The organism is Herbaspirillum rhizosphaerae (assembly GCF_001189965.1).
Lineage (GTDB): Bacteria > Pseudomonadota > Gammaproteobacteria > Burkholderiales > Burkholderiaceae_D > Herbaspirillum > Herbaspirillum rhizosphaerae.
On the sequence record NZ_LFLU01000001.1, the window covers coordinates 345,360 to 401,861 of the forward strand.

Annotated in this window: 52 protein-coding genes and 1 tRNA gene (2 of these 53 running past the window's edge); 16 read left to right on the plus strand and 37 right to left on the minus strand. The window is 61.7% G+C overall.

Annotated elements, in window-relative coordinates; translation table 11 throughout:
• Positions 1–1,253: the 3' portion of a S8 family serine peptidase gene (locus tag AKL25_RS01510; protein ID WP_157050424.1), read on the plus strand. It extends 481 nt beyond the left edge of the window; only the last 1,253 of its 1,734 coding nucleotides appear in the window; its start codon lies off the left edge, out of view; the stop codon is at positions 1,251–1,253.
• A gap of 21 nt (positions 1,254–1,274) precedes the next feature.
• Entirely contained in the window at positions 1,275–1,880 is a 606-nt protein-coding gene (locus AKL25_RS01515) for a hypothetical protein (RefSeq protein WP_050475867.1), read from the plus strand.
• 34 nt (positions 1,881–1,914) lie between these two features.
• Here the strand turns inward: AKL25_RS01515 and AKL25_RS01520 are convergent, their stop codons facing one another.
• The 5 genes from AKL25_RS01520 to AKL25_RS01540 are packed head-to-tail and all read right to left on the minus strand — an operon-like array spanning position 1,915 to position 6,554.
• Positions 1,915–3,090: a thiolase family protein gene (locus AKL25_RS01520; RefSeq protein ID WP_050476109.1), complete on the minus strand. Its 1,176-nt coding sequence runs from the start codon at positions 3,088–3,090 to the stop codon at positions 1,915–1,917.
• Positions 3,091–3,095: 5 nt separating this feature from the next.
• Positions 3,096–4,544, minus strand: a complete 1,449-nt coding sequence (locus tag AKL25_RS01525; RefSeq protein ID WP_240475620.1) for an AMP-binding protein — start codon at positions 4,542–4,544, stop codon at positions 3,096–3,098.
• Positions 4,541–5,131: a biotin transporter BioY gene (locus tag AKL25_RS01530; protein WP_205627194.1), complete on the minus strand. Its 591-nt coding sequence runs from the start codon at positions 5,129–5,131 to the stop codon at positions 4,541–4,543. The genes AKL25_RS01525 and AKL25_RS01530 overlap by 4 nt, the downstream gene beginning before the upstream one ends.
• 45 nt (positions 5,132–5,176) lie before the next feature.
• Entirely contained in the window at positions 5,177–5,770 is a 594-nt protein-coding gene (locus AKL25_RS01535) for an energy-coupling factor transporter transmembrane component T family protein (protein WP_050475870.1), read from the minus strand.
• The gene (locus AKL25_RS01540; protein WP_050476110.1) at positions 5,763–6,554 is read right to left on the minus strand and encodes an energy-coupling factor ABC transporter ATP-binding protein; all 792 of its coding nucleotides are present in this window, start codon (positions 6,552–6,554) and stop codon (positions 5,763–5,765) included. The genes AKL25_RS01535 and AKL25_RS01540 overlap by 8 nt, the downstream gene beginning before the upstream one ends.
• A gap of 485 nt (positions 6,555–7,039) precedes the next feature.
• Between AKL25_RS01540 and AKL25_RS23625 the strand changes: the two genes are divergently transcribed.
• The 3 genes from AKL25_RS23625 (at position 7,040) to AKL25_RS01555 (ending at position 12,604) form a co-directional block, all read left to right on the plus strand.
• Entirely contained in the window at positions 7,040–10,858 is a 3,819-nt protein-coding gene (locus AKL25_RS23625) for a M48 family metallopeptidase (RefSeq protein WP_083444532.1), read from the plus strand.
• Between the two features lie 5 nt (positions 10,859–10,863).
• Complete coding sequence (locus tag AKL25_RS01550) at positions 10,864–12,093, plus strand: FAD-dependent oxidoreductase (protein WP_050475871.1); 1,230 nt, start codon at positions 10,864–10,866, stop codon at positions 12,091–12,093.
• Between the two features lie 79 nt (positions 12,094–12,172).
• On the plus strand, positions 12,173–12,604 hold the full coding sequence (locus AKL25_RS01555; protein ID WP_050475872.1) for a hypothetical protein: 432 nt from the start codon (positions 12,173–12,175) through the stop codon (positions 12,602–12,604).
• Between the two features lie 21 nt (positions 12,605–12,625).
• Here AKL25_RS01555 and AKL25_RS01560 read toward each other — a convergent pair whose 3' ends face one another.
• From AKL25_RS01560 to AKL25_RS01575, 4 genes are all read right to left on the minus strand, one after another.
• Entirely contained in the window at positions 12,626–13,882 is a 1,257-nt protein-coding gene (locus tag AKL25_RS01560) for an MFS transporter (RefSeq protein WP_050475873.1), read from the minus strand.
• Positions 13,883–14,097: 215 nt separating this feature from the next.
• Positions 14,098–14,961, minus strand: coding sequence for an NAD(P)-dependent oxidoreductase (locus AKL25_RS01565; protein WP_050475874.1), 864 nt, complete (start codon positions 14,959–14,961; stop codon positions 14,098–14,100).
• A 267-nt stretch (positions 14,962–15,228) separates the two neighbouring features.
• On the minus strand, positions 15,229–16,095 hold the full coding sequence (locus AKL25_RS01570) for a type 1 glutamine amidotransferase domain-containing protein (protein ID WP_050475875.1): 867 nt from the start codon (positions 16,093–16,095) through the stop codon (positions 15,229–15,231).
• A gap of 29 nt (positions 16,096–16,124) precedes the next feature.
• A complete protein-coding gene (locus AKL25_RS01575; RefSeq protein WP_050475876.1) occupies positions 16,125–16,940 on the minus strand; it encodes an SDR family NAD(P)-dependent oxidoreductase in 816 nt (271 codons plus the stop codon).
• Between the two features lie 269 nt (positions 16,941–17,209).
• Here AKL25_RS01575 and AKL25_RS01580 point away from each other — a divergent pair, with 269 nt between their 5' ends.
• Positions 17,210–18,157, plus strand: coding sequence for a GlxA family transcriptional regulator (locus tag AKL25_RS01580; protein WP_050475877.1), 948 nt, complete (start codon positions 17,210–17,212; stop codon positions 18,155–18,157).
• A 17-nt stretch (positions 18,158–18,174) separates the two neighbouring features.
• Here AKL25_RS01580 and AKL25_RS01585 read toward each other — a convergent pair whose 3' ends face one another.
• The 7 genes from AKL25_RS01585 to AKL25_RS01615 all read right to left on the minus strand — a co-directional run bounded on the left by AKL25_RS01585 (position 18,175) and on the right by AKL25_RS01615 (position 26,030).
• Positions 18,175–18,633 carry a MarR family winged helix-turn-helix transcriptional regulator gene (locus AKL25_RS01585; protein ID WP_050475878.1) on the minus strand — a complete coding sequence of 153 codons (459 nt, stop codon included), beginning with the start codon at positions 18,631–18,633 and terminating at the stop codon, positions 18,175–18,177.
• Positions 18,634–18,673: 40 nt separating this feature from the next.
• A complete protein-coding gene (locus tag AKL25_RS01590; RefSeq protein ID WP_050475879.1) occupies positions 18,674–19,063 on the minus strand; it encodes a tautomerase family protein in 390 nt (129 codons plus the stop codon).
• 116 nt (positions 19,064–19,179) lie between these two features.
• A complete protein-coding gene (locus tag AKL25_RS01595; RefSeq protein ID WP_050475880.1) occupies positions 19,180–20,754 on the minus strand; it encodes an FAD-dependent monooxygenase in 1,575 nt (524 codons plus the stop codon).
• A gap of 517 nt (positions 20,755–21,271) precedes the next feature.
• Positions 21,272–22,624 carry an amidase gene (locus AKL25_RS01600; RefSeq protein WP_050475881.1) on the minus strand — a complete coding sequence of 451 codons (1,353 nt, stop codon included), beginning with the start codon at positions 22,622–22,624 and terminating at the stop codon, positions 21,272–21,274.
• Positions 22,625–22,652: 28 nt separating this feature from the next.
• Entirely contained in the window at positions 22,653–23,327 is a 675-nt protein-coding gene (locus AKL25_RS01605) for a DUF2848 domain-containing protein (RefSeq protein WP_050475882.1), read from the minus strand.
• Positions 23,328–23,436: 109 nt separating this feature from the next.
• Positions 23,437–24,756: an MFS transporter gene (locus AKL25_RS01610; protein WP_050475883.1), complete on the minus strand. Its 1,320-nt coding sequence runs from the start codon at positions 24,754–24,756 to the stop codon at positions 23,437–23,439.
• Positions 24,757–25,100: 344 nt separating this feature from the next.
• Complete coding sequence (locus tag AKL25_RS01615; RefSeq protein ID WP_050475884.1) at positions 25,101–26,030, minus strand: LysR family transcriptional regulator; 930 nt, start codon at positions 26,028–26,030, stop codon at positions 25,101–25,103.
• A gap of 256 nt (positions 26,031–26,286) precedes the next feature.
• Between AKL25_RS01615 and AKL25_RS01620 the strand changes: the two genes are divergently transcribed.
• From AKL25_RS01620 to AKL25_RS01660, 9 genes are all read left to right on the plus strand, one after another.
• Entirely contained in the window at positions 26,287–26,655 is a 369-nt protein-coding gene (locus AKL25_RS01620; RefSeq protein WP_050475885.1) for a VOC family protein, read from the plus strand.
• A gap of 454 nt (positions 26,656–27,109) precedes the next feature.
• Positions 27,110–28,108 carry a MurR/RpiR family transcriptional regulator gene (locus AKL25_RS01625; RefSeq protein WP_050475886.1) on the plus strand — a complete coding sequence of 333 codons (999 nt, stop codon included), beginning with the start codon at positions 27,110–27,112 and terminating at the stop codon, positions 28,106–28,108.
• Positions 28,105–29,097: an isoaspartyl peptidase/L-asparaginase family protein gene (locus AKL25_RS01630; protein ID WP_050475887.1), complete on the plus strand. Its 993-nt coding sequence runs from the start codon at positions 28,105–28,107 to the stop codon at positions 29,095–29,097. Before AKL25_RS01625 ends, AKL25_RS01630 begins: the two co-directional genes overlap by 4 nt.
• Before the next feature lie 21 nt (positions 29,098–29,118).
• Positions 29,119–31,017, plus strand: coding sequence for a dipeptide ABC transporter ATP-binding protein (locus AKL25_RS01635; protein WP_050475888.1), 1,899 nt, complete (start codon positions 29,119–29,121; stop codon positions 31,015–31,017).
• A 45-nt stretch (positions 31,018–31,062) separates the two neighbouring features.
• Positions 31,063–32,631 carry a glutathione ABC transporter substrate-binding protein GsiB gene (gene gsiB, locus AKL25_RS01640; protein ID WP_050475889.1) on the plus strand — a complete coding sequence of 523 codons (1,569 nt, stop codon included), beginning with the start codon at positions 31,063–31,065 and terminating at the stop codon, positions 32,629–32,631.
• 176 nt (positions 32,632–32,807) lie between these two features.
• A complete protein-coding gene (gsiC, locus tag AKL25_RS01645) occupies positions 32,808–33,728 on the plus strand; it encodes a glutathione ABC transporter permease GsiC (protein WP_050475890.1) in 921 nt (306 codons plus the stop codon).
• A gap of 8 nt (positions 33,729–33,736) precedes the next feature.
• Positions 33,737–34,642, plus strand: a complete 906-nt coding sequence (gene gsiD / locus AKL25_RS01650; RefSeq protein ID WP_050475891.1) for a glutathione ABC transporter permease GsiD — start codon at positions 33,737–33,739, stop codon at positions 34,640–34,642.
• A 55-nt stretch (positions 34,643–34,697) separates the two neighbouring features.
• On the plus strand, positions 34,698–35,777 hold the full coding sequence (locus AKL25_RS01655) for a DmpA family aminopeptidase (protein WP_050475892.1): 1,080 nt from the start codon (positions 34,698–34,700) through the stop codon (positions 35,775–35,777).
• Positions 35,774–36,598, plus strand: a complete 825-nt coding sequence (locus AKL25_RS01660; RefSeq protein WP_050475893.1) for a M55 family metallopeptidase — start codon at positions 35,774–35,776, stop codon at positions 36,596–36,598. Before AKL25_RS01655 ends, AKL25_RS01660 begins: the two co-directional genes overlap by 4 nt.
• 59 nt (positions 36,599–36,657) lie before the next feature.
• Here the strand turns inward: AKL25_RS01660 and AKL25_RS01665 are convergent, their stop codons facing one another.
• The 21 genes from AKL25_RS01665 to AKL25_RS01765 form a co-directional block, all read right to left on the minus strand.
• Positions 36,658–37,311, minus strand: a complete 654-nt coding sequence (locus AKL25_RS01665; protein WP_050475894.1) for a 4'-phosphopantetheinyl transferase family protein — start codon at positions 37,309–37,311, stop codon at positions 36,658–36,660.
• A gap of 10 nt (positions 37,312–37,321) precedes the next feature.
• Positions 37,322–37,771: a hypothetical protein gene (locus tag AKL25_RS01670; protein ID WP_050475895.1), complete on the minus strand. Its 450-nt coding sequence runs from the start codon at positions 37,769–37,771 to the stop codon at positions 37,322–37,324.
• Between the two features lie 70 nt (positions 37,772–37,841).
• Positions 37,842–39,113 (minus strand): beta-ketoacyl-ACP synthase, encoded by a 1,272-nt coding sequence (locus AKL25_RS01675; RefSeq protein ID WP_240475621.1) that lies wholly within the window; start codon positions 39,111–39,113, stop codon positions 37,842–37,844.
• Positions 39,110–39,847 carry a 3-oxoacyl-ACP reductase FabG gene (gene fabG, locus AKL25_RS01680; RefSeq protein ID WP_050475897.1) on the minus strand — a complete coding sequence of 246 codons (738 nt, stop codon included), beginning with the start codon at positions 39,845–39,847 and terminating at the stop codon, positions 39,110–39,112. Before fabG ends, AKL25_RS01675 begins: the two co-directional genes overlap by 4 nt.
• Positions 39,844–40,299, minus strand: a complete 456-nt coding sequence (locus tag AKL25_RS01685) for a hotdog family protein (RefSeq protein ID WP_050475898.1) — start codon at positions 40,297–40,299, stop codon at positions 39,844–39,846. Before AKL25_RS01685 ends, fabG begins: the two co-directional genes overlap by 4 nt.
• 1 nt (position 40,300) lies before the next feature.
• Positions 40,301–41,491 carry a beta-ketoacyl-ACP synthase gene (locus tag AKL25_RS01690; protein WP_050475899.1) on the minus strand — a complete coding sequence of 397 codons (1,191 nt, stop codon included), beginning with the start codon at positions 41,489–41,491 and terminating at the stop codon, positions 40,301–40,303.
• Positions 41,488–42,066, minus strand: coding sequence for a DUF3261 domain-containing protein (locus AKL25_RS01695; RefSeq protein WP_050475900.1), 579 nt, complete (start codon positions 42,064–42,066; stop codon positions 41,488–41,490). Before AKL25_RS01695 ends, AKL25_RS01690 begins: the two co-directional genes overlap by 4 nt.
• Complete coding sequence (locus AKL25_RS01700; RefSeq protein WP_050475901.1) at positions 42,057–43,295, minus strand: NAD(P)/FAD-dependent oxidoreductase; 1,239 nt, start codon at positions 43,293–43,295, stop codon at positions 42,057–42,059. The genes AKL25_RS01695 and AKL25_RS01700 overlap by 10 nt, the downstream gene beginning before the upstream one ends.
• Complete coding sequence (locus tag AKL25_RS01705; protein WP_050476111.1) at positions 43,282–45,669, minus strand: MMPL family transporter; 2,388 nt, start codon at positions 45,667–45,669, stop codon at positions 43,282–43,284. The genes AKL25_RS01700 and AKL25_RS01705 overlap by 14 nt, the downstream gene beginning before the upstream one ends.
• 40 nt (positions 45,670–45,709) lie before the next feature.
• The gene (locus tag AKL25_RS01710; protein WP_050475902.1) at positions 45,710–46,330 is read right to left on the minus strand and encodes an outer membrane lipoprotein carrier protein LolA; all 621 of its coding nucleotides are present in this window, start codon (positions 46,328–46,330) and stop codon (positions 45,710–45,712) included.
• The gene (locus AKL25_RS01715; protein ID WP_050475903.1) at positions 46,327–46,788 is read right to left on the minus strand and encodes an acyl-CoA thioesterase; all 462 of its coding nucleotides are present in this window, start codon (positions 46,786–46,788) and stop codon (positions 46,327–46,329) included. The genes AKL25_RS01710 and AKL25_RS01715 overlap by 4 nt, the downstream gene beginning before the upstream one ends.
• On the minus strand, positions 46,781–48,352 hold the full coding sequence (locus tag AKL25_RS01720; RefSeq protein ID WP_050475904.1) for an HAL/PAL/TAL family ammonia-lyase: 1,572 nt from the start codon (positions 48,350–48,352) through the stop codon (positions 46,781–46,783). The genes AKL25_RS01715 and AKL25_RS01720 overlap by 8 nt, the downstream gene beginning before the upstream one ends.
• Positions 48,339–49,331, minus strand: coding sequence for an LpxL/LpxP family acyltransferase (locus AKL25_RS01725; protein ID WP_083444534.1), 993 nt, complete (start codon positions 49,329–49,331; stop codon positions 48,339–48,341). The genes AKL25_RS01720 and AKL25_RS01725 overlap by 14 nt, the downstream gene beginning before the upstream one ends.
• A complete protein-coding gene (locus AKL25_RS01730) occupies positions 49,328–50,119 on the minus strand; it encodes a glycosyltransferase family 2 protein (RefSeq protein ID WP_050475905.1) in 792 nt (263 codons plus the stop codon). The genes AKL25_RS01725 and AKL25_RS01730 overlap by 4 nt, the downstream gene beginning before the upstream one ends.
• A complete protein-coding gene (locus AKL25_RS01735; protein WP_050475906.1) occupies positions 50,116–51,909 on the minus strand; it encodes an ApeI family dehydratase in 1,794 nt (597 codons plus the stop codon). Before AKL25_RS01735 ends, AKL25_RS01730 begins: the two co-directional genes overlap by 4 nt.
• On the minus strand, positions 51,902–52,459 hold the full coding sequence (locus AKL25_RS01740) for a COG4648 family protein (protein ID WP_050475907.1): 558 nt from the start codon (positions 52,457–52,459) through the stop codon (positions 51,902–51,904). Before AKL25_RS01740 ends, AKL25_RS01735 begins: the two co-directional genes overlap by 8 nt.
• Entirely contained in the window at positions 52,446–52,724 is a 279-nt protein-coding gene (locus AKL25_RS01745) for an acyl carrier protein (RefSeq protein ID WP_083444535.1), read from the minus strand. Before AKL25_RS01745 ends, AKL25_RS01740 begins: the two co-directional genes overlap by 14 nt.
• Before the next feature lie 12 nt (positions 52,725–52,736).
• Positions 52,737–52,997, minus strand: coding sequence for a phosphopantetheine-binding protein (locus tag AKL25_RS01750; protein ID WP_050475909.1), 261 nt, complete (start codon positions 52,995–52,997; stop codon positions 52,737–52,739).
• A gap of 3 nt (positions 52,998–53,000) precedes the next feature.
• The gene (locus AKL25_RS01755) at positions 53,001–53,792 is read right to left on the minus strand and encodes a lysophospholipid acyltransferase family protein (RefSeq protein WP_050476113.1); all 792 of its coding nucleotides are present in this window, start codon (positions 53,790–53,792) and stop codon (positions 53,001–53,003) included.
• A gap of 34 nt (positions 53,793–53,826) precedes the next feature.
• Positions 53,827–54,597, minus strand: a complete 771-nt coding sequence (locus tag AKL25_RS01760) for a beta-ketoacyl synthase chain length factor (RefSeq protein WP_083444537.1) — start codon at positions 54,595–54,597, stop codon at positions 53,827–53,829.
• A 499-nt stretch (positions 54,598–55,096) separates the two neighbouring features.
• Positions 55,097–55,183: transfer RNA gene (locus AKL25_RS01765), tRNA-Leu, on the minus strand.
• 138 nt (positions 55,184–55,321) lie between these two features.
• Here AKL25_RS01765 and AKL25_RS01770 point away from each other — a divergent pair.
• On the plus strand, positions 55,322–56,502 hold the 5' portion of the coding sequence (locus tag AKL25_RS01770; RefSeq protein WP_050476114.1) for an APC family permease. Its footprint extends 775 nt past the window's final position; the window shows 1,181 of its 1,956 coding nt (coding positions 1–1,181); it begins with the start codon at positions 55,322–55,324; the stop codon falls past the right edge of the window.

Below are 56,502 nucleotides of genomic sequence, written 5' to 3' on the forward strand. Positions count from 1 at the left end.
ATTTGTTGAATTCATGGGGTGAAGGTCCTTCTGCAAAGGCAGACGTGTTCAACAATAGCTGGGGCGTGCCAAGCAGAAGCTTTCCTGAGATTTCACCCGATCAAGCGGGTGCGCTTGAAGCATTGATGCGTAGTACACGCGCCGGCAAAGGCGGCATTTACATCAAAGCGGCAGGCAATAGTTTTGTTGATGTCGCTGCAAGTGATCCCGATGCGGCGACGGCCTGCAACGATGCCAAGGAATTTATCTTGGGGTGTGTTCCTGCTAACAGCGATATGCGCAACTCTCTTGCGACGATCATCACGGTGGCAGCCGTCAATGCGCAAGGCGTTCGATCAAGTTATTCCTCCGCCGGCTCCTCGATGTGGGTGTCCGGTTTCGGTGGTGAATACGGCGGGCAAAAACGGGATGTTCCCGCCTCTATCCTGGCTATCGCACCCGCCAGTTATGTTGATCCCGCCATGTTGACCACGGACCAAAGCGGATGCGATCAGGGATATAACCGCAATCGTTTGTCGAATCGTGTGAACGCGCTTAATACCAATGCGTCAACGATTGATAGCAGCTGCAATTACACCGCCGAATTTAGCGGAACATCATCTGCAGCACCGACGGTCGCAGGTGTTGTCGCGTTGATGTTGCAAGTCAATCCCAGTCTATCTGCGCGCGATGTGAAATATATCCTGGCGACGACGGCTAAGAAAAATGACGTCGCTCAACCCATGGTTACCTTCCGAGGCTTGATACTTGATCCAGGTTGGACGACCAACGCAGCAGGTCATCCGTTCAGCAACTGGTATGGCTATGGCTTGGTCGATGCAACACGAGCAGTCAATGCTGCCAAGACTTTCGTCGGCCTGCCGCCTTTGCGAGAAAGCGAATGGCAAGTATCTACTGATTTGACCATCGCCATCCCGTATCTCAATGAAACGCAGGGCACTGTCAGCATGGCGGTTATTCAGAACTTGAAAATAGAAACAGTGCAGTTCGGTTTCTATACCTCGCATAAAAATCCAACGAATTTACGCGTGACATTAACATCACCGAGTGGCACCAAGAGCTACTTGCAGACTCCATTTTCAGCACTAGTCCCTGTTTCCGGCGGTTGGGCTATCAACTTTGCTGCGAGCAACGCTTTCCTGGATGAAAGCGCAGTCGGTACATGGACATTGCAAATCGTGGATGTTAAAAATCCCAACGACGCCAAAGGCACCATACTGGATTCATGGGGCCTACGTTTTTTTGGACATTAACAGATAAAAAAGGACAGGAATATGAACACCAAATTTTTATTGGTTGCACTGTATGCAGGTTTGCTGTCGTATACATCGCAAGCCGCGTATGCCGATGAAAATGGGCGTGCCCAATTGCAAAAAGCGGCAACCGGCCAAGAGTTTGTGATCGCGAAAACGACGTTTCGCCTCGTTCCCGACGCCGTCGTCAATCATATAGAGAAACCCGAGACTGACAATCCGGCAATGGATGCAACTGCGCGTATCGCCATTGTTGGCGAACTGGCCCGTGTCGGGCTTTACAGCATCAGTCTTGGCAGCGGTGAAAGAAACCGCGCAGCCGGCAAGCAATCCACATCTGCTGCCGCGGGCGATGCACCTTATGGCGTTGCGATGAACCAGCGTTCCGGCGCGCCCGTTCTGGTGACGCGACGGTTGAAAGTGTATTGCAACGAGATGAGGCAAGCCAATGCGCTTGCCGATATCTCCGGTGGGAAAATGGTCATGGTATCGGCCGTTGCACAACTGATTTTTCTTGAGTACGCCACACCGGCGGCTGCATTGGCGGCGATACCGCTATTGAAAAAGCAAGCTTGTGTTAAAACGGTTGAGCCAGAGATTGTCGAAAATTTTGCCGAACCCAATTAGACCCGGGCGTTGTAACAGCGATCAGATTCTGCATTCAGTAACGCTCGACAATCGCTGCTGCCCCGAGACCGCCGGCCGCGGCGATAGTCGTCAGACCCAATGCGCCGTCGGGCGCGGCATGCTGCATATCGGCCAGCAATCTCACCAGACTGATCGCACCTGAGGCACCGATAGGATGACCGCGTACCAGTCCGCCGCCGTGGCGGTTGAGCAGCGCCGGCGACAGCTTCAGATGGTCGCAGAAGGCGATGGCCTGCGCGGCGAAGGCGTCGTGCAATTCCACTCCCCACATGTCCCCGATCTTGTTCTTGGTACGCGCCAGCGCAGCCTGTGCGGCATCGATGGCGGCCAGCATTGGCGTTTCGGGCAGGGCGCCGACGCTGACGCCGGCACGCCATGCAAATTGCGGACGCAGGTTCAGGCGGCGTGCTGCATCGCGTGTGGCGATCACGACAAACGCGGCGCCGTCGGCGCTCGGCGAAATGGCGAGGCGGCTGACGGCGTGGGCTTGCCGGGTTGCTGCATCGATGCGGTCATCGTCTGAGACGGCGGCGACCGGCATGCGCACGAGATGGCGCTGATCGAGTGCTCGCGGATAGCTGTCATGCACGGCGTTGCCGATAGCGATGATTTCGTGTTGCAAGTGGAGGCGCGCAGCGACGGCGCGCGCATGGCTTTGCACGGCCCAGTTGTCCTGCCGCTCGCGCGTGATGCCGGCGGCAAGCGCATGGCGTGCAGCGGCCGGCAGCATGCCGGGGTCGCGTGCCGGATCCGGTGCGAAGGCGGGGCTGTCGTATTCAATCGCCGGTTCACCTGGATGGCGCGGGCGATGCCGGCGTATCGGCGCGCGGCTCCAGGCTTCGAGCCCGCCGGCGATGACCACGTCGGCATTGCCTGCTGCGAGCAAACCCTTGGCCAGGGAAACGGCATCGAGGCCGGCGCAGCATTGGCTGTCGACCGACAGCGCGGGGATGCGGTCCGGGAATCCCGCCGCCAGCGCCAGCATGCGCGCAGGATTGCCGCCCGCGCCCATGGCGTTGCCGGCAATCACGGCGTCGATGGCGGCGAGCGGAATGCCGAAGCGTTGCAGCATGCCCAGCAAAACCGGCGCACCGATTTCATGCGGCTGCAATGACGACAGCGCGCCGCCGATGGGCGTTACCGCGCTGCGGCCCCAGCCGAGGATGACGGCGTCGTTCATTGCGTTCATGGCGCTCATAAAGGGCGCAGCGATGATGGGGAATCCGGCGCGGTCAGACGCAGCGCCAGCTGTTTGTGATCGCTCTTGCCGCTGGGCGTGAGCGGCCAGTCGTCGCAGAGGTAGAAGCGGCGTGGAATCTTGTAAGCCTCCAGCCGTTCGCGGCACCAGGCGTTGAGTGCATCGGCGCTCACAGCCTGATTGATTTTCAGCAGCGCCGCTACCTGCACGCCACGCACGGCGTCGGGCAGGCCTTGTACCGACGCGGCATCGACCGCCGGGTGCGCCGCGAGCACGCCTTCCACTTCTTCCGGAAACAGGTTCTTGCCTTGCGCCAGCAGCATGCGCTGTTGCCGCCCGAGCAGATGCAGCCGCCCCTGTTCGTCGAGATGGCCGACGTCGCGCACCGATAGCCAGTCGCCGTCGCGCAGCAGGGCGGGCTGATCGGATTGCTCGCTGTTTTGTGCGCTGAGCGTGACGTAGTCCTTGAAGACCATCGGACTGCGCACGTAAATCAGTCCAGGCGTGTTCGGTTCCGCAGCATCGATGCGCACGTCGACGTTGCTGAAGGGCTTGCCGACGACGTGATCGGGCAGGGCGCTGTCGCTGTCGGTCCAGGCGATGAAGCTGGTTTCCGACGCGCCATAGAATTCAATGATGCGCGCACGCGGGAACAATGCCTGCAGCTCCGGCGTGCGGGCGCGGGTCCATGGCGCGCCGCCGATCATCAGCAACTGCACGTCCGGCATCGGCGGCAGGGCGCGGCGTTGCGCCAGGTCCAGCATCAGGATCAACTGGCTCGGCACCGCCACCATGGCGCCCGCGCCTTCGTCGCCCTTGCGCGCCAGGGTATCGAGCGCCGCCGTCGGCGAAAAGCGCGACTGCAAACGGATGCCCGCGCCGCTCCACAATCCCAGCAAGGCACCGAACAGGAAGGTCGAATGCGACAGGCGTCCCGGCACCAGCATGGTTGTACCGGCGCCAGCGCCGAAGGATTCCAGGCTGATGTCGAAGCTGCTGGTCCACGAGCCGTGATTGCGGCGAAAGCCCTTGGGCAGGCCGCTGCTGCCGGATGTAAAGCCGATATAGAAAGGTGTGGACGCGGTGGCGACATCAGGTGCTGCTTCCGCGCCGACGCCGGCGGCAACGCGCGCGAAGATTTGTTCGCGCACGGACGGCGGCCAGTCGGGATCGCTGACGGCGGCAGTGCGGTTGGCGCAAATGATGGAGAGGAAACTCAGCAGCAGGGGCACTGCGTTGTCCGCTTCAGCAGCATCGTCGACCCAGCAGACCGCTGCCGGGTGAGACTGCTTCAATATCGCTGCGCGAGCGGTGACTCGCTGGAAAAGTTCTGCAAAGTCGAGGCGGGTCACGCCATCGTCAATGGCGATGGCGTGCGGCGTCGTTGCCGCCCAATGCGCCAGCGGCGCGTGGACGGTGTCGAAGGTCGGATTCAATCCGATCAATCGCGATCCAGGCGCCATGCCGGCATGCCGCGCACCACGCTTTGTACGAGGATGGCGCAGATCACGCACTTGACCAGATCGCCGGGGATGAAGGCCAGCACCGCGACGGAGGCTTGCACTAGCGTCAGGTGCGCGGCCAGCATCAGCCCGACGATGCCGAACAGGTACATCGCCAGGATGCCGCCGATCACCGACGACAGGAAGGCGGCGATCAGCAGGCCCTTGCCCTTGGCGTCCGGCATGCGGCGCATGAACATGCGCATGCACAGACCGCATACCACGGCGCCGACCCACCAGCCCAGCAGGAAACCGGCCGACGGCGCAACGAACACGCCCAGGCCGCCGCGGCCGCCCGACAGCAAGGGCAGGCCCAGCGCTACCGCAACCAGAAACAGGCCGATCGTGTAGAACGCGCGCTTCGGTCCCAGCAGGCAGCCGACCAGCATGATGCCCAGCGATTGCAGCGTGATCGGCACGCCGAACGGCAGGTCGATTTTTGGAATCAGGCCGAATACCGCGATCACGGCGGCGAACAGGGCGATGTAGGAAAGCGAACGGGTAGAAGTCATGGCGCCGGTTGTTGTCATGGAAGGATCACTCATCAAAAGAAAATCGGTTATAGGGATGACCGCTCAGCCGCCCAGACGGGCAGCCAGCGCATCGGCCACGCGTTCGGCAGTCTGCAGCGCGCGGATCGCCAGCGGCGCCAGCAGGCGCAGGCCGCCGCCGCGGCCGGTGCGGGCGCGATGGGCGTCGTCGAGGCGCTGCCATTGTGCATAAAAATTTTCAGCGAAGCGCAGCGTCAGGCCGATGCCCAGCGCGATGCGTTGCACCGGCACGCCGAAGCGGCGCAACGGCGATAGTATCGTTTCCAGCACCGTCAGCAGATCGTCGAAGCGGGTGGTGATGGTCAGCATCAGCGCCAGCATCGACGCCGCCATGATGCGCAAGGCGCTGATCACGCCGACCGCGGGATCGCCGGCCAGCCAGTGGAACCCGGCAATCAGCGTGCAGGCGATCAGCAGGCCGCGCAGCATGCGCCATTGGCGCCAGCCGGCCGGACCGAGCGAAAGAAACAGCGCCAGCACGCTTGCCGCTGCGACGGCAAGCGGGCCGAGCGCGCCGGTCAGCATCAGCACCGTACCGCCGGCGGATAGCGCCGCCAGCTTGATCCAGGCCGGCACGGCATGCAGCCAGGTGCGGCGTGTGGAGTAGAGGCTACGCATCGGCGGCGCAGGCCTGCTTCAGCGGCGCATCGTGGTTGACTGCGGCATCGCCGCCGCAGCGCTCGCGCACATCCTGCGCATAGGCCGCGCAGACTTCGCGTCCCGGACCGTCGCCGCGCAAGACGCCATCGGCCAGCCACAGTACGCGCTCAAAATCCTGCACGTGTTCCAGCAGATGCGTGGAGAGAATGATTTGCTGGTCGGTGGCGCGAATCTGCGCCGACAGGCGCAGCTGGCTCGGCATGTCGAGGCTGGAGTAGGGTTCGTCCAGCAGCAGCGTCGCCGGATGCGTGATTTGCAGCGCCATCAGGCAGACCTGCTGGCGCTGGCCCTGGCTCAGTTCGCCGATGGCGCGCGGCGCCCAGTCGGCACGATCGCGTTCGATGAGGAAGGCAAGCGCCTGCTCGCGCGCCTGCTTCTTGTCTGCTCCGGCGGCGGTCAGGCTGAACGCCAGTTCTTCGGCGACCGTCGGGAAGATGATCTGGTCATCCGGATTCTGGAACATCAAACCGACCTGGCACGGCAGCGCGCGGCGGTCGGCGGCGTTGGCAGTGTCGCATCCGTGCACGGTCACGCGGCCGGCTTGCGGCTGATCCAGCCCGCAGATGAGGCGGAACAGGCTGCTCTTGCCCGCGCCGTTGTCGCCGATCAGGCCGATGCGCGACTCGCTGAGGTTCACGCTTAGTTTTTCAAACACGAAACGATCGCTGCGTTTGAGCGTGACATCGCGCAACACGATGCCGGACGCTGTCGGATCTCTGGAGTGTATTGTTTTCAGATTCATAAGATTGTCGACCTGCATTCGCTGTATATGCCGTCGGGCCGCCATTATATGACAGGCGTATGGTTTGTCTCGCCAGGTTTCTCTGAAGACAACTTGGCTCCGGTACCTAGATTGGGAGCTTGAAGGCAAGATCCTCGAGAGGACGCGGCTGCTTGTATTGATACGACTTGGTATGTTTTTTTATTTCTCAGAAATTTTAGAGAAGTCGCTGCGATCTGCTGGACAACACTCCGGTTGAACAACATAATTTGGCAAAAAATTTCATAAACATCGGGGAAATGCATGGGTTTGCATTCGTCATTTTGCGCAATTGATTTTCATCCTTGTCGGGTGCGCACCCGACATCAACTTGATCCAATCATTGGAATCTCTGCAAGGCATCGTCTCGTCAGCCACTGACGATTTCTTAAAAAAATCTTTGTCCGAAAATCATCGCGGTGATGCATGGCGGTGATGCAGGCATTCGTAACATACATGGAGCATACGTGGAAAATATCTATCCGATGGGACCGGAGGGTGTATCGCGCGATTTTGCGAAACCAACCAGAAATTATAAGAATAAGGCGTGGCTGGCAGTCGGCGGGCTGGGATTGTTCATTGCCTTATATTTTCTGCTGGCAGGCTGGTTCGTTCTCATTGCTTATCGTCTTCTTGCGCATGCGGTAGCCGGCGGAGGAAATTCATTTTGGGTCTTCATTGCCGGTGTGTGCGCTGCATTCTTTGCCGTGTTCATGTTCAAGGCGTTGTTCCTCGGCAAGCAAAATTTCAAGATCGAGGACAAGGAGGTCACGGCCGAACAGCAGCCACGTTTGTTTGAGTTCCTATATCGCCTTGCCGACGATGCAGGTGCACCGCGTCCGCATCGTGTGTTTCTGTCGCCTCGCGTCAATGCCTCGGTGTTTTACAACTTGTCAGTGCTGAACCTGATTTATCCGTCCAAGAAGAATCTGGAAATCGGACTGGGTCTCGTGAATGTACTTTCTCTGAGCGAATTCAAAGCGGTTTGTGCGCATGAGTTCGGCCATTTCGCACAGCGTTCGATGGCGGTCGGCAGGTGGGTTTATACGGCACAACAGATCGCTTCCAAAATCGTCGCCAGGCGTGACGCGCTGGATGGTTTTCTGAACGGGCTGGCGCGAATCGATATTCGCGTGGCGTGGATAGGCTGGATCATGCAGATTATCGTGTGGTCGATCCGTTCGCTGATCGATTTTGCATTTCGCGGAGTAGTCCTGGCGCAGCGTGCCTTGTCACGGGAAATGGAAATGCAGGCGGATCTGGTCGCCGTATCGCTGTCCGGCAGTGATACGCTGATTCACGCATTGCATCGCCTCGGCGCTGCCGACGATGCGTGGGATCGTGCTGCCAGATTTGCCTGGAGCGAAGCTGCCAACAAAAGTGTCGTCCGCGATGTGTATGCTTTGCAATCGCGCATCATCGAACATCTTTCTGTGGTTCTGGATGATCCCCTCTATGGCAAGCATCCGCCGTTGCCGTCTGAAAACCCGGAAATGCATCGGCTGTTCAGGGCCGACTTCGCTTTGCCGCCGACGATGTGGTCGACGCATCCGCTGAACTTCGAGCGCGAGGAAAACGCGAAACGCCGGTATGTTCCTGTGGAGGCCGACAACCGCAGCGCGTGGACCTTGTTCGACGATGCACAGTCGCTGCGTGAAGAAGTTAGTGCGAGGTTGGCAGGCACAACGGAAGAGGCGCCGGTTCTGATCGAAACATCGCTGGCCAAATTGGACGAGCAATACGCCTGCGAGTATTTCAAACGCGCCTATCGCGGTGCGTATCTGGGACGCCCGGTTACCTTGCAGGCGGCGCAGGTTGCCGATCTTTTCGATGCCCAGCGAGCTGCGAGTGTCAAGGATCTGGATCTGCTGTACCCGGAGTCGCTGGCTCAGGATCTTGAGCAGGTGCGCAATCTGGAGAAGGAAGTCGCGTTGCTTGAATCGCTGCGGGACAAGACTTTCGTTCCTATGGATGGCGTCATACGTTATCGCGGCAAGGAGATCCGCCGCAATGCCTTGCCTGATATGCTGATCGAGGTCTTGCGAGAGCGCGCCGAGGTACGCGAGAAAATATGGGCGCACGACTATCTTTGTCGCAGCGTCCATCTGGCGCTGGCAAAAGAATTGGGACAGGGATGGGATGCCTATCTGCGCGAACTGATTTCGATGCTGCACTACGCCGACCACAGCGTAGCGCGTTTGCGCGAAGTGCATGACGTGCTGCGCAGGCGGCTTAACGCAGAGACCGCTGGCGGACAGGCCCGTGCCAGCAGCGACGGCGTGGTTCGCATCATCGCAGCAGCAGGTGAGGCGCAAAGAGTTCTGGACGACGTGTATACGCATGCTCACGCGATTGTCGTTGATGATTCTTTTGTCGCAGGTTTTGGAACTGAATCGTTTGAAGAGAAGCTCGGAAAGTTCGGCTTGCTTCCACCCCACAGAGAAAACATCAGTAACTGGCTGAATGCAGTCGACAGCTGGTTTTCGCATACGCAGGGCGTGTTGCAGTCGCTGGGATCTTGCGCGCTGGATCGGCTGCTGACCTCCGAAGCCGCCGTTGCAGGATGGGCCAGGGAAGGAGCTACGCCTGACGAGGCTCCGTTACCCGTCGCGCTGCCGGAGAGCCGGGAAGCATTTGTGCTCGACACCGATCGTACCCGTGACATCAAGCCCGGCGCCTGGCAACGGTTTCAGTCAGCACAAGGGTGGACTTACGGATTGGCGCGCTTCGCAGTCGCCGGCGGCATTATCGGCGGCGTGCTGCTGGTCGGTTCTTCGCTTTCTTCCCTCGAAGTTGCTGTTTACAACGGATTGGGGCGCACCGTACAGGTCAGTATCGACAATCGCTCGGTCACCATACCGCGTTACTCGTACCGCGCCGTCGGTGTCTCGCATGCCGATAGTTATCACGTTGAGACGCGTGATGAAAGCGGTCGCGTGATTGAATCCTTCGATGGGGATACCAACAACGGAAACGTCGGGTTGTTTTATAACGTTGCAGGGGCAAGTCCGTTGGTTCAGTGGACGGCGACATACGGCGCCGCTGCGCCGCAACCTCCGAAGATGATCGGCGCTGTGCGTTGGGGTAACACGAGCGTTGACGACTTGTTCAAGGAGCCTCCGCAGTCGATTAAAAGCAAGACGGGCGGTATACGTACAGTATTGAGCGCTGCAGGCAGTGCAGACGCCACAGAAACGTTGTCGATGGTTCCTGTCGATGCGGCGGCGCAGGTGGTTGCTGCGCATGCGCGGTGGGATGAACGCGGCGACCGCAACGTAGCCGGCTGGTTGAATTTGGCTATGAAGCAGCCGGGCGGCAACGATATTTTACGTGAGCGGGCCGAGCGTGATCCGAACGATATTTTGTCCTTACGCTATGTGCAGGACAGTCTGACGCCGGACGATGCTGCGCGTTTTTGCCAGACGCAAACAGCGCAATCACAGGCGTTTCCGGATAATCCCAATTTCCGCTATATAGCCATCCGCTGCATGCCAGAGTCACCGGCAAAGCTCAAGGCGTTTGACGATGGTCATCGACGCTGGCCCCAGCACGGTTGGTTCGCCTATGCCGCCGGTTACACAGCTCAGGAGAAACAGGATTGGGCGGTCGCCAGCAATCTCATGGCTGTCGCGATGCAAAACGAACCGGCATTGACGGATAATCTGAGCCTGGAACTGGCGCGCATGCGGCGATTGCAAAAGGCTGACCCGCGGGTGGATGTCAGTGATCTTGCCGCGCAATCGCCTAGTCTGCGGATGCTGCTGGCAATCGATTCCGGCAAGGACATCGGCGATGGCCCGCTCACGGCATATCACGATCTGGCAACAGGACATCTCGATGCCGCGATAGCCAAAGCGAAAGGCACGGGTTATGCAGAACGCATTACCCGTCTGGCGGCGGCCAGCACCGGCGCTTCGCGTGCATTGATGAGTGACGCGCTGGCCTTGCCGTTGCGCTACGACGAATCCGATGAAATCAGCGTATTCGCCGCCATCGCTGTGGCCTTGCGTACAGGCCGTGATATCGCTCCCTATCACGTGCTTCTGGAGCGCATGGGACTGGGGCATAAGGCACCGGGGGAGTTTGAGCAATTGTATCGTTTTGCCATGGCGCTGCGGGATGGCAAAGTGGCCGAGGCGGATCGGCAACTTGATGGCCTGTCGATGCAAATCCGAGGGATTGCCCACAGCATGGGTGTCTCTGTGCTCGGTGCACGTGCGCCAAGGAACTGGCAAATCGGTGCGCGGTGCATTTTGTTCGGCGCCGAACGGCCTTATCTTGGATGAAATCAATGAAACAACTGGACGTTGCGATAGTCGGCGCCGGCCCGGCCGGACTAGCCACCGCACTGTATTTGCAGAAGTCAGGTCATCGCGTCACTTTATTTGAACGGTTCATCGAACCGGCGCCGATCGGTTCTGGCCTGATTTTGCAACCGACCGGTCTCACGGTGCTGGATGATCTGGGACTGTTCGATGAAATCGCAGCGTTGGGCAATCGCATTGATCGCCTCTGCGGCTTCGACGCGCTGTCTGGCCGGACGGTGCTGGATGTGCGCTATGCCGCGATCAAAGGTGGCCGGTTCGGTATCGCCGTGCATCGCGCTGCGCTGTTTCATGTCCTGTATCAGGCCGTAGCACAGGCCGGCATCGCCATCGAAACCGGTCTTGATATCGTCGATCTGGATATCAGCGGGGATCGTGCATGGTTGCTGACGAATACGGGGCGACGTATCGGGCCGTTCGATCTGGCGATTGACGCAAGCGGCGCTCGCTCCAAGATCAAGCGACATGCCCGGCAGCCTCGCGAACCCAAGCCACTGCCTTACGGTGCATTCTGGGCTTCATTGCAAGCTCCCGAAAGTGCGTCAGGTAATACTTCGCTGGTGCAGCGCTATCAGCGGGCGTCCACGATGATCGGTGTGCTGCCCATCGGCAGGCCGGCACCGCAAGCGCCAGGGATGACGGCGTTCTTCTGGAGCACCAAGCCCGACGAGCTTGAAAAACTCCGCGAGAAGGGAATTCAAAACTGGAAAGACAGTATCTGGAAGCTTTGGCCCGAGTGCGAGTTTTATCTTAATCAGATCCACAGTTTTGAAGACATGACACTGGCGCGTTACGGCCATCATACGTTGCCGACGCCGGCCGGAAAATGTCTGGCGATTATCGGCGACGCTGCGCACTCGACGAGCCCGCAACTGGGGCAGGGAGCCAATATGGCATTGCTTGACGCGCGCGCGTTAAGTCACGCGTTGACGCGGTCGCCTGATGTCGCCAGCGCACTCTCGCGCTACGCCGCATCGCGCCGGATGCACGTCCAAACCTTCCAGGCGCTCTCTGCGGCATTTACGCCTTTCTATCAATCCGACTCTGTCTTGCTGCCATTTATCCGAGATCGGTTCGTTGCGCCGCTTTCGAAAGTTTCTCCTGGTCCACAGCTTCTTGCTTCGATGGTGGCGGGAACCCTTGTCGACCCATTCAAATCGATTGGTCTGCAGGAGCGGAACTGGCAAAGTGCATGACTGCTTCGATCGCCCGCATGCCGGGGTAGTCTCATATGCTACGATGCCTTTATTCTCATTATCATTTTCAGGCGGGTACATGGCGCAGTACGGATTGGACTATCGTGGCAGACACATCACCGTGCTCGACAGCATTCATTCGGACAAGGGCGGCGTGGCCTGCACCGTGCATATCGGCGACGACATCTATCCCAATATCAAGGGCGCGCCGTTCGCCAACGTGGGGGCGGCGCAAGCTGCCGGCGCCGCATTCGCGCGCGCATTGATCGATGCCATGCTTGACGGCGATGCGGTGGAGCACCAGGGCTATTTCATCCGCACCAGTAGCCTGGAACAGCGCGACGGCTCCTGGCTCGGCGGTTATCAGCTGCATCGCAACGACAATCCGGTGCCGTTCCGCCGTGCCACTTGCGACGATTTCCGCGGCAACAGCTCAACGGAAGCGGAAGAACACGCCATCACCGTGGCGCGTCAGGCAGTGGATGCCGACGTCGCCGCCGGCAAACTCTGAGTTTCTCCCGGTTTTTCTTCCTCAGGGCGCAGCATTGGCTGCCAGCGCCGCCCGTTGCTGGATCCCGCGGCTCAGACGCCACACCAGCGTCAACGCCACCAGCGATGTGCCGACCACGACATAGCCGATGACGTCGAAGTTCTGCAACTGGCCGTCCGGGCTGAAGGCGACGATATGACCGGCTACCACTGACGCCAGACCTCCCGACAACTGCTGGATCGATGCGCTGATCGCGTTGAAGGAACCGCGTTGCGTTGCGGCAGGCACCGACGACACCAGCGCCTGGAACGGAATCATGCGCGAGAAAATCCCCAGGAACAGGACGACGTTCACAAAAATCACCACCGGCATCGTGACACGGCCCAGATGGGTGTAGACCAGCACCATCACGATGGACAGGCAGGTGCCGAACAGGAACACGCGGAACTTGCCGACCTTGTCCGCCGCCTTGCCGATCATCGGTCCGATGAAAATCGTGAACAAGCCGGTGATCAGATACACCGACGGCAGATGGTGCAGATCAATGCCCAGGTTCGCCACCAGATAAGCGCTGCTGAACGGCATCAGCATGAAGCCGCCGGTCATCAGCAGGGCAGTCGTGGCAAACGCCATCAGATAGCGCGATTCGGTCACGGTGTGGAACAGATGCATCCACGCGCTGTGTTCGCTCGGCATTTTCAGATGGTCGGCAACAGGTTGCATTTTCCAGACCACGACCAGTCCGCCGACGGCGCCCAGGCCGGCCATCGCCAGGAAAGGGATATGCCAGTTCCAGCGATTCGACAGATACAGCCCGATCGGAATGCCCAGCACCTGGCTGGCGGCAAAGGCGGTCTGGATCATGCCCATCACGCGGCCGCGCATGCTCAGCGGGAACAGGTCGGTTGAGATCGCCAGCACGATGGAGCCGATCACGCCGCCGAACAGGCCGGTGACGATACGCGCGGCCAGCAGGCTTTCAAAGCTTTGCGCCACGCCGCACCACAGCGTGCCGAGGATGAAGCCGGTATAAAAGAACAGCAACAGGCGCTTGCGGTCGAAGCGGTCGGCAAAGCCGGCGGTGAGCAGGCCCGAGATGCCGGCGCTGAATGCATAGGCCGACACCACCAGGCCGAACTGGCTGGGCGCAATCTGCATGGCCGGCATGATCACGGCGCCCAGCGGCGACATCAGCATGAAATCGAGGATCACGGCAAATTGCAGGAAGGCCAGCATGCCGACGACGAATTTCTGGTAGCGGGAGAACTGGGCAGGTGGAGCGGAGGTTGCGGTAGTCATGTTTTCTTTCTTGGGAGGACAGGCGCGTAAGGCTGGGATAGCCATGTAGACGTATCAGAGCGCGGGATATTGTATCCGGCCTGAAAAATAGCGCGAAGTTTCTCTGCAAGAGCCCGCTGCTTGTTCCTTGTTGCTTGCCGGCCGGCTCGGAGCGGCCGGCCATGCGGAAGCGAGCTTACTTCTTCTTATTTCCTCTCATTTCCGCGCATGTCATCTCATCGGACAAACAATTGCACGACGCTGGTCATGTTCGATGGGCCCAATCCCTTACGCATGGCTTCCTGGAAGATCTGTCTGGCTGCGGCAATAGTCGGCGCCGCTTCCCGGGATCCTGCTGCCTCCAGCGCATAGCCGAAGTCCTTCTCGATCAGTTCTACCGGAAACCGCGGCGAAATGTCCTCTGCCAGCATCAGGCCGGCGATCTGCCGCGCAGCCGGGCTGGAGACCGCGGTTTGTCCAATGACGTTGAGCGCGCTCGAGGCGTCTACGCCGTTGCGCTGGAACATGCCCATCAGTTCGGCCAGCGCCGTGACCTGGATGCCGAGCAAGGCATTCGTGCCAAGCTTGACCAGCGCGCCGGTGCCTAAGGGGCCGACCAGATGCAGCGCAGAGCCCAGCACCTTGAGCAGGGGTTCGCAGCGATCGAAGGTCGCCTGGTCGCCGCCGATCAGATAGACCAGTTGCGCCGCCTCGGCTTGCGGGCGCGAACCGGCGACCGGCGCCTCCAGCAGCGACACTCCGTGTTTGCTTGCCGCGTTACCCAACTCGCGCACCCAGTCCGGCGATAGCGTAGAACTTTCGATCGCCACGGCGCCTGCAGCCATTCCCGCCAGGGCGCCGGTTTCCGGATCCAGCCACACCTGGCGGGATGCCGCATCGTCGCGGACCATGGCAAAAACGAAAGCCGCTCCCCGGGCGGCTTCTTTCGGGGTGCCGGCCTGCCTGGCGCCGAGGGAGACAAGTTCAGCCGCGGCAGCCGGGCTGCGATTCCAGACGGTGACCTGATGTCCTGCTTTGAGGAGGTTCAGCGCCATGCGCGAACCCATGGCGCCCATTCCTAAAAATGCGATATCGCTCAATCTGTACTCCCGAATATGAATAAATAGCCTGCCGAAATCAGCGTCCGCGCACGGAAACGATGCTTGTCGTCAATCATGATGCAACGCTGCGGCATGGTCTGTCGCAGTATAGGATTTGAGCTCGCGCGATGCTTGCCCAATCCTCCATTCTTCTGGCCTATCTCTGCAGATAAGAAGGCGACATTGCTTCCCGGCCCGGATGGGTACAGGCAAAAAAAGACCGGTGGCAGGTTCCACCGGTCTTCGATCAGGCTGATTCAGCACAATTCAGCGACGAAGGGCATTCAGCTGCCTGACCAGGACGTCGCCGAATTCCGGGGCGGACATCGGTTGTTGGCCGGTAATCAGTTCGCGGTCCACGATGACATTGCTGTGCCAGTTTGCCAGCGTGTCGACATGTGCGCCGGCTTCGGCCAAGGCATTCACCGGATAGAACTGGACGTTGCCGCCCAGACCAGACGGACCTTCGAGCTGTTGCTCTTCGCCGGTGGAGAACACCGTCAGGCGATATCCGGCGTATGGCCATCCCGCCGCCAGCGCGTTGGCCTTGCCGTCGTTCGCGATCATCGACGCGACGAAGGCATCCGGATCACGAAGCGCGGACAGCAGGACAACCGGTCCGTGGCAGATGATGCCGGTAGGGCGATGGCTCTCATGGAAGTTCGCAAGGATCTTGCCCAGGTTGCGATCCTTCAGCAGATCCGCCATCGGTGCGTGGCCGCCGGGAATGAACAGGCCGACATAGCCGCTTGTTCCTTCTGCCACAACGGAGGCCAGTGTCTTGGGATGTTTGAGTTGTTCGATTCCTTGCGCGTATTTCTCCGCCGCAGCACGTGCCGCCTCATCGCCGCCGAAGAACATCTTGTTGTTCGAGTTGGCGTCCATGACAGGCAGGTCGCCCTTGGGATTGGCAATGACCGGCTCGTAGCCGGCTTCCACCAGCTTGCGATAAGGGACGACGAATTCGTTGAGGTAGTAGCCTGTCGCGTATTTCTTGCCGTCGCGCAGATCCAGTTCCTGCGCGCTCGACATGACCACCAGCACTTTGCCGCGTGATTGCGCCGATGCGGAAGGGGGAAGGGCGAAGCTGGTCGCCATTGCCACGATGGCGGCGCCGATTTTGAGAATGTTCATGATGTTCTGTTCCTGTGTGAATGAGGGACTCAAGCCTTGCCGCTCGAGACGGCATAGCGCGGAGCCGGCTTGGCGTTGCCGAACTTCGCGCTTAACGCGCGGCGATCCGCTTCCCAGCGCGCCCAGATCTCGTTATCGTGCAGCGGCGGGATGGTGACCAGTTCGCCCTGATCCAGGCCGGCCAGCGCCGCATCGACCAGGTCTGCCGCCGTCATCGTATTGGGAGATTCCTTTTGCTTCGAATAGCCGGCGACATCCCAGAATTCGGTGGCAGTGGCTGCCGGCAACACGGTCTGAATGCGTACGCCCTTGTCGGCGAGATCGCGCTGGAGCACGTGACCGAAGCTCAGAACGTAGGACTTCGACGCGCTGTAGACGCTGTTCAGCGCCTCGACGGCGATACCGACGGCCGAGCTGATGTTGATGATCGTGCCTGAGCCCCTGGCGGCAAAGCCCGGCGCCACGGCATAGGTCAGGCGAGTGAGCGCGGTGATGTTCAGGGAAATCATCGCTTCCATGTCGTCGACATCGCTATCGAGCACCGACGCCACCGAGCCGACGCCAGCGTTGTTCAGCAGCATGCTGATGCGCTTGTCGTCGCGCAGGACGTTTTCGACGCGGGAGAGATCGGCCTTGTCGTTCAGGTCGGCAGCGATGGTCGTCACGGAACGGCCGGTTTCCGCCGTCAGGCGGGCGGCCAGGGCCTGCAGGCGGTCGGCGTTGCGCGCCACCAGGATGAGGTCGTAGCCGCGTTTGGCCAGGCGGTCGGCGTACACGGCGCCGATGCCGGCGGAGGCGCCGGTGATCAGCGCGGTGCCTTTGAGGGAGGTATTGGAGGAGGTCATGGCAGTTTCTCTTTCAGAATGTTTACCGGGCGGGATGCCGGGTACAGGAGGTCATTCTGACGTTGAAGCCGGATATCCTCAATGACGTAGATGCAATGATTCAGGTCATAAAATTGTTGTCTTGACGATACCTCCATGATGGCGTGCTGACGCAAATAATTCCTTGATGCAAGCTTGTGGTGGTTTCGTCTGGCCCGAATTACGAATTCTTCTTGAATGTCTTTTTTACGCTATATTCAAGGTATTACGTCAATTTCAGTGAGACATTCATGCATACCGTCGGACTCGTTGTTTACCCGAATTTCCAGGCGCTGGGCCTCGCGGTTGCGAGCGTCTTCGAATACACGAATCTCTTTCGCGGCGAGCGGGCGTATCAATTTCGCCTGGTGTCCGAAGACGGCGGCCCCGTGATGACGTCCCAGAGCTTTTCCGTCAACACGGATCGCTTGCGGGATTCGACCTACGACACGCTCATCGTGGCCGGCGACAATGAGTGCCGTCTTCCGCCTGCCAGCCTGCTGGAATACCTGCGCGATGCGCCGAGCCAGAGCCGGCGTGTCGCCGCAATCTGTACCGGCGCGATCGTGCTGGCCGCCGCCGGGCTGCTCGAAGGCAAGCACGCAACGACGCATTGGTTTCATGCCCAGGAGTTTAAAAAACAATACCCCAATGTATTGCTGGACGAAGACCGCATCTTTGTCGTGGATGGACAAATCTGGACCTCGGCGGGCATGACCGCAGGGGTCGACCTTGCGCTGGCCATCGTGGAAAAGGATTTCGGTCTGGACACGGCGCGCATGGTCGCGCGCAAGCTCGTGGTGTATCAGCGGCGCGGCGGCGGACAGTCGCAGTTCTCGGCGCTTCTGGAGCTGGATGCCAAGTCCGACCGCGTGCAGCTGGCGCTGACGCATGCAAGGGAAAATCTCGGCAGCGATCTCTCGGTGGAAAACCTGGCGGAAGTTGCACGACTGAGTCCGCGTCAATTCAGCCGGGTGTTTCGTGAAGAGACCGGACAGTCTCCCGCCAAGGCGATTGAGCGCCTGCGCGTGGAGGCCGCGCGGCTGATGATGGAAACCACCCGCCACCCGATCGAAGTCATTGCGCGCGAGACCGGATTCGGCGATCGGGAGCGTATGCGGCAGGCCTTTCTGCGCGCCTTCGGACAATCGCCCCAGGCGATACAGCGCACCTCGGCGGGAGCGGCGCTGGCCCTGTGAAGCAGCGCCGCTCCTGCTCAGTCTTGCAAAAAGGCCTCGGCGAATTCGTCGGAAAAAATATCCGCCAACGCAAAACGCAGCGCTTGCGACCGATCCGGCCCATAGGTTTTTTCAAAACGGGCCTGGGCCTTGCGCCACAGCAGGTTCGCTTCGTTCAGCTTGGCGCGGCCCGATGGCGTCAGGGCGACGCGGCGGCTTCGTCCATCCTTCGCATCCCTGGTCTGCACCAGATAGCCTTCGCGCTCCAGCGGCTTCAGATTGTGGGCCAGCGCGGAACGGTCAAGCACCATCGCATACGCCAGTTCGGACATGGTCGGTTCGCCTGCGCGCTGGACATGGACCAGAACCGAGCGCTGGGATATGGTCAGCCCGCACGGCGCGAGCACGCCGTCGTATAACTGGGTAACGCGGCGGCTGGCCTTGCGCAGCGCGGCGCCGTTGCAGACAAGTGGATCCTTGGCGCTTTGCTGGGTCAAGGCTTACCTCCGATTGAGTTCATGGATTGTTCCCGCCGCATCATGCTTCGTTCTCGGACCATTCGGGGCTGAAGCCGCCCAGCGTCGGGTGATACATCTCGTCGCCCGAGTGCTGTGTGAATTCGACATTCAGCCGGTCTTCGCGCAGGCCGAGGATGTCGATGCAATCGGCGCAGAGCGCCTTGGCGACTTCCATGCGAAGTTCCGGCGTGCGTCCCTTGCGGATGTCGCACATCAGAACGGAAACGGGAACCGGATCGCCGTCCACCGTTCTCCAGACGCCTCCCTGTCCGACTTCGCGAATGGCGATGCTGATGCGGCGAATGTCGACCGTCATGAGATCGGCATAGGTGATTGCCATTTTTTTGGCGAGTGCTTTCTTTACATCGACGGGATAGCTGTCGTTGACGTCCAGTTGCAAGTAGGGCATGGCATTTCTCCTGAGTCATTTGCCGAAGGCGCGGCGGTGAAGCATGCGCACGGGAAACTGTTGAATATACGTGCATATGCAAGTATTTATAATTTAATTGCATATGCCAGTATTTGTCAAGGAGCTGCCGCCCGGTCGTCTGCCCGGTCTTGCTGCATCGCCTGTTTCCTGTTTTCGCGAAACCATCGCGCAGCGGCCCGGGCAGCTTCTTCCGGGATGGGTTCACCTTCGCAGGTCCAGGCGACGATGCCGTCAGGGCGCACCAGTACGGCGGACAAGCCGAGCGTGTTCGCGGCATTGCCTGCGACATAGGCGATGCGCTCGCTCCAGCGTTCTGCCATCGCTTGCAAGGGTTTGCCGGCGCCAAAGTCCAGCATGAGCCCCTGGCCGTTGCGGAGATAGTCGCCCAGCCTGCTGCCGTCGCCGAGAGCGAAGTCGGGAGCGCTGCGGCCGGCCAGCGGATGGCCGTCGCCCAGCTCGTAGCGCAGCGACAGGCCCCAGACACGTTCGGCGAAATAGGTCGCGCCGTCGCGCGTTTCGATGAGGTCGCGGATGATCGCTTCCAGTGCGCGTGAACTCCGCCCCGGCCGCATGAGGCCGACCTGGGCGCGCGACCAGTCAAGTATTTGCTCGCCTGCGGGATGCCGCTCCGCGCAATAGCTGTCGAGCAAGCCGTCCGGCGCGTCGCCGCGAATGGTGGCCGCCAGCTTCCAGCCGAGATTCATGGCGTCGCCCAATCCCAGGTTGAGCCCTTGTCCGCCCAGCGGAGAATGGATATGCGCGGCGTCGCCGGCGAGCAGCACGCGGCCCTTGCGGTAAGACGTTGCCTGAAAGGCGCGGTCGGTCCATGTGCTGGCAAGTTTGAGCGCCGTCACCGTGACGTCGGTGTCGGAGACATGCCGCAATACCGACTGTACGTGCTCCCGCGTGATCGGCTGCGTGCGGTGAAACGCGCCGCCGTCGAAATCGACCATGGCGACGGTGCCGGGCGGTTGGCAGGTATACATTCCCGCAGGCGTGTAATGGCGCCCCGGAGCGAGCTTGTCGGGATCGGCCATCTCGATTTCAGTGGAATAGCCGGTGAATTCCGGTTCGGTGCCGATGAACTCGAAGCGGCCAAGCTTGCGCACGGCGCTGCGGCCGCCATCGCATCCGACCAGCCAATGCGCGCGGAAGGTCAGGCCGCCGCCGTGAATCGTCACCTCTTCATGCGACTGCTCGAAGCGTTCCACGCCCAGTCCGCGCCTGATGTCCACCCCCATCGCCTCGGCCTTGGCGGCCAATACGGATTCGACATGTTCCATGGTGCTGACCATGCCGGCATCGGCCGGCCCCGGCAGCAGGCAGGGCCACTTCGTGCTGTCGATGTTGTCGCGATAAAACTGGATGCCGGCGAAATGGCCTCCTGCCGGACGAGGCTGTTGCATCCAATGCGCAGCGGGGGCCGTGGCGCCGTCCCGATGTGGCGGCGCCTTTAGCGCCTCGAGCAAGCCGCGCCGGTAGAAAGATTCGACAGTGGGGATGGACAGGCCGCGCATCCCGAAAGGGAGCTGCTTCAACGGGGACTGTGGATCTTCGGCTTGCTCCAGCACCAACACGGAGAGACCGGCGAGGCGCAGCTCGCAAGCCAGGAATAAACCGACAGGACCGCCGCCGGCAATGGCGACATCGTAGATAAATGCATCGTGCATGACAACTCCTCTATGGTCGTTCGACCAGAACGGTTCATTGTCTTGAGAACCGCACGGACGAACAAAGAACGCCTGGATGGCGTCGTTATTCGTCGTGGGACTCATGCACGGGCATGGACAGAGCTTCCGCTTGCGGAAGGACCTGGGCTGGACCACACCAAGTCTGCCTTTTTCGACGTGCGTAATATAGCCGCTGAACGGCAGACGCACAAGAGTTCATTGTTCCCCGTAGTCCGCTAAGTCAGAGCCTGTCCGTCATACGACAGCAGCGTGGCGATCGTATCGGTTGCACCGGCGAGGGACGGAGCCGTGCGATGAAATATCGCCTTTTCGTACCGGCAACCACGTTCCGGCGGGAATTCGCGAGGATGGCCGCTAGATTCAGCGACAGTCCGGCGGCAGGAATTGCTGCCGGCGAGATCTGCCTCAATCCACAAAATGAAAACGGCTTGCATTGCTGCAAGCCGTTTTCACTGCGGAACCAGGTTTCACATCACGTCACATTACATCACGGGCGTCATTGCTTCAGCAATGTCTCCACCGCCAACGCAATCGACAACAGACGATGATCGTTGCCGCCGGCAGCCGCCAGGCTGAGGCCGACAGGCGCTGTTCCGGCAGCGTGGCATGGCAGGGAAATCGCACAGCCGTCGAGGAAGTTGATCAGCGTCGGATTGCGCAGGATCAGGCCATTGGCGGCGTAGTAGGCGTCGTCGCTGGTTTGCAGGTCGACGATCTTCGGCGCGACGATAGGCACGGTCGGCATCAGCAGGGCGTCGTAGCCGGCGAGTTGCTGCTCCACCTTGGCGATCCAGCGGCGACGGCTGTGCAGCACGTCGAGCAGGTCGGCCGCGCTCATGTCCTTGCCGCGCAGGATGCGCGAGACCACGCGCTGGTCGTAGTGCTCCTTGCGTTCGGCGATCAGCTGGCGATGCCAGGTCCACGCCTCGGCTGCGGTGAAGCCGCCCTTGGCGTTGATGGCCGCCAGTTCGTTGAAGGCCGGCACGTCCTGTTCGACGACCACGGCGCCTGCAGCAGCCAGTTTTGCCACGGCAGTCTGCATGCTGGCGGCAACGTGCTCATCCATGCCGTCGCGCACGACATTGGTCGGGTAGAGCAGGCGCAAGCCGCGCAGCGGATGCGCCACCGGCGCGACGAATTCTTCGCCTGACAGCACTGCATCCATCATGGCGCAGCACAGGACGGTCGGCGCCATGGCGCCGATGGAGTCGAGGTTTTCGGACAGCGGCAGCACACCTTGCATCGATACGCGGCGCGCGCTCGGCTTGAAGCCGGTGATACCGCAGAACGCAGCCGGGATACGCAGCGAGCCGCCGGTATCCGAGCCGACGCCGGCCACCGCCATGCCGTCGGTGACGGAAATCGCGGCGCCCGATGACGAGCCGCCGGGAATGCGTCCGCCATCTGCATCGCGCTGCCACGGGTTGCGCGGCGTGCCGTAGTGCGGATTGATGCCGAGGCCGGAGTAGGCGAACTCGGTCATGTTGGTGCGGCCGACGATCACGGCGCCGGCAGCGATCAGGCGTTTGACGACGACCGCGCTTTCGGTGGCGACCGGATAGCCGCGCAAGGCGACTGAGCCGGCCAGCGTGGTTTCGCCGGCGACGTCGAACAAATCCTTGATCGAGACCGGAAGGCCTTCAATCGGCGAGCGCACGATGCCGGCGCTGCGCAGCGTGTCGGAAGCGCTGGCGGCAGCGCGTGCGGCGTCGGCATAAAGACGCGTGAAGACGCGTGCGCCTTCGCCGTCGGCGGCCGCGGCGCGTTGCAGCGCGAGCTCGGTCAGTTCGAGCGAGGAACTGTTGTCCTTGCGCAGTTCTTCGCTTTGTTGATGCAGGCTTGGAATCATGTCTTGGTAGGAAAAGAGTGAGTCGGGATCAGGCTACTTCTGCGAGGATCTCTGCCTCATACGAATGACGCAGCGCACGCTGACGGCGCGGGTCGAACAATTCCATCGTGAACGAAGTCGCAGGGCGGATGCCGCCGATGGCGCCGACCGTGCCGCAGGTCATGCCGCAGCCTTCCGGCAGGATCTGCTTGCCGCCGGTGAAGCGCGCGATCAGGTCTTGCGGCGTGCGCAGGCTGGCCAGCGTGCCTTCCTGATACAGCACTTCCTTGCCGTCTTCCTGGATCCAGGAGCGGATCACCAGTTCGTCCCAATAGTCGGCGACGTCGGCCAGCTTCCACGCGGAAGCGGCGACGGGTTTGACGCAGGCTTGCTTGGAGAAGGCCACGCTGTGCGCTTCCAGCTTGCGGTCGGTGTGGTCCGACGCGATGCTGACGTACAGTTCGCCGCCGGCGTTGAAGACGAAGGTCTCTACTTCGCCCGAGGATTCGGCGCCCAGCACTTGCACCGCCGTCGATTGCGTCAGCTGGTTGCTCGATACGCGGTAATACAGCGGGACGGCGCTTGGGCGCTGGATGCCGAGGGCGGCCAGTTCTTCGATGTGATGCTCGATGGCGGCCATGTCGCGACCGGCCCAGCCGGCGATGATCAGCGTATGGATGTCGACGTTCAGCGATGCTGCTTCAATTTGGAATGAGAGTTTCATAAGGCCACTTCAGGTACGTAAAAAGGGTGCGCCGCCGTGCAGAAACAAATAACAGAGGGTGGCGGCGCGGGGAAAACGGAATAGGCGAGGTGCTGTCCGGCGCAGCGTGTCAGACTTTCTTGATGAAGACGATCACCAGGAAGCTCGCAGCAAACTCCAGCGCGGCGACGAAGTACAGGCCGGACGACAGCGAGCCGGTGCTGGTCTTGAGTGCGCCGATCATGTACGGCGCGACGAAGCCTGCCAGGTTGCCGATCGAGTTGATCAGCGCGATGCCGCCGGCGGCTGCCGTGCTCGCCAGGAAGGCGGCCGGGATAGCCCAGAACACCGGGAAGGCCGCCAGGATGCCGATTGCCGCCAGCGTCAGTGCGCACAGCGCCATGACCGCGTTGCCCAGCGTCAGGCCGGTCAGGATCAGGCCGATGCTGGCGATCAGGGTGGCGATGGCGCTATGCATGCGGCGTTCGCCGGTCTTGTCGGAGTGGATGCCGTTCCAGATCATGGCCAGCGTGCCGGCGATGAAGGGGATGGCGGAGATCAGGCCGATCTGCAGGTTGCCCTTGACGCCGATTTCCTTGATGATCGACGGCGTCCAGAAGGCGATGGTGGCATTGCCGCTGACCACGCAGAAATACACGGCGGCGCACAGCCAGACGCGGTAATTGCTGCAGGCGTCTTTGAACGACAGATGCTTGCCGGCGGCTTTGTTCTCTGCGATCAGCGCATGGGTGACGGCTTGCTGTTCGGCAGTCGACAGCCACTTTGCGTTGGCCGGTTTTTCCGGCAGGTACATCAGCACGAAGATACCGGCGATTAGCGAAGGGATGCCTTCGAGGATGAACAGCCATTGCCAGTTGGCCAGGTGGCCGACGCCTTCCATCTGGCTCATGATGGTGCCGGCGATGGGGCCGCCGACCGCGCCGGCAATCGCGAACGAGGTCATGAACAGGCCGTTGACGCGGGCGCGGCGTTGCGCCGGGAACCAGTAGGTCAGGTACAGCACCACGCCCGGGAAGAAGCCGGCTTCGAACACGCCCAGCAGAAAACGCAGGATGTAAAAAGAAGTCGGCGACGTCACGTACGCCATCGCCATCGAGGCCAGGCCCCAGAGGATGGTGATGCGCGCCAGCGTCTTGCGGGCACCGATTTTTTCCAGCAGCAGATTGCTCGGGACTTCAAACAGGAAATAGCCGATGAAGAAGATGCCGGCGCCGAGGCCGTAGATCGCCTCGGAGAACTGCAAGTCCTGCAGCATCTGCAACTTGGCGAAACCGACGTTGACGCGGTCGATCCACGCCAGCACGAACAGGAAAACCAGGAAGGGGATCAATCGCCAGGCGATTTTCTTGTAGGTGACTTCCAAGTCTACGGCGCCAGCGTTGGCGTCGGAGCGCGGTAGGGAGTCCAGTGCTGAGGTTGAATTGGTCATGCTTGCCTTCTCCTGCTTTGAGATTGATTGAGCGGCCACAGTCATTCTCACAGCACGAGAACACTCCGGAGGTCAGGAGTGTTTGGGGACATCGAAGCTGGAAAAATGCCTGGCGGAAATCTGTCGTCTGTTTTTTGCGCCGGTGTTTGCATCCGGCGCCACGAACGATCTTCTGATCTTGTGTGAATTCAGTATGCGTAGCCGCGGCTGCGCTGTCCAACAAGAAATTGTTGGCGCATATGATTGGAAAATCTTATGAGCAAAAATGGACCGGCCGCTGCGCAGTTATGGTGCTGCACTGCAAATGCATGCAAGCCTTGCCGGCATTGACGATGCGAGGAGTTCTATTGCGCCTGCGAGGGCAGGCGGGCGATCTCGTGTCCCCAATTGAGTGCGAAGTCGGCGGCGGTTTCCTGGGCGATGCGGGCTACCGTTTCGGTCAAGGGGTTCTCGTTGTCGGAGCGGAAGCAGGCCAGCATCACCAGCGCCGGGAACTCCACGTCGACGCGCAGCGTGTGCAGGATCTCTTCGTTGAGTTCGCGCTGGATGATCGCCGGCGGCACCGCCGCCACCCCGAAGCCGTCGGTCACCAGGCGGATCATGGTGGCCACCGAGGCGATGCAATTGATATGCAGCGCGCCGCGTTCGCTATCGGAAAAGATGCGCTCGATCGCCGCATGCGGCCCCGAGTTGCGCGCAAAGCTGATGATGGGGAAGGTCGCCAGATCGGACAGGCTCAGGGTCTCGCTGCCGATATTGAGCTTGGGGCTGCCGACCCAGCGCATCGGGAATTCGCACAGGTTGAGATTGGTGATGTGCGTGCCGATCACCGGCTCGGCTTGCAGCACGATGTCCAGCGCGCCCTTGCTGAACTGCTCGCGCAGATGGATGGTGGTGTCGCTGGCGATTTCGATTTGCAGGCGCGGAAACATCTTGTGCACGCGTCCGATGAAATCCGGAAACCAGCTGTGCACGATCGATTCGATCACGCCGATGCGGATCACGCCGGCATAGACCTGCTTGTCCGACATGTCGTCCTTCATCTCGCGCATCAGCTTGACCATGCGTTCCGCATACACCAGCGCCTTGCTGCCGTCGGTGGTCAGCGTCACTTCGCGCGCACCGCGGTCGAACAGGCGCACGCCGAAATCCTGTTCCAGCGTCGCAATGCGGCTGGACACCGCCGCCTGCGTGGTGTGCAGGCGTTCGGCGGTCAGGCGGAAATTCTTCAGCTTGGCCAACCAGACGAAGGTTTCGAGGAAGCGGATGTTCATGATGGATGTCGGTGGGGGCGGTCTGGAACGATTGCGGCAGAACTCTCGGTATAGACGAGAGGATACGGCATCGCGCGCCGGTTCGCCATTTTCTCGGCGTTGTCTGCGTCTGTTCAGTTGGCGTCCAGTCAGCAGTTCTTGGCGTCGCCAGCGCCGTTTTCAGCGAAGGGATAAAATCCTCCGCACGTCGCTCCGGGCATCTCAGGATGCCCGATGCCAGCCAAGTCAGCCACACCAGCCAAGCCAGAGGACCCTCATGCCAGTCACCGCTATCGACCACATCCAGCTCGCCATGCCCGTCGGAGGCGAAGAGGCCGCCCGGCGCTTCTTCGGCGATATTCTCGGCATGCCCGAGTTGCCCAAGCCGGCGGCCCTGCAGGCGCGCGGCGGTTTATGGTTCCAGTGCGGCGTGCTGCAGCTGCATCTGGGCGTCGACAAGGAATTCCAACCGGCGCTCAATGCCCATCCCGGACTGATCGTCGACAAGCTGGCGCCGATGCTGGCCGAACTCAAGGCCGGCGGTTTTCCGGTGCAGGAAGATGCGCCCATTCCCGGCTTCATCCGTATCTATACAGCAGATCCGTTCGGCAACCTGATCGAACTGCGCGAAATCGTGCCGCGCTGAATACGTTGTTCATGCAGCGGTCTCGTGTCACATGCCAGCGTCCGGTGTTGCTGAAACATCGCATCGGACGCTGACCGCCATCGTCCTGTCTACCGCCGGCCTCTGTCCGGTTTCTGCAAGCCGTTTCTGCTTCGCCGCAACATAAACGCTGCAGGAGCACGGACGCCGCATCCTGAAAAAAGCGGCGCAATTTTCCTCCTTTCCAATACTGTCATCGCCTGTTGTTCGCGATGAATTCGAGCACTCCGCTTTGGTGCAGTGCAGCCATTTCTCTCTCTATTGAGGTGCATTTTTACCTTGCGCTCGCGTGATAAAGGTGCATCTGTTTTTACTTTCATTTTTGAAAGGATATTTTCTTTACTTTTCAAAATAATGAAAATATATTTACATTTTTGCCGCTGTCATACGTCAGCGTATTTTCATTTTTCCGGGCCGGTTTTCATTTCAGCGTCGTATGCACAATCCTAAACACACATCCTTGCAGGGCGGCGGCGCAGTGGCGCGCGTGCTGGGCAAGCTGTATCCGAATCTGTCGAAGGCGCATCGCAAGACCGCCGACTATGTGCTGGCGAACACCTTCCGAGCCGCCACCATGACCATCGACGAGCTGTCGGAAGCGGCGGGGATTTCGCTGGCGACGGCCAACCGCTTTGCGCATGCGCTGGGCTTTGACGGTTACGCGCCGTTTCGCAATGCGCTGGTTGCCGATTTCGCTTCCTCGCTGGCGCCGGTGGAAAAGATGCGGCACGAAGTGCAGAAGAGCGCCACCAGCGCGGAAATTATTTCCGCCGCCTTGAGCAACGACATCCGCAATATCGAAGCGACGCGCCAGGCGCTGGTCGCCGAGCATTGCGACCAGGCGGTGGAAATGATCCTGAAAGCCGAGCGTATTTTCGTCATCGGCTTCGGCGCCAGCGCGTTCCTGGCCGGGATCATGGTGCATGCGCTGGAGCCGTTCTGCCGCACCGTCTTGTCCGGCGTGCATCCGGGCGGCCCGTCGCAGACCGGCCGGCAGTTCTTCAAGCTGGATGAGCGCGATGTGGTCATCGCCATGGCGTATCCGCGTTACGCCACCGATACGGTGCGGCTGGCGCGCCGTGCCGTCGAGAAGGGCGCCAAGCTGATTGCCTTCACCGATCTGCCGCACTCGCCGCTGGTGCCGCTGGCCGACGTGACGATTTATTCGCAGACCGAGCGGCAGATGTCGCCGACCTCCGACGCGGCGGCGCTGGTGCTGATCCAGGCCCTGTGCGACGCCGTGGCGCATCGCGCCAAGCGCTCGGTGCAGGCGGCGTCCGAAATGACGGAATTCGTTTTGCCCTGGCTGTACCAGGCGGAACAGTACGAACAAGGCAAGAGCCTGGCGCGCGCAAGCGGCAAGGCGATCAAGAACAACGCAGTCAAAAACAATGCGGCCAAGAAAGCCGCTGCATCCGGGACGAGCAAAGCATGAACACTCCAGTCATTGCCATACACGGCGGCGCCGGCACCATCACGCGCAGTGCGCTGAGCGCGGCGGATGAAGCGAATTACCATCGCGAACTCAAGGCCATCCTGACGTCGGCGCAAGCCGTGCTGACCGCAGGCGGTTCGGCGCTGGATGCTGTGACCGAGGCGGTGCGCCTGCTGGAAGATTGCCCGCTGTTCAACGCCGGCAAAGGCGCAGTCTACACGCGCGCCGGCACGCACGAACTCGACGCCGCCATCATGGACGGCGCCACGCTCAAGGCAGGCGCAGTCGCCAACGTGACTTGCGTGCGCAACCCCGTCATCGCAGCGCGCACCGTAATGGAAAAGAGCGCGCACGTGCTGCTGGCCGGCTGCGGCGCCGATGCCTTTGCGCGCCAGCAGGGACTGGATATCGTCGACCCGACGTATTACCAGACCGAGGCGCGCCACCAGCAATGGCTGCGCGTGCGCGAGCAGAGCGGCATGATGCTGGATCACGACGCGGCATCGTTCACCTTCAGGGAATCGGCGCATGGAACGACGCCTGTCGATCCCATTGAGCCCATTGATCCCGATAACAAATTCGGCACCGTCGGCGCCGTCGCGCTCGACATGCACGGCAATGTCGCCGCAGCGACTTCCACCGGCGGCATCACCAACAAACAAGTGGGCCGCGTCGGCGACACGCCGCTGATCGGCGCAGGCTGCTACGCCGCCAATGCGACGGCGGCGGTCTCGGCCACCGGCACCGGCGAAGTGTTCATGCGCACCGTCGCCGCCTACGATGTGGCGGCGCGCATGGCCTATGCCGGCGCGACGCTGCAGGAAGCCATGGAGCAAGTTGTCATGGAGGTGTTGCCGGCCTACGAAGGACGCGGCGGCCTGATCGCCGTCGATGCCGACGGCAACCTGGCGCTGACCTTCAACACCGAAGGCATGTATCGCGGTTATGCCCGTGGCGGCGACACGCCGGTCACGGCAATTTACAAGTAAGTAGTGAAGGACGCATCAGAGATGGCAACGCAAGATCAAGCATCGCAAAAATCGCAGCAACCGGAAGACACGACCGCAAAGCGTGTGCTGACCGTCGACAATCTCGGGGTCACGTTCACCGGTTCCGAACGCACCGTGGAAGCCGTGCGCGGCCTGTCTTTCCACGTCGACAAGGGCGAGACGCTGGCCATCGTGGGCGAGTCGGGTTCCGGCAAGTCGGTGTCGTCGCTGGCGATCATGCGCCTGATCGAACATGGCGGCGGCCGTATCGTGTCCGGCAGCATGCAATTCCAGCGCCGCAACGGCAGCACGCTGGATCTGGTCAAGGCGCCGCAGTCGACCATGCGCAGCATTCGTGGCGCCGAGATCGCGATGATTTTCCAGGAGCCGATGACTTCGCTCAATCCGGTCTTCACCGTCGGCGAACAGATCGCCGAATCGATCCGCCTGCATCAGAACATGAGTCACAGCGCCGCCAGCGCCGAAGCGCTGCGCATGCTGGAAATGGTGCGCATCCCTGAAGCGAAGCGCGTGCTCGGCCGCCATCCGCATCAACTGTCGGGAGGCATGCGCCAGCGCGTGATGATTGCGATGGCCTTGTCCTGCAAGCCGTCGCTGCTGATTGCCGACGAACCGACCACGGCGCTGGACGTGACGATCCAGGCGCAGATCCTGCAACTGATTCGCTCGCTGCAGGAAGAAATGCATATGGCGGTCGTCTTCATCACCCACGACATGGGCGTGGTGGCGGAGATCGCCGACCGCGTGGTCGTCATGTGCCGCGGCGACAAAGTGGAAGAAAACGACGTGCGCAGCATCTTCGCCGCGCCGGCGCATCCCTATACGCAAGGCCTGCTGGCCGCCGTGCCGCGCCTGGGCGCGATGAAGGGCACCGACACGCCGTCGCGCTTCGGGATTGCCGCCAGCGCCGAAGCCAAGCCGGACGCTATCGCGGAAGAATTGCAAGCCGCCTCTGAGATTGCGCAGCAACGCCAGCCCATCCTCAAGGTCAGCGACCTCACCACACGCTTTGATGTGAAGAGCGGCATCTTCGGCCGCGTCAAGCAACGCGTGCACGCGGTCGAGCGCGTCAGCTTCGACCTGTATGCCGGCGAGACGCTGGCGATTGTCGGCGAATCCGGCTGCGGCAAATCGACGACCGGCCGTTCCCTGCTGCGCCTGGTCGAGATCAGCGGCGGCAAGGTCGAGTTCGGCGGCCGCAATCTGGCGGAATTGCCGCGCGAAGAGCTGCGCGAGCTGCGCCGCGACATCCAGTTCATTTTCCAGGACCCGTTCGCCTCGCTCGATCCGCGCATGACGGTCGGCTATTCCATCATGGAGCCGATGCTGGTGCATGGCATGAAAGAGGGCGCGCAAGAACGCGTCGATGCGCTGCTCACCCGCGTCGGCCTGCTGCCGGAACATGCGCAGCGCTATCCGCATGAATTCTCCGGCGGCCAGCGCCAGCGCATCTGCATCGCGCGCGCACTGGCGCTGAATCCGAAAATCGTCATCGCCGACGAATCGGTCTCGGCGCTGGACGTGTCGATCCAGGCGCAGATCGTCAACCTGATGCTGGACCTGCAGGCAGAACTGGGCATTTCCTTCATTTTCATCTCGCACGACATGGCGGTGGTGGAACGCATCAGCCACCGCGTCGCCGTGATGTACCTGGGCCAGATCGTCGAGATCGGCCCGCGCCGCGCCATTTTTGAAAATCCTCAGCATCCTTACACGCGCAAGCTCATGGCCGCCGTGCCGGTGGCCGATCCCGAGCTGCGCCATCTGAAGAAAGGTTTGCAAAATGATGAGATTCCAAGCCCCATTCGCACCATCGGAGACGATCCGCTGGTCGAACCCCTGAAGCAAGTCGGCCCCGGCCATTTTGTTGCAACACATCGTATCTCCGCAGCTTTTTAACCTGTTGTCGCCTCTTTAATCATTCAGAAAACCAGGAGCCTAACCATGACTACCCAATCTTCCCGTCGCGGCACAACTGTCATCCGATGGCTGGCGCTCGGCGCCATCGGCACCACCATGCAATTCGCCGCCGTGCATGCATGGGCTGCCAAGAGCGTGACGCTCGCAGTTGCTTCCACCTTCACCACCATGGATCCGTACGACGCCAACGACACGCTGTCGCTGGCGGTGACCAAGTCCTTCTACCAGGGCCTGTTCGCTTTCGACAAGGACCTGAAGCTGGTCAACGTGCTGGCCGAAGGCTACCTGGTCAGCAAGGACGGCCTGGAATACACCATCCGCCTGCGCCAGGGCGTGAAGTTCCACGACGGCACCGTGTTCAAGGCTGACGCCGTGAAAGCCGTGATGGACCGCGTCACCAATCCCGACAACAAGCTCAAACGCTACAACCTGTTCAACCGCGTCGCCCGCACCGAAGTGCTGAACGATTACACCGTCAAGATCGTCCTGAAAGAACCATTCTCGGCCTTCATCAACGTGCTGGCCCACCCGTCGGCCGTGATGATCTCGCCGACTGCTCTGAAGCAATACGGCAACAAGGACATCGCTTTCCATCCGGTCGGCACGGGTCCGTTCAAGTTCGTCGAGTGGAAGCAAACCGATTACATGAAGGCCGAGAAATTCTCCGGCTACTGGAAGGCCGGTTACCCGAAGGTCGACGAAGTGGTCTGGAAGCCGGTGGTCGACAACAACTCGCGCGCCGCCATGATGCAGACCGGCGAAGCCAATTTCACCTTCCCGCTGCCGTACGAACAGGCTGAGCTGTTGAAGGGCAAGGGCGCGCTGGACATCGTGACCGGTCCGTCCATCATCCAGCGTTACATGTCGATGAACGTCAAGCAAAAACCGTTCGATAACGTCAAGGTGCGTCAGGCCATCAACTACGCGATCAACAAGGACGCGCTGGTCAAGGTCGCCTTCAGCGGCTATGCCGCGCCGATGGATGGCGTGCTGCCGCAAGGCGTCGACTACGCGGTCAAGACCGGTCCATGGCCTTATGACGTGAAGAAGGCCAAGGCGCTGCTGGCCGAAGCCGGCTACCCGAACGGTTTTGAAACCGAACTGTGGTCCGCCTACACCCACACCACCGCGCTGAAGATCATCCAGTTCCTGCAACAGCAACTGGCGCAGGTCGGCATCAAGGTCAAAGTGCAGGCGCTGGAAGCCGGTCAACGCGTAGAGAAGGTGGAGAGCGCGCCGAATCCGGATACCGCGCCGGTGCGTCTGTATTACGCCGGCTGGTCGTCGTCGACCGGTGAAGCCGACTGGGGCCTGCGTCCGCTGCTGGCTTCCGAAGCTTTCCCGCCGAAGCTGTTCAACACCGCTTACTACAAGAGCGACAAGGTCGATGGCGACATCGCCCAGGCGTTGACCGTGACCGACCGCGCCCAGAAGGCAGCGTTGTACAAGGATGCGCAAACCGAAATCTGGAAGGATGCGCCATGGGCTTTCCTGGTTACGGAAAAAGTCCTGTACGCACGCAGCAAGAACCTGAAGGGCGTGTACGTGATGCCTGATGCCTCGTTCAACTTCGATGAAATCGAACTGAAGTAAGCACTGCCGAAACACGCAGCAAGGGCTCCGCAGTCCCGTTCAGGCAGGACGGCGGAGCCGGCATCACCGCAGTCGTGCAGCACAGCATTACAGAATTCTCAGCAGTCGCCCGGGCAAGTCATCCATGCTTGCGTGCGGCTGCTCCCCAAAGTAGTTGAATCATTGCAGGACGCGCCATGTTTTCTTATGTTTTAAAACGTCTTCTGGGCCTGATCCCGACCTTGTTGCTGGTCGCGGTGATGGTGTTCCTGTTCGTCCACTTGTTGCCCGGCGATCCGGCGCGGCTGGCGGCGGGGCCGGAAGCCGACGAGCAGACCGTAGCGCTGATCCGTGCGGATCTCGGCCTCGACCAGCCCATCCATAAACAGTTTGTGCGCTTCTTCGTGAACGCCGCCCATGGCGATTTCGGCACCTCGCTGCGCAGCAAGCTGCCGGTCAGCCAGGAAATCATGGAGCGCTTCTGGCCGACCTTGTGGCTGACTGCCACCAGCATGATCTGGGCGGTCATCTTCGGCTTGTTCATCGGCGTCTTTTCGGCGGTGTGGCGCAATGAATGGCCGGATCGCGTCGGCATGACGCTGGCGGTGTCGGGGATTTCCTTCCCGCCGTTTGCGCTGGGCATGGTGTTCATGGAAGTGTTCTCGGTGCAACTGGGCTGGCTGCCGACGGTCGGCGCCGACAGCTGGCGCCATTACGTGCTGCCGTCGCTGACGCTGGGCGCCGGCGTGGCGGCGATCATGGCGCGTTTTACGCGCTCGTCCTTCATCGAAATCATGAAGGAAGACTTCGTCCGCACCGCACGCGCCAAGGGCCTCAACGAACGCATCGTGATCGCCAAGCACTGCCTGCGCAATGCGCTGATCCCGGTGGTGACGATGATGGGCCTGCAGTTCGGCTTTTTGCTGGGCGGTTCCATCGTGGTCGAGAAAGTCTTCAACTGGCCCGGCATGGGACGTCTGCTGATCGACGCCGTCGAGATGCGCGACTATCCGATCATCCAGGCCGAGATCCTGCTGTTCTCGCTGGAATTCATCTTCATCAATCTGGTTGTCGACGTGCTGTACGCCGTCATCAATCCGAGCATCCGTTACAAGTGAGGCAGAGCATGTCGACTTCCACTACCCCTGCCGCAACTACCGTCGCGACTACCGCATCCAAACCGATCCGCACGCCCTGGAGCGAATTCTGGCGCAAGTTCAAAAAGCAGCCGCTGGCGCTGGCGGCCGGCGCCTTCGTGTTGTTCCTGGTGGTGATTGCGATCGTCTCGCCGTACATCTCGCCGTACGATGCCGAGAATTATTTCGACTACGACGCGCTCAACGCCGGGCCTTCATTGGCACACTGGTTCGGCGTCGATTCGCTGGGCCATGATATTTTCAGCCGCATCCTGGTCGGCACGCAATTGTCGCTGGCGGTGGGTTTTTCGTCGGTGGCGGTGGGCGCCATCGTCGGCACATTTTTGGGCCTGGTGGCCGGTTATTACGAAGGCTGGGCCGACCGCATCATCATGCGCATCTGCGACGTGCTGTTCGCCTTCCCGGGCATCCTTCTGGCGATCGCGATCGTGGCGATTCTCGGCAACGGCATGACCAATGTGATCATTGCGGTGGCGATTTTCAGCATCCCGGCGTTTGCGCGGCTGGTGCGCGGCAACACGCTGTCGCTCAAGCAACTGACTTATATCGAAGCGGTGCGCAGCATCGGTGCCAACGACATGACGATCATCCTGCGCCATATTTTCCCGGGCACGATTTCTTCCGTGGTGGTGTATTTCACGATGCGTATCGGCACGTCTATCATCACCGCCGCCAGCTTGTCCTTCCTCGGCCTGGGCGCACAGCCGCCGACGCCGGAGTGGGGCGCCATGCTCAACGAAGCGCGCGCCGACATGATGACGTCGCCGCACATCGCGATCTTCCCGAGCCTGGCGATCTTCCTGACGGTGCTGGCGTTCAACCTGCTGGGCGATGGCCTGCGCGATGCGCTGGATCCCAAGCTTGACCAGAAATAATCCAGACAACTGACTGAAATCACCGAGAGCGCGGACCCGGTCCGCCCGCAAGGCAATGAGCAACAATTTTCCTCCCAATATAGCTCCAAACGTCGCCCCCCACATCGGCAAGCTGCCTGCCGGCGCAGGCGGCAGCATCGCCGATGTGCCCGGCGTCACGGTCGGCCACTGTACGCTGAACTACGGCGGCATCCAGACCGGCGTGACCGTCGTGCGTCCGCACGGCGGCGACCTGTTCCGCGAAAAGATCCCGGCGGCGGCCGTCACCCTCAACGGTTTCGGTAAAAGTGTCGGCCTGATGCAGGTGGAAGAACTGGGTGTGCTGGAAACGCCGATCGCCTTGACCAATACCTTTGCCGTGGGCACAGTCGCTACCGCGCAGACACGGTCCGCAGTGGTGGACAATCCCGAAATCGGCCGCAGCCTGCCCAGCGTGAATCCGCTGGTGTTCGAATGCAACGACGGCTATCTGAACGATCTGCAGGCGTTCTCGGTGGAAGAGCAACATTACCTGCACGCACTGCAAAACGCGTCGGATCAGCTTGTGCAGGGCGCCGTCGGCGCCGGTCGCGGCATGTCCTGCTTCGAGCTCAAGGGCGGCATCGGCAGCGCGTCGCGCAAGGTCTCCATCGGATCCGCCGAATACACCGTCGGCGCACTGGTGCTGGCCAATTTCGGCAAGCTGGCGGACCTGATCGTCGCCGGCGAACAGCTGGGACGCACGCTCAAGGGCATGCAAAAGAAAAACGCCGAGCCGGAGAAGGGTTCGATCATCATGCTGATCGCCACCGATGCCCCGCTCGATGCGCGCCAGTTGCGCCGCCTTGCTGCACGCACCGGCGCCGGCCTGGCACGGACCGGATCGGTCTACGGCCATGGCAGCGGCGATATCGCGCTGGCATTTTCCACCGCTCAGACCGTGCCATACCAAGTTGACGCCACATCGCCGGCAATGCAGTTCACCTGCCTGCATGACGGCTTGCTGGACCCGCTATTCCACGCCGTCGCCGACAGCACCGAGCAGGCTATCCTCAATGCCTTGTTTTCCGCCGAGGCAGTTAAGGGGCGGGATGGCAACCAGCGCCGCGCATTGAACGATCTCATGGCTGAGTTAGCCACCATGGAGCCTATATGAATGTATTGATTTCCGTCGACATCGAAGGCATCGCCGGTGTCTTTCATCCTGAGCAGACGCGTCCCGGCAACGGCGAGTACGAGCGCGCCCGCCGCCAGATGACCGAAGAAGCCAACGCCGTCATTCGCGGCGCACTGGCCGGAGGCGCGCAAGAGATCGTCGTCAACGACTCTCACGGCAGTTTCCGCAACCTGTTGCCGGACCTGCTGCATCCCGCCGCCCGCATGGTGCTCGGCAAGCCGCGCGTGCTGGGCATGATGGGCGGCGTGGAAGGCAGTATCGACGCCGTCATGATGGTCGGCTATCACTCGCGCTCGCAAACGCGCGGCATCCTGGCGCATACGATCAACAGCTCTGCATTTTCACGCGTCGCGTTCAACGGCGTGGAACTGGGCGAAGCCGGCATCTATGGCGCGCTGGCGGGGGAGCATGGCGTGCCGGTGATTTTCGGCAGCGGCGACGACGCGTTTGTGGAAGAAACCCAGCCCTTGTTTCCGCACGCGCATTTTGCGGAAATCAAGAAGGCTCACGGCGCCAACAGCGGCGATTCGCTGTCGCCGCAGCAAGCCTGCATCTTGCTCGAAAAGACCGCACAGGAAGCCGTGCAGGCGGCGCGCTCCAGGCAGATGCCTAAGTACCGTATTGAAGTCCCGGTCACCTGCCGCCTGCAGGTGCAGACGCCGGCGCTGACCGACTTGTTCTGCCAGTTGCCGATCGTGGAGCGGGTGGATGCGGTGACGCTGAAATTCGATGCGCCGACGGTGGAGTTTGCGGTGCGCGTGTTGAACAGCTTGTCGGCGATGTCGTTCATGCTGCGATAAACGATAAAAAGAGCACACCGGCGTTTGCTCTTTCAGGTATCTCACCCATCTCACATTTGTCACATGCCGTCGAGTTCGACGATCTCGACGGCGTCCAGTGACGCGGCGCTGCACAGGCAGATCGCCAGCCGTTCATGCGGGATGGCCCGGCAATTCCAGCCGTTGCCGGTATCGCTGAGCGTATCGTCCTGTCCCCGATTGCCGGCCAGTTTGTAGAGCGCCTCCTTGCATCCCCACAGGCGATAGAACGCGGCAAGGCGTTGCTGTTCCGGCTGTTGCATCATCCACTCCATCTCTTCCGTATCGAACGCTGCGGCGCCGGTGGCGGCAATGTCGCGCGGACGACTGGTGTCTTCGATATCCAATCCGACGTGGCAAACGGTGCTGGCAATGCAGGCGATCCAGCCGCGGCTGTGCGACAGGCTGAAGTGGAAAGCGGAGGAGGCATGCGGTGCAGGGAACGCCAGCAAGGGCGCATGGCCTTCGCGTTCGGTGACGGCGATGCCGGTAGCGGCATCGCCCAGCATGGTGTGTGCAGCATGCCGCAGCAGCATGCGTCCCAGCAGAAACTCTCGTGCCCGTTGCGGGCGGAGGAAGCGGGCATGGCGTTCGCGTTCGCCATGCCCCAGAGAAGCGGCAAGCGACGCCAGCCGGGCGTCGCTCACCCGTTCGCCGTTCAGCAGCCACAGCGTGGCCGCCGAAGCCGGCGACATTGCAGGCGTTTTACTTGTCTGCAATTTTGACAAAATCGCCCTTGAGCGCAACACCGGCCACGAAGGCGCCTGCGTGGCATTCAAACTTTTCCGAACTGGCCATTTCATTCTTCTTGTAATAGCTCACGATGTTGACGACGGCATTCGCGCCCAGTTGTTTTGCACGGATTTCGAAGGTCAGCAGCGCCGAGAGGAAGGCCCAGTTGCAGGCAACTTCATCCGGTTTGCCGAACGAATTGGTTTTGCGATTGGAGAAATCGGTCGCCAGTTTTTCCAGCACGGCAGGGTGTTTCTGATCCGCAAAATAAAACTTCACCGAACCGCTGAGCTTTGCTTCCGCATCTTTGGTATTCAATCCATCTTCGATCGGCAGCTGGTATTCCGTATCCCGGGCCTGGGCGGAAAATGCCGAAGCAGCCAGCAGGCAGAAGGCGAACGAGAGGGAAACGATTCTTTTCATTGTGTGTGCTCCTTGGTTTGGTGAAGAGGATTCGACTTGATATTGCCTGCGATATTGCTTGAGATATTGCTCAGGCCCAGCGCCTGAAGATCAGCGAGGTATTGATGCCGCCGAACGCAAAATTGTTCGACATCACATATTCGCAATCGAGCTTGCGGCCTTCGCCGGTCAGGTAATCGAGGTCGCCGCATTCGGTGTCGACTTTGTTCAGATTGATGGTCGGTGCAAACCAGCCGTTGCGCATCATCTCGATGCTGAGCCAGGCTTCCAGCGCACCGCAGGCACCGAGCGTATGGCCCATGTAGCTCTTGAGCGAGCTGATCGGCGTCTTGTTGCCGAACACGCGTGCGGTGGCGTTGGATTCGGCGACGTCGCCCTGGCGCGTGCCGGTGCCGTGGGCGTTGATGTAACCGATCGCGGCAGGGTCGAGAGCGGCGTCGGCCAAGGCCATGTCGATGGCGATCTTCATGGTGTCGGCGTTGGGATTGGTGACGTGGCTGCCGTCGCTGTTGGTGCCGAAGCCGACGATCTCGGCATAGATGCGGGCGCCGCGCGCCCGGGCATGCTCCAGGTCTTCCAGGATCAGCGTGCCGGCGCCTTCGCCGAGCACCAGGCCATCGCGATGTTCGTCGAAGGGGCTGGGCGTGACGGCGGGCGTGTCGTTGCGCACGCTGGTGGCGTAGAGCGTGTCGAACACGGCGGCTTCCGAGGCGCACAGCTCTTCCGAACCGCCGGCGATCATGGCGATCTGGCGGCCGCTGCGAATGGCTTCGTAGGCGTAGCCTATGCCCTGGCTGCCGGAGGTGCAGGCACTGGAGGTGGTGACGATGCGGCCGGTGACGCCGAAGAACACGCCCATGTTGACCGGCGCGGTGTGCGCCATCATCTTGAGGTAGGTGTTGGCGTTGATATTCCTGGTGCTCTTTTCGGTGAACAGCATGCTGAAGTCGGCAACCGCGCTCGGCGTGCCGGCCGAAGATCCGTAGGCGATGCCGACGGCGCCGCTCTTGAGCAGCGGATCGTCGAGCAGGCCGGCATCGGCCAGCGCCCATTCGCTGGCGCGGGTCGCCAGCAATGCGACACGGCCCATGCTGCGGGTGGTCTTGCGGTTGTAGCGATCGGATAACTCGAATGCCGCCGCCGGTGCGCCCAGGCGGGTGTGCAGGCCGTTGTATTCGTCCCATTCGGGCATGCGCACGACGGCGTTGCGATAGCTGCGCAGGCTTTCCAGCGCGTGTTGCCAGTCGTTGCCGATCGGGCTGATGCCGGCCATGCCGGTGACGACCACGCGGCGCTCGGTCATTGTACGTGCGGTGCGTGCGGTGTGATTTGCCGTGCTCATGCCAGGCCTCCGTTGACCGAGATCACCTGGCGCGTGATGTAGGCGGCGTCTTCGTGCATCAGGAAGCTGACGGCGGCGGCGACTTCTTCCGGCTTGCCGGTGCGGCGGGCAGGGATCAGCTTGAGCACTTCTTCCATCGGCAAGTCGTGCGTCATGTCGGTGTCGATCAGGCCGGGCGCGACGCAGTTGACCGTGATGTCGCGTTTGGCCAGTTCCAGCGCCAGCGCCTTGGTGGCGCCGATGATGCCGGCCTTGGCGGCGCTGTAATTGACCTGGCCGCGGTTGCCGACCAGCCCGGATACCGACGCCAGCGTGACGATGCGGCCCGGCTGGCGGCGCCGGACCATGGGCATGGTGAGCGGATGCAGGACGTTGTAAAAGCCGTCCAGGTTGGTCTTGAGGACGCTGTCCCAATCTTCGCCGGAGATGGCGGGAAAGGCGTTGTCGCGCGCGATGCCGGCGTTGCAGACCACGCCGTAATAAGCACCGTATTGTTCGACGTCGCGCAGCAGGATGTCGGCGGTCTGCACGCGTTCGGCAATGTCGAATTGCAGGATGCGCGCGGCGCGGCCCAGCGCTTCGATGTCTTTGGCGACCGCTTCGGCGGCATCGCGCCGGCTGTGGCAATGCAGGACGATGTCATAGCCGTCGCGCGCCAGGCGCAATGCAATGGCCTTGCCGATGCCCCGGCTGGAGCCGGTGACCAGAATGGTTTTCCCCGATGTTGTTGTCATGCTTCGCTTTCCAGAAACGCTTTGGCGTCATGCGGCTGAAAGACCGATACCGTCGCCTGCGCCAGTTGTTGTTGTGTACTGCTTTCCCTGATGATGCAGGAGAACGATCCCAGGCCGTTCTCCGCTTGTAATAATTGCTGCGCTTCCACCTGCAGGCGATCGCCGGCGACGAACCAGGCGCGGCTGCATTCGTAGCGGCGCGCGCCCAGCAGGAAACCGATCTTGACCGGTTCGTCGCGTTGTTGCGCATGATAACCGGCGTAGGCGGCAATCGTCTGCGCCATGTATTCGATGCCGACCCAGGCGCCGACGCCGCGTTCGCCATAGAACATGCTGTTGCCGGTGATGACGACTTCCGCGCACAGCTTGTCGGCGTCGACGCCGATCACGCGATCGAGCAGCAGCATCGGCGCTGCGTGCGGGACCAGGGTGGCGATGGCTGGCAGGTTCATGTCAGCTCCTCCCGAAAATCAGGGCGGCGTTGCTGCCGCCGAAGGCGAAGGAATTACTCAGCACGTGGCGCGGCGGGCGACCGAGCGCCTGGCCGACGCGGACCACGTTCAGCGCCGGCAACGCCGGGTCGGGCTGGCCGTCCCACAGATGCGGCGGCAGCAAGCCGGTCGGGTTGTCGTCTTGCATGCTTAGCCAGCACAGGCCGGCTTCGATGGCGCTGGCGGCGCCCAGGGTGTGTCCGGTGAACGACTTGGTCGAGCTGACCGGCGTCGCCGCGCCAAACAGCTGATGGATCGCCTTCGATTCCATGGCGTCGTTTTGCAGAGTCGCGGTGCCGTGCAGGTTGATGTAGTCGATCTGTTCCGGTGCGATGGCGGCGCGTTGCAAAGCCTGCGTGATTGCCAGCGCCGCGCCTTTGCCGTCCGGATCGGGCGCCGAAATGTGATGGGCGTCGGACGACTCGCCCCAGCCGCAGAGGGCGACTGTCGCCGGTTCCGAGGTCATGAGGAAGAGCGCGGCGCCTTCGCCGATGTTGATGCCGTGGCGGTTGAGGCTGAGCGGATTGCAGCGCTCGGTGCTGACCGAATCCAGCGCGGCAAAACCGGCGATGGTGAAATCGCACAGCGTATCCACGCCGCCGCTGATGACGGCGTTGCACAGGCCCATGTTGATCAGGCGCGCGGCGCTGGCCATGGCTTTGGCGCTCGAGGAGCAGGCGCTGGAGTGGACATAGGCCGGGCCGCTGATGCCCAGCGTCGTCGCCAGTGCAACGGCAGGGGAGCCGAGCTCCTGCTGGCCGTAGTGGAAGTGCGAAGGAAATTGTCCGTGGGCGACGTAGTGCCGGAACGCCGCTTCACCTTCGGCGATGCCGGAGGTGCTGGTGCCCAGCACGACGCCGATGCGATCCGGACCGAAGCGTGCAATCAGCGCGTCGACCTGCGGACGTATCCGTTCCAGCGCGGCCAGCGCGAGGCGGTTGTTGCGGCTGCGTTCGCGCAGCGGCAGATGGCTTACTTCCGGTAATGCTTCATCGGCCAGGCTGATGGCGCCGACCGTGCGTGCAAGCCCTGCGGACAGAAAGCGCTCGCTGGCGTGCAAGCCGCTGTCGCCGGCGAACAGGCGCTGCCTGATCCCGGCGTGCGTGTCGCCGAGCGAGCAAATCATTCCGAGTGCGTTCAAGTAAATCGTCATGGTGCGGTGACAACCGATTGTATGGTCAGCTTGTAGTGATAGCGCAAATTGGTCAGGATCACCTTGCCGCCCCACGCTTTGCGGTCAGGATAATCGATTTGCGTGACGACTTCGTGATTCAGCAGCAAGGTCCGTTGCATGTCCTTCTCTTCCAGCTCCCAGCCGTCCGGCAGCGCGGCGCGGATGGCGGCGACGGGCCACAGCGTCAGTTGTACATCCTGCAACACGTCTTCGCCCTGGACTTCCTTGGGCAGCATGAAATGACGCCAGATTTTCAGGTCCTTGCCGTCGTAATGCAAGGACATGACGCGCTGGCCGAAGGCCAGTCCGACCAGGTCGAGATGGTCGGGCTCGATTTCGAGCACGGTGTCGATGTCGTCGGTGCGGCCGGCGCGTTCTACTGTCAGATGCTGCTGCAGGCTGAGGGACGTGCCCAGCGAGGCCGGCGCCAGCTGCAGGTGCAGGCGTGCAGACGCTGCCGGCGGCCCGGGCGGCTGCGTCGGCGCGGTGGAACACGCCGACAGCAGCAGTGCCGCCATCGCCAGCGCGGAAGACATCACCGGGCTCAGGCGCATATGCTTTCCAGTGCCGTCAGGCGGCGCTTGCTTTCGGCGACGAAGGGGTTGCTCTGATCCCAGGCGTAGCCGGCCAGGATGGACGAAATCATGCGGCGGATCGCCGGTTCCTGGTTCTCGTGGAAGATGACCTTCTGGAAGCCGCCGGCATACCAGGATTCGACGAAGGTGCGGAAGGTGTCGACGCCGTTCTTCAGCGGCTTGGCATAATCGTGTTCCCAATCCACCGTTTCGCCGGCGAGCATGCGCGCCAGAGTATCCGTCGCCAGGCTGGCGGACTTCAGCGCAATGGTGACGCCCGACGAGAAGATCGGATCGAGGAATTCGCCGGCATTGCCGAGCAGGGCGTAGTTCTTGCCCCACAGCGATGTCACGTTGGCGGCGTAGCCGGAGATGTTGCGCGCCGGGGTATCCCACTCGGCGTGTTGCAGTAAGGCGCGCAGGGCGGGATCTTGCATGACCAGCGTGCGCAGCTTGGTGGTCTCGTCGCCGGGAATGTCGTTGAGGAAAGACGATTCCGCCACCACACCGATGGAGCAGCGGCCGTGCGCGAACGGAATCAGCCAGTACCAGACGTCATGGTGTTCCGGATGTACGGTAATGCGGATCTTGTTGCGATCGAATTGCGGATCGCGGATGCCGTCGGCGATATGCGTGAAGTAAGCGCCGCGCAGGGGGAAGCCGGACGGCCGTTCCAGATCAAGCAGACGGGGCAGCACACGGCCGAAACCGCTGGCGTCGAGGATGAAGCGGGATTCGATGGTGTACTCGCGGCCCTCGGCGTCGCGCACCCGGGTGCGCGGACGGTCGCCTTCCAGGTCGACGGCGGTCACGGTCTGGCGATAGCGTATCTCGGCGCCTTGCAGCTCGGCTTGCTGTGCCAGCAGATGGTCGAAGTCGGCGCGCTGCACCTGGTAGGTCGTACCCCAGCCGGAGGAATGCTTGTCGCGGAAGTCGAAAGCGGTCTGGCGTTCGCCGCAGACGAAGGAGGCGCCATTCTTGAACTGGAATCCATGCTCCACGACGGCTTGCAGCATGCCGGCCTGTTCCAGATAAGCCATGCTTTGCGGCAGCAGGCTCTCGCCGATGGAGAAACGCGGAAACTGTTCGCGCTCGATGACCAGCACTTGATGGCCGCGACGGCGCAGCAGGGCGGCGGCAACCGCACCGGCCGGACCGGCGCCGATGATCAGGATGTCGTGTTGCTCGGTATTGCTACTTGGTGTCATAAATGGGCATCGAAGGTGGCGTCGCAGGCGGCGATGCGCCGGCAAAGCAGGGGGAGGTAAGCCAGACCAGGGCCATGCCGATCAGCATGGTCAGCCCGAATGCGTGCAGCGGAGGGCTGCTGCTGAGAGCCAGCAATCCGAAGGAGAGCAGGGCGCTGATCGCCGATAAGCCGACCGTCAGCCAGGCGAAGCGCCGATGGCGTTCCGTGGGTTCCTGCAGGAAAATGCCGTAATCGACGCCCAGCCCCAGCAGTAACAGACACGCCAGCACATGGAATAGTTGCAGGGGCTGGCCGATCACGCCAAACAGCGCCAGGGTCGCCAGGGTCGCCAGCAACGGCGGCGCAATCGCCCGCCACGCAGCGCGGCGATAGCGCAGGGAGAGCAGGACAAAAATAGTGATGTAGGCCGCCAGCAGGGCCCAGCTCATGTACTGCCGGTAATAGCTCAGCACGGACGAAATATCGGCCACCTTGTCGACCCATTGCACGCCCTCGACCTTGGGCGCGACGTCGGCCAGCACCTGCAACTGACGATAGTCGCTCAGGCCGCGCACGGCGACGATGCTGGCGTATTGGCCTGCAGTCTTGCCCAGCCACAGATGACGCCAGGGCTGACCGGCAGGCGAGGCGATGAAGGCATCCGGCAGCAAGGCTTGGCTCTGCGCCAGCAGGCGCTGCCGCAGGTTTTGCTGCCATTGTTCGTTTTCGCCGATGGCCGCTGCGATGACCGCAAGCGCGCCCTGCGGCGCCAGCAATTTGCCGGCAACCAGGTCGTGATCGGCGTGTTGCTGCTGCTGCGACGGCACCCAGTTGGAAACGGCTTGCACGCCGCTGATCAGTTTTTTGTCGATGGCGGTTTGCAGTTGCCGCTTCAGCTGTTCTTCGCGCTGCAGTACGATCTCTGCCGACTCGCCGCGCACCAGATAAAACTGCGCCGGCGTCGGCGTATCGAGCAGCTTGCCGAGCTTGATCTGGTCGTCGAGCAGATGTTGCGGGGTCTTTTGCAAGGCGCGGATATCGTCGCTGACTTTCAGGCGCATCAGTCCGGCAGCGACAAAAACGATGAACACCGCCAGCAGGATGAAGCCGGTGCGGCTGAAGCGGAACTGCGGCCATTTGCTGATGCTGTGGCTGTAACGGTCGGCCAGCGCGGTGCTGCGCAAGCTGTCGGCATGGATCAGCGCCGGGAACCACAGGATCACGGTCAGCCAGGCGAACACCAATCCCAGCACCGAGAACACCGCCATCTGGCGCAATCCGGGGAAGGGCGTGAGCGCCATGCCGAGATAGCCGATCACGGCCGCCAGCAGCATCAGGCCGAGGCCGGGCAGCAAGCGGCGCAGCAGTTGGCGTGTATCCATCTGCCGGTCCGTGCCGAGTCGTGCACACAGGAAATAAATCGCATAATCCTGCGCGATGCCGACCAGGCTGGCGCCGAACACCAGGGTCAACAAATGCAGGCGGCCGAACAGCAGCCAGCTGACCGACAGCGCGCCGAGGCAGCCGATGGCGATGGATAGCGCAATCAGCGCAATCGGCTTGAGCGAGCGGAACGTCAGCCACATCAGCAGCACGATGCCGATCAGCGAGCCGGCGCCGATGGTGGCCATTTCACTGCTGGCTTGCCGGCTGCCGGCGGCGGCGTGGAGAATGACGCCGGCGGTGACGACTTCGGCATCCGGCACGGACTGCTTCGCTGCTTGTGCGGCCCGATCCAGCAGGGGAATGACTTGTTCCTGCGCGGAGATCGAGAAGGCCGAGGCTTGCAGGTTCATCAGCAGCAGGACGTAAGAGCGCCCGCCGCTTTCGACGAACAGGCGGCCGTCGCGCGGACGCACCGGGGTTTCTTGCGCGCGCGCCTGCACCCAGCCGCTGAACAGGCCGAAGGGATCGTCCTGCCAGGCGCCGAGTCTGGGGCCGCCAAAGGCGCCGTACATGGCGCTGAGCGCCAACTGGCTCCATTGCTGCGGCGTGTCCTGGCGCAGCTTGTCGCGTTGCTCTTGTGTGAGCAGCATCAGGCGGCTTTGATTGAACGTCGACAGCCATGCGCCTTGCAATTGCGCCGCGTCGCCCGTCATCGCTTGCAGCAGCGATGGCTGTTTGCCGACGACTGCTTCGTACGCCGCTGCGGCTTGCACGGCCTTGTCCCAGTCGCGTTCGCCGACCAGCACAACAACTTTTTGCTGGGCGCTGTCGACCATGTGGGCAAAGGCTTGCTGCATCGCGTCGTCATGTCGCGACGACGGCAGCAGGGCCAGGATGTCGGTGTCGGGGCTGACGCGCTGGACCAGCCACAAATAGGCGTTATGACCGAGCAGCAGTGCGACGACCAGCAGCCAGACGAGCGCGAATGCGCGGGCCGGCTTGTGCATCGACGATGTTGTCGATGGCGTGACGTCGCTGTCGGCGCGTTCAGTCAAACATGGCTCCTTCTTCCGGCGTCATGGCCTTGTCGCCGGTCTGGATGTTGGAGAACACGATGTCGGTATGGTCGCCCGAGGCTTCCTGCATGGTGACCTTGTTGACGTAGGCGCCGCCGTCGAGCTGAATGTCGCCGATGGCTTTGGCCAGGCCCGGCTCGCGCGCCTTGAGGGCGACATGCCAGTTGCCGTTCCTGATCGTGCCGTCCAGTTCGAACAGTTTGTCGAGCTGGCTCAGGTCGCCCGCCAGCAGCGAGAACAGCACATTGTTGATCATCTTGACCACCGGCTCCTGCTGGGCGTCGAGACGCATGGCGACGCGCCCGTTCTGCATCTGCACGATGGCGTTGCGCGTGATGCGCAAGGTGCTCGGGAACGGCTGCAGGGTTTGCCACAGGATGCCCTTGCCGGCGGCGACGCAAAAACGCCCGTTCGACAGCAGCGGCTTCTTGATGCCGGTCAGTTGCTTGGTCTGGTCGAAGCGGCCGCACATGATGGCGGGTTTGGCCAGCGCGGCCTGAATCTGGGCGACAGGGGCGGCAGCGTTGGCGGCGGCGCAGCATGCCGTCGTCAGGGTCAGCATTCCCAGTACTTTGCGGAGAGAAGAAATCATGTCGGTTCCGGGTAAGGTAAGTCCAGCTTTTGCCACAGCACGCGCGGACTGACGAAGCACATTTCACGCTTGTCCATCTGCACCGCCACCTGTGTGCTGACGCCGCGCGTGAGGCGTTGGCCGCCGGCGGCGTCGGTCACCAGGTATTCCATCTTCAGGCGGTTTTCCCACTCGGTGATGGCGGCGCGCACCTTGATGCGCTGGCGGAACACAGCCGGATTGGAGTAGCGCACCTGCAGGTCGATGATGGGCCACATGTAGCCGGATTCCTTCATCGCCGCATAGTTGTAGTCGATCTGGTCGAGCAGCGCGCAGCGGGCTGCTTCGAAGTATTCGATATAGCGGCCGTGCCAGACCACTTCCATCGGATCGAGGTCGTAGAACTGGATCTGCAGCTCGACCTCGGCCTGCCAGGGAGAATTGGCGAGGGTGATTTTGCCCTCCGGCGGCTTAGTCATACAGGCTCCAGGCGCGTGCGCGGATGCGTTGCAGCAGCAGGCGCAGATCCGGCTCCAGCATGCGGTCTTCGGCGACCGGGGCGATGTCGGCGGCAAGCGCTTCCTGCATGGCGGCCAGACGACCGCCCGGCAAGTCGGCCAGCGGCGTTTCGGGTTGCAGCTCGCTGCGCAGCCAGACGCCCTGGCGCACGGTGATCAGCAGCGCGGCGACGACCTGCTCGGTCAGTTCCAGCACGCGCAGGCAGTCGCGCGCGGCGATGGTGCCCATGCTGACCTTGTCCTGGTTGTGGCATTCGGTCGAGCGCGAGAACACCGAGGCCGGCATGGTCAGTTTCAGTGCTTCGGCGGTCCAGGCGGAGGAACTGATCTGCAGCGCCTTGAGGCCGTGGTTGATGGCCGCGCGCGGACCCTTGGCGCCCGACAGGTTGGACGGCAGGCCGTTGTTGTAGCGGCTGTCGACCAGCAGCGCCATCTGGCGATCGAGCAGGTCGGCGATGTTGGCGACGGCGTTCTTCATGCTATCCATGGCGAAGGCGATATGGCCGCCGTAGAAGTGGCCGCCGTGCAGCACGCGCTCGTTGTCCGGATCGATGATCGGGTTGTCGTTGGCGCTGTTGAGTTCGTTCTCGATATTGCTGCGCAGCCACGGCAGCGCATCGGTCAGCACGCCGATGACGTGCGGCGCGCAGCGGATCGAGTAGCGGTCCTGCAGGCGCTTTTCATTGCGCAGCGGCTGGTCGCAGGCGAGGTCGGTCTGCAGCCAGCCGGCCACCTGCTGCTGGCCCGGATGCGGCTTGACCGAGAACAGCGTGGCGTCGAAATGGTGGGCGTTGCCGTCCAGCGAGAAGCTGGCCATGGCGGTGATGCGGGTGGCCACCCGGCACAGGTATTCGGCGCGTTGATAGGCGAGGCAGGCCAGCGCCGTCATGACGGCGGTGCCGTTCATGATCGCCAGGCCTTCTTTCGGGCGCAGGCGCAGCGGCGTCATGCCGGCGGCTTGCAGGGCGGATGCCGCATCGACTTGTTCGCCGCTCTTCCAGACCTGGCGTTCGCCGCACAGCACGGCGGCGAGATAGGACAACGGCGTGAGGTCGCCGCTGGCGCCGACCGAACCTTCGGAAGGAATCAACGGCAGCAGGTCGTTTTGCAGCAAGCCTTCGATCTGTTTCAGCAGGCCGACGCTGACGCCGGAATAGCCTTTGCTGAGCGAGGTCAGGCGCGCCGCCAGAATGGCACGCGTCTGTTCAGGCGTGAACACGCTGCCCAGACCGCAGCCGTGGTAGGTGTAGAGATGATGCGGCAATTCGGCGATCAGCTCCGGCGGCACGGTGACGGTGCACGAGTCGCCGTAGCCGGTGGTGACGCCGTAGACGGTGCCGTCTTCGCGCAGCAGGCGATCGAGGAAGTCGGCGCCGCGCTGGATGCGCGCCAGGAAGTCCGGCGCATCGGACAACGCGGCATGCGCGGTGCCTTCGGCGATGGCGTTGACTTGTTCGATGGTCAGCGGGGTTGCGCCGAAAGTGACGAAGTCGGCTGCGGCAGCCGGAGATTTAGTGTGGGGCATCGTGGCTATCCAGTGTGGGCAGGGCCCAGAAATCGTAAAAATTGAACCATTGCAGCGGCGCTTGCAGGCAATGGTGTTCCAGGCGTGCGGCGTAGTCGGCCGCCAGTTCACCGAGCAGTTGGTCGCGCTGCTTGCGCGGCAACTGGATCTGATCGCGAAAGCCTTCGAAACAAAGTTCTGCGCCGTCGCGCGTGCGGCGCGAGAACATCAGAAAGACCGGGCAATTCAACAGGCTTGCCAGCACGTAAGGGCCGATGGGGAAGGGCGCAGCTTCGCCCATGAAGGGCGCAAGCGCCACGCGCGGATTGGGCGACACCGGAACCCGGTCGCCGGCGATGACGACAAATTCGCCCTGTGCGACCTTGTCGGCCAGGATCACGGCGGTGGCCGGCGTCATCTCGGTGACTTGCATCAGGTTCATCTGGCTGCTGGGGTCGAGCTGGGCCAGCATGTTGTTGAAGGCTTGCGCATGTTTGGTGTGCACCAGCACCGTCAGCCTGACGTTGGGATGCCGGCGGCCCAGCAGGCGGCATAGTTCCAGGTTGCCCAGATGCGTGCACATCATCAGTCCGCCGCGGCCTTGCGCAGCGGCATCGGTGATCAGCGCGCCGCCGTGCACCTGCACCTTGTCCATCGGGAACAGGCCGCCCCACAGCAGCATCTTGTCGAGCAGGCTTTCGCCGAATGCCGCGAAATGGCGGAATGCGCCGCGCAGGCCGACCGGCGTCGCCGATGCCGGATGCGAGGCGCGCAGGTGGGCCAGGTAATCGAGCGATGCCTTGCGCGCTACCGGATTGCGCGCCATGTACCAGGCCAGCACCGGATACAGCATCAGCCGGAACGGCCAGCGGCCGAGCACGCGATAGACGAAAAACAGCAGGCGCATGCCGGCGACGAAACTGACTTCGTTGATCTGCGCCCAATGCTTGCCGGACCGATGCGGAGGCGGCATGGCCTGGGTTTCCTTGTTCGCCGTCATCGCGTCGCCGTCCCTCTTGCAGCGGCGGAAAATTTGCGCGCCAGCAGCAGCGGTGAACGCAACAGCATGCCGAAAAACAGCACCGTGTGCATGCGCGAAATCAGGACGTTGTCGAGCCAGACTTTGAAGTGCGATACGCCGTCGCTCGGATAGCGCACACGGGTGGGCAGGTTGATGACCTGGACGTTTTTCCAGTGCAGGCGCACCAGGATTTCGGTATCGAAATCCATGCGGCTGCCGATTGTCTGGTTCGCAGTCAGCGCCGTGACGGCCGCCAGCGGATAAATGCGGAAGCCGCACATGGAATCGCGGATGTCGAACGACAGCGTGTTGATCCAGACCCAGACATGGGTCAGGTAGCGGGCATACAGCCGGCCTTTCGGCACGCTCTCGTCATAGATCGGGCAGCCGTTGATCACTGCGTGCGGGTGCGCGGCGCAGGATACGGCGAAGCGCGGGATGTCGGCGGTATCGTGCTGGCCGTCGGAATCGATCTGCAAGGCATGGCTGTAGCCTTGTTGCGCCAGATAACGCAGCCCGGTCATGACGGCGTCGCCCTTGCCGCGATTGACGCCGTGGCGCAGCAGGGTGACTTGCTGCGGCGTGTCGGCAGCGAGCCGGTCGAGCACGGCGGCGCAGGCGCTGGTGCTGCCGTCATCGACCAGCACGCAGTGCAGGCCGTGTTGCAGCACGGCTTCCAGCACGGCCGGGATGGCGCGTTCGTGGTTGTAGACCGGGATGACGATACCTATCTTCGGGGTGGTCTCGGTTGATGGCGAATTTGTCATGCGGCGCCTCCCAGCAGGATGCGTCCGCTGGCATGCTGGCCATCGGCAGAGTGCAGGCGGAATGCCAGCGCGCTTTTCTGGATGTCGTGCTCCAGTTCCAGGCTGACGGTTGCGCCGGGAACGATGACGCGCTGGAATTTCAGCGCCTGCATGCCGATGCAATCCGGCGGCAGCGGCAAATATTGACGTCCCAGTTCCAGCGCCCAATTCACCTGGGCGACGCCGGGCAAGATAGGCGTTTCAGGAAAATGGCCTTCGAAATACAGCAGGTTTTCGGGCACGTGCAGTTGCAGCGTGACCTCGGTTTCAGTGCGCTGCACCAGCCTGTGTTCGGGCAGCAGGGGGCGCCCCGATGCCGCCGGTGCCGATGACGATGTCTGGGGCTCTTCCAGCAGCGCGGTCAATGCCGCCAGCGTGGTCTTGCCTTGCGTGTTGGCCGGCATGGCGTCGAGATAGCGCCACATGCGCGGTAGCGCGACGCTTTCAATCGCATCCGCCAGCGCCGCACGCAGTTGCGTGTTGAGCGCCAGCTTGCCTTGCTGCTCCAGTACGCCGCGTCCGGCCGTCGTCAGCACCACGAACGCGGCGATGCGGTCGCGTTGGCCGGCGGCCTGATGCAGCATCACGCGCGCTTCCGCCGCGAGCGGCGACGCCAGCAGCAGGCGCTCGATCTGGTCGAGCGAGATGCGTTTTTCTTCCAGCTTGACGATGCGGTCGGCGCGGCCGCGCAGGTAAAACTTTTGTTGGTCGGTGAATTCGACCCGGTCGGCCATCCGCAGCCAGTCGCTGTCGGGCAGATGGGGCGAGCGGACTTCCAGGCAATCGTGTTCATCGTTCAGACGCACATCGACGTGCGGCATCGGCTGCCAGCTGTCGTCGCGCGCAGTACCGGAGACAGACGCGGAGACAGAAGCGGGCAGAGGCTGGCGCCAGGCGATGCCGCCGGTTTCCGAGCTGCCATAGATTTCGATCGGACTATGCCCGAATTGCTGATGCGTGGCTGCCGCCACATCCGGCAGCAGCGGGCCGCCGGACGAGAAGATGGCTTGCAGGTGCGTGATGTCGGGTTGCACCGGGCTTTCCGGCAGGCGTTTCAGGTGCGCCGGGCTGGACAGCAACAGCCAGGGGCGCTGCGGCGCAATCGCTGCCAGGTCTTCCGGGAAGAAGGCGCTGCGGGCGTGGATCGCGCGGCCGGCGCACAGCGGCCACAGCACCTTGAATAACAAGCCGTAGATGTGTTGGTGCGAGACCGTCGAGACGATTTCGGATACGCCTGCGCGGGCGCCGAACAGCGCATCGAGCGTGGCGACTTCGTTCGACATCTGCGAGAGTTTTTTCGGGATGGCTTGTGCGGCGCCGGTGCTGCCGGAGGTGTAGACCACCAGACCGATGAAGTCGCCGTCAAGTTTGTCGCCAGGCGCCGCAGCGGTGGCCGCGACGCTTGCGGAGTTCGACGGGAGCGCTAACGCTTTCCACTCTTGCTCAAAGTCGCCGAGGAAGCCGTCGACCTTCGCCGCGAGCGCCTTGCAGGTGTCCGGCAAGGTGTCGCTGGGCAGATAAACCGTCTTGCCGGCTTGCCAGGCGCCGAACAGCGCTGCGGCAAAGGCGATCGTGTCCTGCATGTAGAGCGCGAAGTTGCGGCCGTCGCGGCTGGCCAGTAGTTGTCGCCATTGCTCCGCTTCACGGCGGAATTGCGCGTTGCCGACCGCATCGGTATTGCGCCAGCCGATCAGGTGGTCGCCGGCGCGCGCCATGTAGGGCAGCGCCAGCATATCGATGAATTCAGGCATGGTGGTGACGCCTGACGTAGAAGCGCACGATGTATTCGCCGACGAACAGCGCGCCCATCAGCACATAAGAAATCAGGCCGGTATACAGCGACCAGACCGCTTCCGAGGCCCACACTGCGGTGGCAAAGGCGATGCCGCCGTTGAGCGCGAAGAAGCCGCACCACACCTGGGTGACGCGGCGGGTGTAAGCGACGGCGAAGGCGGGCAGATCCGGATCCTGCAAACGCGCCAGCCGTTCGATGATGGACGGCGGGCGCACCAGGCTGGCGCCGAACAGGGCCAGCATGCCGAGGCTGACGATGACCGGATACAGCTTGAGCGGCAACAAGGCGTTCCACAGCAAGGCCGGCGCGGCCAGCGCCAGGGCGGCCAGGCTCATCCAGCGGTAACGCTGGCCGAGCCTGAAGGTGAGCAGGCGCAACACCGCCACGGCGACCAGCGCCAGCGCCAGCATCCGCGGTTCCATCTTCCCGTGCGCATACCAGATCAGCAGTGGATAGACCAGGATGACCAGCGTGGTCAGGATATTGGCGAAATCAGGCTTTTTCATCCGCTTGCAGCAGCGTCGCAATCACGTTGACCACATCCTGCACGGTGCGCACGGTGCGGAACACGTCGGGCTGGATGCGTTTGCCGGTCATCTGGTTCAGTTTGACGACGATGTCGACGGCGTCGATGCTGTCGATGTCCAGATCGGTGTAGAGATTGGATTGCGGCGAGATCCTGGCTTTATCGAGTTCGAACATCTCATGCAGCATGTCGACGATCCAGATGTAGATCTCGTCCTTGTTCATGGTTGGCGCTAAGGTTGTCATGGTGAGCCTACTTTACTTATTGGCGTGATTGGCGATCAAGGCTTCCAGGGATTGAACCGAGGCAAAGTGCTTGCGGGTTTCTTCGGAATTCGCGGATAAAACGACGCCGTAGCGTTTTTGCAGCGCAACGCCCAGTTCGAGCGCGTCGATGGAATCCAATCCCAGTCCGTCGCCGAACAGCGGGGCGGCGGAATCGATGTCGGACGGACGGATGTCTTCCAGTTGCAGAACTTCGATAATGAGTTCTTTGATTTCTTCGTCGAGTCTTGGCATCGCCTAGCTTTCTTTCATGAAATAGTTTTGCAGGTAGTACGTGAGCTGGCGCGCTGCCAGGGTCGGGTTCTCGGCCTGGCCGGTGACTTCCCTGATATCGATGTCCTGCCGGATTTCGATGTCGAAGTGTGCCATGGTTGGCGGAACTTTCCACCATTTGTTACCTTTGGCGAGCGTGCCCGGCGTGCAACGGATGATGACCGGGGTAATTGCGCATTCGCCGCGCACGGCGACATTGGCCGCGCCGCGCTTGAATGTCATGTTGCCGTCGGCAGGGGTGCGGGTGCCTTCGGGGAAAATGATCAGGTTGCCGCCGCTGCGCAGGGAGGCGATGCAGTCGTCCACCAGCTCCGGGCCGTCTTCATTGCTGATATAGCCGGCCGCCCGCACCGGGCCGCGGGTAAAGGGATTACGCCACAAGGCACCCTTGACGATGCAGTCGGCCTGCCGGACGAAGGCCATCAGCAGCACCGTGTCGATCAGGCTGGGGTGGTTGGCGAGGATCAGCAGGCCGCGGCGTTGCAGTCTTTCCAGGCCGGTGATGTCGTAGCTGAGTACGCCCAGTACGCGCATGAGTTCGACAAACGCGCGGAAAGACAGGCGAATGATGCGACGCGCCCAGAGCACGCGCTGTGCTTCGTTGCGGACCATGAGATTGAGCAGCGGGAAGATGGCCAGCCGCATCGCCAGGCCGCCGGCGCCGAACGCAGCGAAACTGAGTCCGGTCCCACATACTCGCCAGTATTTGTTCAAAAGGGCGGTTTGCTGCCCGGTCGATTGCTTCGTCGAATGCATGATCAGCTTTTTGCCCGATCGCTTATTCAACCAATCAAGCATGGCGGCTCCAGCGCCAGCAGCGGCCATTGGCGACACGCGCCAGTCCGGCGTCGCGGCGCAGGAAGAAGCGCAGGATATCGAGTCCGGCCGGCGCGGCGGCGAGATCCAGAGCTGCGTTGTCGTCCTGATCCGCGGCGGACCAGGACAGTGAAAAATGTTCGCTTGCGTCGCCGGCAGCGTCCTTGCCGTGGGCGGCTTGCAGCAGCCAGGCCCAGGCGTAGCCTTGTTCCGCGCAATCGTTGTAGCTGCTGAAAGCTGCCGGCGGCGGGCTGTCCGACATGACCAGCAACACTTGCGGCGCGCCGTCGGCCAGCAGGCCGCAGGCTTCGATCAGGGCGTGTTCGACGGTGCTCGGGCCGGCGGCGATGGCGATGCTGTTGCCGCGATCGCCGCGCGCAATCGAGAACAGGCCGGCGTTGGCGTTGTGTACGGAGAGGCTGAATGCAGCAGGGGACAAGGGCGCATTGTTGGCCAGTTCCATCAGCAGATCGACCGAACGCGAGCATTCGCCGTGGCGGGAGGCGAAGATGACGGGGATATCGGATTGCGCAGGCAGGCACTGGTAAGCGGTCTCCAGCGCCATTTTCCCTGCCGGGCTGGCGCGGCGGCGCAGCATGGGAGGCATGTCTTTGACTTTGGGTTCGGCGGGTTCCGAGGTTTGTTTCCGGTCGTGAGCCCACTCCAGCCATGCGGCAGCGGTGTCTAAACCAGGCGCCCAAGCCGTATGCGATGCGACAGAAAAACTGACATCCCCAAAACGCATATTTCTATTCGAATGCTGTCGATTGCCCATGCTCTCTTCGCAAACGTTATCGTTATGTCAACCGGATAGAGTGGCTGCTATCTGCTCCCGGAGTCTGTTATACCACCTCCGGCAGGCAATCCTGCCAACTGATCCGATTGTCTGATAATCGCTGCGACCCCCTCGCATTTTTTGTTAATGTGATAACGAGAGCCGGCTTATTGATCGTTAAAAAAAGTAAATCAAATATTACGATAAAAGTCGCTACTAATTTCTATTTTTGGACGAATATTCAGGCCAAAAAAAAGGCAGGGACGAGTTATCGTTCCTACCTGTTTTGTTCCTGCAACATCAGCGCTCAATGATCTGAAGCAGATTGTCGTCATTGCCAGGCAACACCGGCAATTATTCATCCTGTCTTGCTACCGAACCGCATATCGCTCCCTGCTGGTTCATCTCATTTCATGGCGCTGCAACTGCTTTGCATCTACTGCCTGCTCCATCAGCACATGTTAAGTGCTGGTGCCGGGAGCCGGAATCGAACCGGCACGGTGTCACCACCGCGGGATTTTGAGTCCCGTGCGTCTACCTATTCCGCCATCCCGGCAACGCAAGACCGCGATTATGACGGATTTTGAGAAGGCGGGCAAGGCCCTCATGCAATTTTGCTCATGCCGCGCTGCAGTACAAACGGGTATCATCGCCGCTTGAGCGAAAAATGTCGAAGTATGCGGCACATGAATGCATGTTGAAGATTCGAGAAATTTTGTTGGGCAAGGCTTTGGATCCGCTGAAAAGCGAGACCCGCCACTCCCTGGCGCTGGTCGCATTTCTGGCATGGGTGGGATTGGGCGCCGACGGCCTGTCGTCGTCTGCCTATGGTCCCGAAGAAAGTTTCCGCGCGCTGGGCGAGCATACCCATCTGGGCCTGTACCTCGCGCTGGCGACGGCGTTGACGGTATTCATCATTGCACTGGCCTATAACCAGGTCATCGAGCTGTTTCCCACCGGCGGCGGGGGCTACCGGGTGGCGACTAAGCTAGTCGGTCCTTATCTCGGCCTGATTTCCGGCGTCGCGCTGATCCTCGATTATGTATTGACGATCGCCATTTCCATCGCCTCCGGCGTGGATGCGCTGGCGTCCCTGTTGCCGCTCGGCTTCCAGGATTACAAGCTATGGGCGGAAGCCTTCTTCGTCGGCATGCTGATCGTGCTGAATCTGCGCGGGCTGAAAGAGGCGATCCAGTTCCTGTTGCCGGTCTTCCTCGGTTTTGTCGCGACCCATCTGGTGCTGATCGTCTACGGCATCTTCGCCCATGCGGAATACCTGCCGGCGCTGGTGCCTTCCACGCTGAGCGATACCGGCACGCTGGCGCAGAACATCGGCTGGGCCGGTGTGGCGAGCATGCTGCTGCTGGCGTACTCGCAGGGCGGCGGCACTTATACCGGGCTGGAAGCCGTTTCCAACAACGTCAACATGCTGGCCGAACCGCGCGTGCGCACCGGCAAGGTGACCATGATTTATATGGCATTGTCGCTGGCGTTCACGGCGGGCGGGATATTCTTGCTGTATCTGTTGTGGGACGCGCGCCATGTCGATGGCGAGACGCTCAACGCGACCACTTTCAGGCTGATCATCAACAGCATGGGCAGCGGCAGCCAATGGCTCAACGATGTCCTGCTGGCGGTGGTGCTGGCGTTCGAAGCGGGTTTGCTGTTCGTCGCCGCCAATACCGGATTTCTCGGCGGGCCGGCGGTGTTGTCCAACATGGCGGCGGATTCGTGGGTGCCGCATAAATTCCGCTATCTGTCGACGCGGCTGGTCACGCAGAACGGCATCCTGGTGATGGGCATTGCCGCGCTGATCGTCCTGTTCTGGACCCAGGGCAGCGTGACGCTGCTGATCGTGCTGTATTCGATTTCGGT

What these genes read in the sequence shown, in the direction of transcription:
- AKL25_RS01515 (WP_050475867.1), top strand. Translation starts at nt 1,275, where the DNA reads ATGAACACCAAATTTTTATTGGTTGCACTGTATGCAGGTTTGCTGTCG.
- AKL25_RS01520 (WP_050476109.1), bottom strand. Translation starts at nt 3,090, where the DNA reads ATGAACGCAATGAACGACGCCGTCATCCTCGGCTGGGGCCGCAGCGCG.
- AKL25_RS01530 (WP_205627194.1), bottom strand. Translation starts at nt 5,131, where the DNA reads ATGACAACAACCGGCGCCATGACTTCTACCCGTTCGCTTTCCTACATC.
- AKL25_RS01535 (WP_050475870.1), bottom strand. Translation starts at nt 5,770, where the DNA reads ATGCGTAGCCTCTACTCCACACGCCGCACCTGGCTGCATGCCGTGCCG.
- AKL25_RS01540 (WP_050476110.1), bottom strand. Translation starts at nt 6,554, where the DNA reads ATGAATCTGAAAACAATACACTCCAGAGATCCGACAGCGTCCGGCATC.
- AKL25_RS01550 (WP_050475871.1), top strand. Translation starts at nt 10,864, where the DNA reads ATGAAACAACTGGACGTTGCGATAGTCGGCGCCGGCCCGGCCGGACTA.
- AKL25_RS01555 (WP_050475872.1), top strand. Translation starts at nt 12,173, where the DNA reads ATGGCGCAGTACGGATTGGACTATCGTGGCAGACACATCACCGTGCTC.
- AKL25_RS01560 (WP_050475873.1), bottom strand. Translation starts at nt 13,882, where the DNA reads ATGACTACCGCAACCTCCGCTCCACCTGCCCAGTTCTCCCGCTACCAG.
- AKL25_RS01570 (WP_050475875.1), bottom strand. Translation starts at nt 16,095, where the DNA reads ATGAACATTCTCAAAATCGGCGCCGCCATCGTGGCAATGGCGACCAGC.
- AKL25_RS01575 (WP_050475876.1), bottom strand. Translation starts at nt 16,940, where the DNA reads ATGACCTCCTCCAATACCTCCCTCAAAGGCACCGCGCTGATCACCGGC.
- AKL25_RS01580 (WP_050475877.1), top strand. Translation starts at nt 17,210, where the DNA reads ATGCATACCGTCGGACTCGTTGTTTACCCGAATTTCCAGGCGCTGGGC.
- AKL25_RS01590 (WP_050475879.1), bottom strand. Translation starts at nt 19,063, where the DNA reads ATGCCCTACTTGCAACTGGACGTCAACGACAGCTATCCCGTCGATGTA.
- AKL25_RS01595 (WP_050475880.1), bottom strand. Translation starts at nt 20,754, where the DNA reads ATGCACGATGCATTTATCTACGATGTCGCCATTGCCGGCGGCGGTCCT.
- AKL25_RS01600 (WP_050475881.1), bottom strand. Translation starts at nt 22,624, where the DNA reads ATGATTCCAAGCCTGCATCAACAAAGCGAAGAACTGCGCAAGGACAAC.
- AKL25_RS01605 (WP_050475882.1), bottom strand. Translation starts at nt 23,327, where the DNA reads ATGAAACTCTCATTCCAAATTGAAGCAGCATCGCTGAACGTCGACATC.
- AKL25_RS01610 (WP_050475883.1), bottom strand. Translation starts at nt 24,756, where the DNA reads ATGACCAATTCAACCTCAGCACTGGACTCCCTACCGCGCTCCGACGCC.
- AKL25_RS01615 (WP_050475884.1), bottom strand. Translation starts at nt 26,030, where the DNA reads ATGAACATCCGCTTCCTCGAAACCTTCGTCTGGTTGGCCAAGCTGAAG.
- AKL25_RS01620 (WP_050475885.1), top strand. Translation starts at nt 26,287, where the DNA reads ATGCCAGTCACCGCTATCGACCACATCCAGCTCGCCATGCCCGTCGGA.
- AKL25_RS01625 (WP_050475886.1), top strand. Translation starts at nt 27,110, where the DNA reads ATGCACAATCCTAAACACACATCCTTGCAGGGCGGCGGCGCAGTGGCG.
- AKL25_RS01630 (WP_050475887.1), top strand. Translation starts at nt 28,105, where the DNA reads ATGAACACTCCAGTCATTGCCATACACGGCGGCGCCGGCACCATCACG.
- AKL25_RS01635 (WP_050475888.1), top strand. Translation starts at nt 29,119, where the DNA reads ATGGCAACGCAAGATCAAGCATCGCAAAAATCGCAGCAACCGGAAGAC.
- gsiB (WP_050475889.1), top strand. Translation starts at nt 31,063, where the DNA reads ATGACTACCCAATCTTCCCGTCGCGGCACAACTGTCATCCGATGGCTG.
- gsiC (WP_050475890.1), top strand. Translation starts at nt 32,808, where the DNA reads ATGTTTTCTTATGTTTTAAAACGTCTTCTGGGCCTGATCCCGACCTTG.
- gsiD (WP_050475891.1), top strand. Translation starts at nt 33,737, where the DNA reads ATGTCGACTTCCACTACCCCTGCCGCAACTACCGTCGCGACTACCGCA.
- AKL25_RS01655 (WP_050475892.1), top strand. Translation starts at nt 34,698, where the DNA reads ATGAGCAACAATTTTCCTCCCAATATAGCTCCAAACGTCGCCCCCCAC.
- AKL25_RS01660 (WP_050475893.1), top strand. Translation starts at nt 35,774, where the DNA reads ATGAATGTATTGATTTCCGTCGACATCGAAGGCATCGCCGGTGTCTTT.
- AKL25_RS01665 (WP_050475894.1), bottom strand. Translation starts at nt 37,311, where the DNA reads ATGTCGCCGGCTTCGGCGGCCACGCTGTGGCTGCTGAACGGCGAACGG.
- AKL25_RS01670 (WP_050475895.1), bottom strand. Translation starts at nt 37,771, where the DNA reads ATGAAAAGAATCGTTTCCCTCTCGTTCGCCTTCTGCCTGCTGGCTGCT.
- AKL25_RS01675 (WP_240475621.1), bottom strand. Translation starts at nt 39,113, where the DNA reads ATGAGCACGGCAAATCACACCGCACGCACCGCACGTACAATGACCGAG.
- fabG (WP_050475897.1), bottom strand. Translation starts at nt 39,847, where the DNA reads ATGACAACAACATCGGGGAAAACCATTCTGGTCACCGGCTCCAGCCGG.
- AKL25_RS01685 (WP_050475898.1), bottom strand. Translation starts at nt 40,299, where the DNA reads ATGAACCTGCCAGCCATCGCCACCCTGGTCCCGCACGCAGCGCCGATG.
- AKL25_RS01690 (WP_050475899.1), bottom strand. Translation starts at nt 41,491, where the DNA reads ATGACGATTTACTTGAACGCACTCGGAATGATTTGCTCGCTCGGCGAC.
- AKL25_RS01695 (WP_050475900.1), bottom strand. Translation starts at nt 42,066, where the DNA reads ATGCGCCTGAGCCCGGTGATGTCTTCCGCGCTGGCGATGGCGGCACTG.
- AKL25_RS01700 (WP_050475901.1), bottom strand. Translation starts at nt 43,295, where the DNA reads ATGACACCAAGTAGCAATACCGAGCAACACGACATCCTGATCATCGGC.
- AKL25_RS01705 (WP_050476111.1), bottom strand. Translation starts at nt 45,669, where the DNA reads ATGCACAAGCCGGCCCGCGCATTCGCGCTCGTCTGGCTGCTGGTCGTC.
- AKL25_RS01710 (WP_050475902.1), bottom strand. Translation starts at nt 46,330, where the DNA reads ATGATTTCTTCTCTCCGCAAAGTACTGGGAATGCTGACCCTGACGACG.
- AKL25_RS01715 (WP_050475903.1), bottom strand. Translation starts at nt 46,788, where the DNA reads ATGACTAAGCCGCCGGAGGGCAAAATCACCCTCGCCAATTCTCCCTGG.
- AKL25_RS01720 (WP_050475904.1), bottom strand. Translation starts at nt 48,352, where the DNA reads ATGCCCCACACTAAATCTCCGGCTGCCGCAGCCGACTTCGTCACTTTC.
- AKL25_RS01725 (WP_083444534.1), bottom strand. Translation starts at nt 49,331, where the DNA reads ATGACGGCGAACAAGGAAACCCAGGCCATGCCGCCTCCGCATCGGTCC.
- AKL25_RS01730 (WP_050475905.1), bottom strand. Translation starts at nt 50,119, where the DNA reads ATGACAAATTCGCCATCAACCGAGACCACCCCGAAGATAGGTATCGTC.
- AKL25_RS01735 (WP_050475906.1), bottom strand. Translation starts at nt 51,909, where the DNA reads ATGCCTGAATTCATCGATATGCTGGCGCTGCCCTACATGGCGCGCGCC.
- AKL25_RS01740 (WP_050475907.1), bottom strand. Translation starts at nt 52,459, where the DNA reads ATGAAAAAGCCTGATTTCGCCAATATCCTGACCACGCTGGTCATCCTG.
- AKL25_RS01745 (WP_083444535.1), bottom strand. Translation starts at nt 52,724, where the DNA reads ATGACAACCTTAGCGCCAACCATGAACAAGGACGAGATCTACATCTGG.
- AKL25_RS01750 (WP_050475909.1), bottom strand. Translation starts at nt 52,997, where the DNA reads ATGCCAAGACTCGACGAAGAAATCAAAGAACTCATTATCGAAGTTCTG.
- AKL25_RS01755 (WP_050476113.1), bottom strand. Translation starts at nt 53,792, where the DNA reads ATGCATTCGACGAAGCAATCGACCGGGCAGCAAACCGCCCTTTTGAAC.
- AKL25_RS01760 (WP_083444537.1), bottom strand. Translation starts at nt 54,597, where the DNA reads ATGCGTTTTGGGGATGTCAGTTTTTCTGTCGCATCGCATACGGCTTGG.